The sequence below is a fragment of the Rhizobium rhizogenes NBRC 13257 genome, assembly GCF_000696095.1.
Lineage (GTDB): Bacteria > Pseudomonadota > Alphaproteobacteria > Rhizobiales > Rhizobiaceae > Rhizobium > Rhizobium rhizogenes.
Window position 1 is genome coordinate 344,975 of the sequence record NZ_BAYX01000006.1, and the last position, 57,671, is coordinate 402,645.

Here is a 57,671-nt window from a genome sequence, read left to right on the forward strand (position 1 = left end):
CTATCCGGGGAGCGGGCAGCGCGCTTCTATCCAGCTTGCTGTTCGGCCCCATCGGAAGCTTGTCCAGCAGCATGATCGTCTGCGGCACCATGTAATCCGGCAGGGCAGTCATCGCGGCCCGCCGCAACTCCGTCACGCTCAGTGTTTCGCCTTCGCGCGGCACCACATAGGCGACCAGCGAGCTGCGCCCTCCCTCCTGATGCAGCAGCACCACGACCTCGGCGACGCTCGGGTTGGATCTGAGCACTGCTTCGATCTCGCCAGGCTCGATGCGATAACCACGCAACTTGATCTGGTGATCGACGCGCCCGGCGAACTCCACGATGCCGTCCTCACGCCAGCGGCCAAGGTCGCCTGACTTGTAAAGCCGGCCGCCATTGTCGGAGAAGGGGTCGGGAATGAAGCGTTCCTCGGTCAGTTCCGGCTGACCTTGATAGCCGCGCGCCAGACCGCTGCCGCCGATATGGATTTCACCGATCACGCCGACCGGTACGGGAGCAAGATCCGCGTCAAGCACATAGATGCGCCTGTCGCCGACGCCCCGGCCGATCGGCGCGACGGTCCCCTCAAAACGGGTGCCTGCGGGGATCTTCCAGATCATCGGGGTCATGATCGTTTCGGTTGGCCCGTAGCCGTTGATCAGCATCTGCGCCTGCAGGTTTTCGGTGATCATGTCGAACACCGCCTGCGACAGCGCCTCGCCGCCGAACGAATAGAGCCTGAGCCTCGGTATTTCGCTGTTCTCGCCGGCATATTCGGCAAGACCGCGCACATAGCTGGTCGGAAGGCTGGCGTTGTTGACGCCGTGCTTGCGCATCATCGCGAAGGCGTCTTCCGGGGTCGCCAGCTTGTCCTGCGTCAGCACCACGCCGCCGCCGGCCATCAAGGGAACCATCCAGCGCTCATGCCCGCCATCGGAGGTGAAGGGCAGCACCGGATATTCGCAGGATGCCTCACTCATTTCGTAGATACGCAAGGTCGCCTTGCAATGATGAGCAAGCGGCCCGTGCTCGACGGCTACGCCCTTTGGCACGCCCGTCGATCCGGATGTGTAGATCACATAGGCGAGCTGCCGCTCCGCGATGGAGACGGCGGGCGCTTCGATGCTCTCGGCGGTGAGATCGGTTTTGTCGAGATTAAACATCGGCGTTGCGATGTCGGTCGGCAGGTTGGCGATCGACCGCGTGCGTGAAATGATCAGCGACAGGCCAGGCGCGCTGAGGATATGCCGGTTGCGTGCCTCGGGATGATCCGGCTCGACGGGGGTGAAAGCACCGCCCGATTTCAGCACCGCGAGAATGGCGATGATCGCGTCGATCGACTTCTCAAGAGCGATCGCGACCCGCTTTTCCGGCCCGATCCCCATGGCGACCAGACGGTTGGCTAGTCGGTTGGCCGCCGCCTCCAGCTCGCCATGTGTAATGGATTTTTCGCCCTGCGCGACGGCGAAGGCATCCGGCCGTCGTTTCGCCTGCGCCGAGATCACCTCATGGATCGGCAGACCGTCGTCCGCTTCCGGCTGGTCCGGATAGGGTGCGGAAAGCCTCGCGAGTTCCTCGCGCGAGACGAAGGGAATATCCTTGATCGATTGATCCGGTTTGCTGCGAAGGTGTTCAAGCGCGGTTGCCAGATCATTGGCAAAACGGACGATATGCTCGCGCTCGTATTTCTGCGGATCGAAACCGAACCGGATTTTTGCGCGGTCGCCGGAGAGATAGGAAACGGTGATAACGAGTTCGGCGTCGCGGCGGGCGGGTGGCTCGGCAAGGGTGCGAACCGCCGCTGCCGTCTCGAAACGGAAAGCCGGCCTGATGTCGAGAAGCGTCTTGACGAGGCTCGTCGTGTCGAAAAGCTCATCGTGCCGCAGCAGGGCTTCAGCCAGCCCTTCGAAGGGTAGGGCTTGCAGGGCAGCGGTTTCCATGTCGGCCGCAAGCGCCTTGCGGGTCTGCTGGAGCGTCATCGCCCCGTCGATCTCTGCGGTCACGATCAGCACATCTTCCGTGCGGGCCGTTACCACGGACTTCTCCGGCCTCGTGACCAGGCCGATCCTCTGCGTGCCGTATCCCGAATAGCGGCGCAGCGCCACGGCGACAGCCGCGGGCATATCGCTGGAGAGTTCGGCATAGGTCTGCGCCGGTATGTCGAGCAAATGCTCGCACCAGCCGGCGTCCTCGATCTCTTTCGCAATCGATGCCTGCGGCGTGAGGGCGGCGATGTTTTCCTGCGCCGTCAGCCGCCGGAACCAGAAATCCACCCGCTCGGCTGAGGGATTGCAGGGAGCTGCATGGTCGATCATCCATGCGGCAACTTTGGGAAGCGCGCTTTCGGCAAGATCGGTCCCTGCAGCGGAGAGACCGCCGAGATTGCGGATGAAATCACTCGCAAGCCGGTAGAGCGCCACGCTATCGCCGATGACCGCATGCAGCGAGAATAGGACGCCGACGGCCTGTTGCCCGCTGACGAAGAGCACGAAGCGAGCCGGATGCCCTGCCTGCAGGTCCACCGGCCGTTGTCTTTCTTCTTCGGCCGCGGCAGGCAATGCTTCCTCGATGCTTTCGCCGTCGGGCAGGCTGCGTTCGATGATCTCAATGCGTCCTGCGTCACCCAGGCTCTGATAGACGATCCCGCCGGGACGCGCCTCGAATTTGCGGGCGATCAGGGGATGATGTTCCGACAGGGCCGCGAGCGCCTTGCGCGCCGTTAACGCCTCCACCGAGGCGAACGCGATCCCGAGGATCTGTCGTCCGAAAACGGCTTCGTTGCCGGTTTCGGACAGAAGCCAGATTCGAGATTGCGTCGGCGATAGCGGACACGTTGCGATGTGATCCGAACTATATGCCGCCGTGGCATTTCTGTCGTGGAGTGTCATATCTTGCAGTTCTCCGAGTTGCGTTTGAAGTAGCAATCGAATTCGCGAAATTATTATCATTTATAATTTCGCGCATGGAGAGTATTTATAAGTATATCTTTTAGATAAGACCTACATTATAACAGTTCTAATTCGGATATTTCCGTTTCTAAATTCGATGCGGCTGTAAGACGAACGGGATGATCCGAAATTCAGAAAAATAGTGAAAAATAAATTTGAAAAATATTTTGAATTTCGCATGGCCCCATTCGTCTCTGCGGAATTAGCGCCGTGCCCGGTTTTACCGGTGATTGTTGGCGTCGGCCGGATTTGGAGACTGAAAATGGATGCTTTTGTTGCGACGACGCGCGAGATCGCGGCGGCCGGATCATTCGATCTGCGCCTGCCGCCGGAGGGGTTTGCAAGCCACGCATTGGCGCTCGGCCTGCCCGTCATCGTGCTATCGGCACCCAGCGGCTTTCGCGCCAAACATCATGGCGTCGAGGTGGCCTCGGGACGCGTCTCGGCCTTGGCCAATCCGCTGCTGGTCTTCGATCAAATATCAGCCGGGACGAAAGAGTTATCGCCCAAGGATGTCGTCAACGCCGTGCTGGATGCCGTCCTAACCTGCCATCCGGAGCTGGAAGCGGTCGATATCGTTCTTGAAGATCGTGCTCTTCTGACGCGCCTGCTGGGATCCGGCGCTGTTGAGCAGCGCGGGGATCGTTTCATCGCCCGTCCGGAAGCCTTCTTCCAGCAAGCAAAGCCCTGGCTCGGAGGCACGCCTTTCGCCTATCCGGAAACGCCGGTCCTGACCAACGGCGTCCTTCACCCACTGCGGCCGCCGAAGCCTGTCGGCTCCGTCTACAATCGCTTCATTCCCTGGCTGAACATTCCGATCGGCTTCCATGTCGCCGATGTCGAGGCGGATCTCCCGCATTTTCATCGCTGGATGAACGATCCCCGCGTCGCCGCCATATGGGAAGACAATGGCGAGCTTTCCTATCACCGCGATTTCATCGCCGGCCGGCTCGCCGATCCGCGCACCCTGCCGCTGATCGGAACTTTCGGCGGAGTGCCCTTTGGCTATTTCGAGCTTTACTGGGCCAAGGAAGATCGCATTGGCCCGCATTACGAGGCCGAAGGACATGATCGTGGCTGGCATGTCGCCATCGGCGAGGACGCCTTCCGCGGAAAGGCCTTCGTCAGTGCCTGGCTGCCGTCGCTGATGCACTACATGTTCCTGGCCGATCCGCGCACGCGGCGGATCGTCGGCGAGCCGGTGCATCATCACCGCCAGCAGATCCGCAATCTCGACCGGTCGGGCTTCTCCAAGATCAAGCACATCCAGTTTGCCCACAAGAAGGCGTTGCTGGTGATGCTCCTGCGCGAGCGCTTCTTCATGGACCGGCTGCTGTCGCCCGATCTCTCCGGCCTGTCCGGGGAAGACGGCTTGCCGGTCCTTGGCTCGCTACCTCGGGACGTTGCATGATGAAGGCAGTTGCCGATATGAACGATCCGCGCGTCATGCGGCTCGTTCTGACGATTGCCCTGCCGGCTGTGGCTGGATTGGCAGCAAGCGCCGGCCATCATGCGATCAACGCGATTTTCCTCGGTGCGCTTGGGCCGGAGGTGCTTGCCGGCATCAGCCTGGTCATGCCGCTGTTCCTGCTGGTCGCAGCGACGGGGCAAGGGCTCGGCATCGGGCTTGCTACGCTTCTGGCGCGGCATCTCGGCGAGGGTGACGTGCCCGCCGCCTCGTCGGTGGCGGTAACGGCATTGGCCGCGACCATTCCGATTGGCATCGTCCTCTCCGTCCTCATCTATCTCGGATTGCCGAGCTTCGTCGGCGCTCTCGGCGCCAGCAACGAGCTTCTGGCGCCGGGCCTCAATTATGGACGATTGCTGGCCTTTGGCGTGACGCTCGGATTGCTGCAAGCCGTCTGCGATTTCATCGCGATCGCCGAAGGAAACTCGCGCTTCTCGATGATCGTGCTGATTGCCAGTTTTGCGCTCAATGCCATTCTCGACCCGGTCTTCATCTTCCTGCTGCAGTTTCGCGAAACGGGTGCCGCCTTTGCGACCATCCTGTCGTCGGTGGCAGCCCTTCTCTGCTACGTGGTCTATTTCCAGCGCAGATGGGGCAAGGTCAGGGTGACGATGCGGTTGGTCCACTGGCAATTGCTGCGGCCGATCGCAAGGATCGGCATTCCCGCGGCTGCCACGAGTGTTGTGACGGGCGTGGGTTTCCTCGTTCTTCTGCGCGAGGCGGCCGTCCATGGCGGCGATGCAGGCGTAGCCGCAACCGCAATCGCCATTCGCCTGATGACGCTCGGCCAACTCCCCGTCTTCGGCTTCTGCCTCGGCGCCCAAAGCGTTGTCAGCCATGCCGTCGGGGCGGGTGATCCCCTGCGGATCAGGGCGATCATCCGCGTCATGCTGGCGGTGACGATCCCTGTGGCGTCCCTCTATTCCGCGCTGCTGTTTCTGGGGGCCGAACCGATTGTGCGTCTGTTCACCGATAGTCCCGAGGTCGCAGCCGAGGCGATCTCCTATTTACGGGCACTCTTTCCGGTCTTTCCCCTGGCGGCGTTTCAGTCGGTTCTGCTGGTGATGCTCCAGTCGCGCGGCCGGGCCGGGCTTTCCGCCGTGGTCGGGCTTGCGCCGCAAGGCTATCTGCTCATTCCTCTTCTGCTTTTGCTGCCGCTCTGGATCGGCTTTGCCGGCGTCGCCCTTGCGCCGGCGGGCGCCGCAATCCTCGCGGCCGTGCTTGGCCTCGTCATCGCCCGTCGCGAATGGCTGGCCCTCCTACCGACAAGCCCTGGCCAACTGGTTGGCCAATCGACACTCCATCCCTGAAAACGAGGACGCCATGAACGAGACCCCAAGGTTCGATGCCTATCATAGAGTAACGTCCGACACGCTGATGCCTGTCCAGGACGATCCCTTCAATGCGGCCGTGCCGCCGATCTATCAGACGTCGCTCTTCCTGTTCGACAGCTACAGCGACCTTGAGGATGTTTTTGCCGGCCGTTCGAAAAAGCCGATCTATTCGCGCGGCGACAATCCGACGGTGCAACTGCTGGAACGCCGGATCGCGGAGATGGAAGGTGCGGAGGAAGCACGCGCCTTCTCAAGCGGCATGGGCGCCATCGCGGCGGCGGTCCTTGCTTTCGTCGGGCCGGGCGAACGGATCGTCACCGTGCGGCATGTCTATAGCGATGCCTTCCGCTTCTTCGAAAAAGTGCTGAAGCGCTTCGGCGTCATCGTCGACTATATCGACGGGACCGATACGGAGAAGATGATTGCGGCTATCCCCGGCGCCAAAGTCATATATCTCGAGAATCCCACCTCGATGGTCTTCGAATTGCAGGACCTGACGGCCATCGCCGAGGCGGCCCGTCGGCATGGCGTGGTGACCATGGTCGACAATTCCTGGGCGACGCCGCTTTACCAGAACCCGCTCGCCGTTGGCATCGACCTGGTGATCCATGCAGCTTCGAAATATCTGGGCGGGCAGAGCGATACGGTCGCGGGCCTCGTTGCCGGATCGCGCGCGCATATCAACCGGATCAACAGCGAGATCTATCCTTATACGGGCGCCAAGCTCGCGCCGTTCGAGGCATGGCTAGTTCTGCGCAATCTCGAAACCCTGCCGTTCCGCATGCGCCATCACCACGAAGCTGGACTTGAGGTCGCGTCCTGGCTGAAATCGACTGATGCTGTGGCAAATGTCATGCACCCCGCTTTCGTCGAGCATCCGGGCAAGAGCACCTTCAGTGGATTTGGCGGTCTCTTCTCCTTCGAGGTTGCGCACCATATCGACGTTGCCTCCTTCGTCGACGCCCTGCGCCTGGTGCGGATCGGCGTCAGCTGGGGCGGACCGGAAAGCCTCGTCGTTCCGGCAAAGGCGGCCCTGAGCATCTCCCCCGAAACGAATGTCTTTGCACGTTTCGGCGTCAGCGACCGCACGATCCGCCTCAACGTCGGTCTTCATGATGCGAAGAGCATCATCGCCGATCTGAAGCAGGCATTCGCTGTCGCGGCAAAATAAGCGGCGACGCCTAAAATTCTGATTTGCATTACGAAGCGGGCGGAGTGACAACGGCATTCCGCCCGCATTATTGTCACGGCCTATTGCCAAGCCCCAGCCCCAACCGACCGAGAGAAAATGACCATCCCTTCCAACGATACCCTGACCACGCTTGCCGCCGAATATGGGACGCCACTCTGGGTCTACGACGCTGAAGCCATCCGCCGCCGAATCAAGCAATTGTCGGCCTTCGACGTAATCCGCTTTGCGCAAAAAGCCTGTTCGAACATTCATATTCTGCGGGAAATGCGCCAGGCCGGCGTTTTCGTCGACGCCGTCTCGCTCGGCGAGATCGAGCGTGCGGTGCGTGCGGGCTATGCCGTAGGTAGCACGTCCGATGCGGCGGAAATCGTCTTCACCGCCGATGTCTTCGACCGCGCAATCCTCGACAGGGTCGTTGCCGACAAGATCGAGGTCAATATCGGCTCGATCGACATGCTGCATCAGCTCGGCGAGCGCTCTCCGGGCCACAGGGTTTGGCTTCGCGTCAACCCCGGTTTCGGACACGGCCACAGCAACAAGACCAATACTGGCGGCGAAAACAGCAAGCACGGTATCTGGTTCGAACAACTGCACGAGGCGGTGGCTGCCGTGCGCGTCCATTCCCTGACGCTTGTCGGGCTGCACATGCATATCGGCTCCGGCGTCGATTATGGTCATCTGCAGCGTGTCTGCGGCGCGATGGTCGATTTCTGCCGCGATCTCGGCATCGACATCGAGGCGATCTCCGCTGGCGGCGGCCTCTCCGTGCCCTATAAGGAAGGCGAGGAGGAGATCGACCCCACGCATTATTTCTCGCTCTGGGATGAGGCACGGCGGCAGGTCGAGGCGCACTTCAAACATCCGATCCGCCTGGAGATCGAGCCTGGGCGCTTCCTGACGGCGGATTCCGGCGTGTTGCTTGCGGAGGTGAGGGCGGTCAAGACCATGGGCCAGAACCGGTTCACGCTGGTCGATGCCGGTTTCAGTGATCTCGCGCGACCGGCCATGTACGGCAGCTATCACCATATATCCGTCATCCCCGGCCCCACGCCCCAGGCTCGCTCGGCCGTCACCCTGCCGACCGTCGTTGCCGGCCCCTTGTGTGAATCAGGCGATGTGTTCACGCAGACGGAACTCGGAACGGTGGAGAGAAGGGATCTGCCCGAAACGCATGTCGGCGACCTTCTGGTGTTCCACGGCACCGGCGCCTATGGGGCGACGATGTCCTCGAACTACAATAGCCGGCTGTATGCTCCCGAAGTGCTTTTGGACGAAGGAAAACACAGGCTGATCCGCAGGCGCCAGACGCTGGACGAATTGCTCGAGCTTGAAAATGTTTAGCCCACAGCTATGCCTCTTGGGCCCGCGCAAGCGGGCTCAAGATCCTCACATGACAATTCGCGGTGCACGTTTCCACCCACGTCGAGGCTAGACGGAATCCGGACTGGAAATACGCCGATCGACGAAGGCGGCGTAAGCTGCGGCTAACAATGCGAGTGATGCCGATACCAGCATCATGACGAACAGGGCATGGATCGTGCCTGACCGTGCCAGAAACAGGCCGGCCATGGAGCCTATGAGCGCTCCTCCGGCGAGCCTCATTGCGGCGGACAGCCCCGCGGCAGTGCCGGCGAGGTCGGGGCGCACGGACAGTACACCGGTATTGCCGGCGGGCATGGTCAACCCGTTGCCGATACCGATGAACATGCAGGGTCCAAAGAATGCAAGAACGTTGGCAGCGCCAGACATAGAAAGGACCAGGCCAGCCAGCAGCCCGACGCAGGTGAAGAGACGCGCGACAATGAGAACGGTGCTCAGCGCATTTCGCGAGGCGTAGCGGCCGGCCAGATAACTACCCAGGATGAAGCCCGCCGGGACCATTCCCATGTAGAAGCCCAGCGTCGCGCTCGATCCGCCGAGCGACTGGCTGAATGCCAAAGGCGCTCCTCCGAGGAAGATATAGAGCGTTCCCATGGAACAGGCCATGCACAGGGTATAGGCCCAGAACCGCGCCGAACTGAGCAGTTGCGCGTAGGAGGCAAGGTAATTCGCCTTCGGCCTCGATGCGCGCGTGGAGGTTTCCCTTAGTTCGCGCATGGACAGAGCGAGGACGGCCACACCAAGGATGGCGAGGACAACGAAGATCGCCCGCCATCCGAACAATTCGTCCAGTAACCCGCCAAACATCGGGCCGACCATGGGTGCAATCGCCCATCCCATGGAGACGTAGCCAATTCTGCTTGCCGTGCCGCGCTCCCCGGATGTTTCCTTGACGACAACGAGAGCGACGGAAAAGCAGGCACCGATCGAGGCCTGCATCGCCCGAAAAACAAGGAAGGTGCCGATATTGGTCGCCAGCGCGCAGCCCATCGACGCGGCGATGAAAATGGAGACCGCGGTCAATGCGACCGGCCTGCGCCCATACCGATCCGACATCGCGCCAGCGACGATCTCGATCAGGGCCGTGACGATCGTATAGCCGGCTACTGAAAGATTAACGAGAGCGTAGTCAGCATGGAACCCACCGGCAATTTTCGGCAGCGACGGCAGGATCATGTTCACCGGCAGCACAGAGAGCGCCGAGAGAAAGATGAGGGTTGTCAGTCGGGGCGCAGCAACTGCTGTCGCTGTATTTTCGGTCGCTCGGGTGCGCGGAGTTCGAATTGGATTGTTGTCCGTCATGGTTTTGACCGTCTTGTCAGTGGGGTGTCGAGGGAGATCTGACGAGGCGTGGCCCGAATTTCGGGCATAAAAAAAGACCCCGTCAGGAGCCTGTTTACCGCGCATGGGTGCTTTCGCCGGATGGTTATACCATCCTGCCCATGCGCCCTATCACCACTGCAAGAACCATTGCGATCTTCATGATGTAAAAACTAGACAGGAATTTGCATGTCGTCAATGCGGGACGAGGAAACGTGGCGCCTGTTGGGCGCCACGATCATGGAGCGGAGCAGTGCTGCTCTATTCACCCCAGCCGACGACGCCCTTGATCTCGAGGAAATCGTGGATCGCCCAGTCGGCATATTCGCGGCCGTTGCCCGACTGCTTGTAGCCCCCAAAGGGCGCAAACGTATCCCAGTCCGGATAGTTGAGATAAACCGATCCAGCGCGCATGCGCTGTGCCACCTTGCGGGCATGGGCGATATCCGTCGACTGAACATAGGCGGCAAGCCCATAGACGGTGTCATTGGCGATGCGAACCGCGTCGTCCTCATCTTTGTAGGAAATGATCGACAGCACCGGCCCGAAAACCTCTTCGCGGGCGATGGTCATGTCGTTGGTGACGTGGCCGAAGATCGTCGGGCGGATTTAGTAGCCGCGGTTCAGCCCTTCCGGCCGGCCGAGGCCGCCGGTCACCAGCGTCGCGCCTTCCTTGATGCCCGCTTCGATCAGCCGCTGGATTTTGTCGTACTGGATCTGGCTGACGACCGGGCCGAGATCGGTGCCTTCGGTGCGCGGATCGCCGACCTTGAATTTTTCAGCGGCAATCTTGGCAATCGCCAGGGCTTCATCGTGACGCGCGGCCGGCACCAGCATGCGCGTCGGTGCGTCGCAGGACTGACCGGAATTGCCGAAGCAGCCGGATACGCCCTTGGTAACGGCGCTCTCGAAATCAGCATCGGGGAGGATGATGTTCGCCGACTTGCCGCCGAGCTCCTGCGCCACGCGCTTGACGGTATCGGCCGCGGTCTTGGCGACAATGATGCCGGCGCGGGTCGAGCCGGTGAAGGAAACCATATCGACGTCCGGATGGCCGGCCATGACCTGCCCGACCTCGGGACCGTTGCCGTTGACGAGGTTGAAGACGCCCTTCGGCGTGCCCGCCGCTTCCATGACTTCGGCAAAGACGATGCCGCTGATCGGTGCGATTTCGGATGGCTTGAGCACCACGGTGCAGCCGGCGGCGATTGCTGGCGCAACCTTGCAGACGATCTGGTTCAGCGGCCAGTTCCAGGGGGTGATCAGCGCGCAGACGCCGATCGGCTCCTTGACGACCGTGGTCAAGCCGCGCTTTGCCTCGAATTCATAGCTTTCGAAGGCGGCGATCGTTGCCTCCATATGGCCGCGGCCGGCCCAGGCCTGGGAGTCGCGCGCGAAGGGCAGCGGAGCGCCCATTTCCTGGCTGACCGCCTGCGCGATATCCTCGAAGCGATCGTTATAGGCTTCCAGAATGCGCTTCAGCAGCGCCAGGCGTTCGGCTTTGGTGGTCAGCGAAAAGGTTTCGAAGGCGGATTTGGCTGCCTTGACGGCCTTGTCGACATCGGCGGCGGAGCCGATCGAGATCTGCGTATAGGCTTCTTCCGTCGAGGGATCGATGACATCGAGCGTCTTCGGCGTGACCGGGTCCACCCATTGTCCGTCGATGAAGAATTGCAGGTTATGGCTCATATTGGTCTCCTTGGTCACGGACTGGCCGAGAGGTTCAGGCGGGAAGAATGGGGCATGCCGCCCCGGCCCTTAATGCGATGAAGGCGTTGTCGCCCGGTGCGAAGGTGGAAAGTCCCGCGCCGCGCGGAATATCTGCAATGATCGGCTGGCCACTTGGCAGGGCGGCATGGATGCGCAGGCTGCGGCCATGAAAGGAGACACTTTCGATGCGCGCGCCGGCGGCGTTCCCGCCGTTCTCGGTACTGATGGTCAAATCCTCGGGGCGAATGCCGACCGTGCGCAGATCGCCGGCACGAAGCTCCGGCTCCATGTCACTTGCAACATGGAGGGGCAGTTCTCCTGCGGAAAACTGCAGCTCGGTCGCGCTTCGCGTCGTCAGCCGCGCCGGCAAAAGATTCATCGCGCCGATGAAGCTGGCGACGAATTTGGTTGCCGGCCGGTCGTAAAGCGTTGCCGGAGTGGCGATCTGTTCGATCGCGCCCTTGTTCATGACGACGATGCGGTCCGAGATCGAAAGGGCTTCGGTCTGATCGTGGGTGACCATGACGAAGGTCGTGCCGAGTTCGCGCTGCAGCCGCTTGAGCTCGACCTGCATCTGCTCGCGCAGATGTGCGTCGAGTGCGGAAAGAGGCTCGTCGAGCAGCAGCACGCGCGGTTCGCAGACGATGGCGCGTGCCAGCGCCACGCGCTGTCGCTGTCCGCCGGAAAGCGCCTGAACGCGCTGGCCGATCTTGTCGGCGAGGCCGACCAGGTCGAGCGCATCGCCAACCCGCTTGTTGCGCTCAGTCGCACCGATATTTTTGAGCGAAAGGCCGAAGCCGACATTCTCGGCGACGTTCATGTGCGGAAAGAGTGCGTAGTCCTGGAAAACCGTGTTGACCGGCCGGTCATAGGGGCGCAGTGGGGTGATGTCCCGGCCGCCCAGCAGCAATTCGCCCGAGGTCGGGCTTTCGAAGCCGGCAATCACCCGCAACGTCGTCGTCTTGCCGCAGCCGGACGGGCCGAGGAGGCTGAGGAACTCGCCCTCGGCTATATCGAGATCGATCGCGTCGAGACCGACGATGCCACCGGGGAAATGCTTGGAAATGGATCGCAGGCGCAGCAGCGCCTCATTATGCGTCATCGGTTGCCTCCACGGGCTTTGCGGTATTGACCCAGAGGATGGTGCAGCGCTCGGTGCCGGCGTTGCGGAAGGAATGCGGCAAGGTGCTTTTGAACGCAAAACTGTCGCCGGTCTTCAGCAGGTAGCGGGTCGCATCAACGACCAGTTCCACTTCGCCCGCGGTCACGCAGCCGAACTCGTGACCCGTATGAGCGTAGGTTTCGGTGCCGCCACCCGGCTCGACGATGACCTGCATGCCTGTCAGGGCGGCGCCCGGCGGCGAGAGCAGATCCTTCGATATGCCCTCGGCACGCACAGGCAGAGCCCGGCGGCTGTTGGCGCGCACGCAATAGAGATCGTTGACCGGCTCGCCGCCATCGACGATCAGCGCCGAGGGCTCGACGTCGAGTGCCGCAGCAAGCGGCCAGATGACACGCACCCTGAGAGACGACATGCCGCGTTCGATCTGGCTGAGCGCGCCGATTGATATCCCGGTCCTGGTGGCAAGCTCTGCCAGCGAAAGATTGCGTTCGAGCCGCAGCGCTCGGACCCGCCGGCCGACGAGGACGTCTACCTCGTTGGCGTCGCGCGCGGGCTTGTCTGTCTGATCGTCCAGAGCGTCCATCATGTCTCCCAGGTCCTTGCAGTCATCGGCCGGCCCGAACATGCTATGTCCGGGCCGGCATTGCCAGAGATCAACCGCCGGCCTTCACCTTTTCGAACATCTTGGCCAGATCATCGTTCTGTTTCATCGGGCCGGTGAAGACGGTGGATTTCAGCATCGTATCCGGGTCGGCGGGAAGCTGGAGGTTGTCCAGCGTCTCCTTCGGTACGGCGGCGAAGGCCGAGCTGGTCGATGCGCCATAGCCATAGCTTTCGATCAGGAACTTGCCAGAATCGGCCTCGAGCCGGCTGTTGATGAAGTCATAGGCGAGATCGATGTTCTTGGCATCCTTGAGCATCACGAAACCGCAGGCCCAGGTCAGCATGCCTTCCTTCGGCTTCATGAATTCGACCGGCACGCCCTGCTTTTTCAGGGCCACCGCCGAAGCGTTCCAGGTCATGGCGGCCACGAGCTGGCCGCTTGCCAGCGACTGCTCCACCGAGGTCATGTCGGTCGTATAGGCGGATACCAGTGGCCGCTGTTCGCGTAGCTTGTCGGCCACCTTGTCGAGCTCAGTGGGCGTCATGTCGAAAGGGCTGACGCCGGCGAGCAGGGCTGCGACGACCGGCGTGTCGTGCACGGCGTCGATGGTTGCGATCCGTCCGGCATATTGCTTGTCCCACAGCAGCTTCCAGCTTTGCTCGGGATTCTTGACGAGATCGGTGCGGTAGAGAACGGAGGTATTGCCCCAATCCCAGGGCACCATCCACACCTTGCCGTCGCCGGCCTGCAGATCCGGCAGATTGCGGAAGACGGGGAAGATCTTGTCCCAGTTCTTGATCCTGGAGGTGTCGATCGGCTGCAGCAGCCCTTCCTTGTTCCAGCGGGCGACCTTGTCGTAGCAGGGGTGCGCGAGATCGGGATGGAAGCCGGCCTTGACCTTGGTGAAGGCGTCGTCGTCATCGCCGAAGACGGAGGTTTCGACGGTATTCGGATGGGCCGCGAGATAGGCCTTGTCGAAATCGGGCAGCTCGTAGCCGGACCAGGTGAAATAGGTGAGCTTGTCGGCTGCCTGAGCCGGCAACGCCACCGACGCGACGGTGATCGCCAAGGCCGCGATCCCGGCCGCCAGCCGGCGGAAATTCAATCTGCTTTCATGGGTCATCACAGTTCTCCTCTTTTCTTTCGTTGTTGTCGTTGCAGATCTCAGGCTTGTCCGCGTGCGCTCCTCGAAAGGCCACGCTGGCGCAGAAGTTCGGCGCAGCCGGCAATGACGATCGACACGGCAAGGATGCTCGTTCCAAGCGCCATCACGGTCGGGAGTGATTTCGGGAAGCGCAGCTGGCTCCAGATATAGAGCGGCAGCGTCGGCTCGGTTCCCGACAGGAAGAAGGCGACGATGAATTCGTCGAAGGAGGTGAGAAAGGCCAGCATGAAGGCCGAACCGATGGCAGGAAGCGCCAGCGGCAGCATGATGCGGCGAAAGACGATCGCGTCGCCGGCGCCGAGATCCTGGGCGGCCTCGGCGATGCTCCTCGGGATGGCGAGGAACCGGGATCGCATGATGACGACGGTGGTGGGCAGCGCCACGAGGACGTGGCCAAGCACGATGGCGATCCGCGACGGGCCGAGACCGGCAAGATTGACGAGGATCAGCAGCGAGATGCCGACGATAACGCCGGGGATCAGGATCGGCAGCCGGGCGATCGTCGATATCGTGCCTGCCAGCCGTGACCGGCCGTAGGTGTCCATATAGGCGACCGTTATGCCGCAAAGGGTTGCGAGAGAGGCCGCGAGCACGCCGATCAGCAGGCTCGTCTGCAATGCGCCGGTGAGCGCCTGATTGCCGACGAGCGTTGCATACCAGGCGAAGGTGAAGCCCTTCAACGGAAAGGCCGCCTGGATGGAATCGTTGAAGGAAAACAGTGGGATCAGTACGACCGGCAGGTAGAGGAAGATGAGGTAGGCGACGACATAGATCGCCAGCCCGTGTCCCTGCTTTCGTTCCTGGACGGGTTTTCCGCTCATGTGCGGCTCCCGAAAGCGCGGTCGGCGGCGCGCACGATGAGGACGACCGCGAGGATCACCAGCATGACCAGCACGGCGAGTGCCGCGCCGAACGGCCAATCATTCGCCTTGCCGAACTGCGCCTGGATGAGCGAGCCGATCATGGTGCTGGCAGGACCACCCACCAGCGCCGGCGTCACATAGTCGCCGACCGTCGGCACGAACACGACCAGCGCGCCGGCAAGCACGCCAGGCATGGAGTTCGGCAGGATTACGCGGCGAAATGTCGTGAAGGGCCGGGCGCCGAGATCGGCTGCTGCCTCGAGCAGCGATTTCGGCAGGGTCTCGAGCGCCACGTAGATCGGCAGAATGGCGAAGGGAGCATAGGCATGCGCCAGTGTCAGGACGACGGCCGTCGGCGTGTTCAGGAAGATCGTCAGCGGCTCCGAGGTGATCCCGGTCATCATCAGCGCCGAATTGAGGACGCCGTTATAGGCGAGCACGATCTTCCAGGCGAAGACCCGCAGCAGATAGCTGGTCCAGAAGGGCAGCGTCACCAGAAAGAGCAGCAATCCTCGTTTCGGGCCGGCGTGAAAGGCGAGGTAGTAGGCGACGGGATAGGCCGTTGCCACCGTCGCCAGCGTCACGACCCCAGCAATCGCCAATGATCGCAGAATGACCATCCCATAGAGCGGATCGGAAAAGAGCGTGCCGAAATTGGCAAGCGAGATACCGGCGCCGAGCAGCGAGCCGTCGTTTGTCCGAAACGAGAGGAAAATGACGAGGGCAAGTGCAAAGAGGATGAGGACGAAGGCGACGAGTGCGCCTGGGGCCAGCATCACTAAGCGAAAGGCGGAACCGTTCTTTCGTCGGGTCTCGCCGTCGGCAAGTTGGGCCATGGCACCGTTCGACATGATATCGCCGCCTGGAAAATGAAATTATCTGATAGCATTTCATTTATATGAATTGGTCAAGCGGTTTTTCGAGTGCGGCCTGTCTTTGAGTGATGATCTGCTTTGCTGGGCGGCGCAATGTCAGCCGAAAAGTGGATCAGCCCACCCCGCGCATGTCCGGGTGCTGGCCAAACGACACGACGGCGCAGAAGCCGGGGGGCGTTCGGTTCGACAGATGCAGGTTAAGCCTGTGGCGACGTCGACCGATCCGCCCACCGGCGTCTATCTGACGGCATTGTCGATCAGGACGTCGGTTTTTTCGTTCTAGGGGATTTCGATATATAGCGACGGGAGATCATCCAGCATCCGAGCGCCCAGGTGGCACCGGCGCACCAGCCGCCGAGGACATCGGTCGGGAAATGCACGCCGAGAAAGACCCGGCTTGTGCCGATCAGCAGCGTCAGAAGAATGGCGACCACGATCATGAAGATCCGGGTGGACCTGTAGGCCTGCGTGCGGGAGAGAAGCGCGCCAAGCGTCAGATAGGTGACGGCCGACACCATCGCATGGCCGCTCGGAAAACTGAGATCATGAACGTCGACCAGATGCGGAACGATGTCCGGTCTCGGCCTTGCAACGCCCAGCTTCAGAGTGGTGCTCAGCAGCCATCCGCCCAACACCGAGGCAAGGATAAAGATGGCGATCGAGCGGCGGCGATCGAGAAGCAGGTAGATCGTCACCAGAGTCGTCAACAGTGCGAGGACCGTCGTGCTGCCAAGGCTGGTGATATCGCTGAAGGCATGGGTGAGCCATGCAGGCCCCACCGGACGGGAGAGATCTCCGGGCTGGCGAAGCGCCAGCAATATGCTGTCGTCAAATCGCCTCGTCGAGCCTTCAAGAACCTCGCCGGTCAATTGCAGAAACAGAAAGAGCCCGCCGGAGAAGGCCGCGAACATGATGAGCACCAGGGGTTCGAAACGGTTCAGCCACCCAAATATACCCGGCTTGCGGGGCTGCTGATCGTTCATGCGCGGTCGCCCACCTGAATAGTTGTCATTTCGTCTCCTCTGGATTCTGGTGGAGATGTACCACCGGCCAAATCCATGCGGCAACGAGAAAAGCGCTGCTTGCGAAACGGCATGGTTTCGGAAATGACCGGCGATGTCGGCTCAGAAGTTCCAATCCTCATCCTCGGTCGCCACCGCCTTACCGATGACATAGGACGATCCCGAGCCTGAGAAAAAGTCATGGTTTTCGTCGGCATTCGGCGAGAGTGCCGACAGGATCGCCGGGTTGACCTTGCAAGCGTCCGGCGGGAACAGTGCCTCGTAGCCGAGATTCATCAGTGCCTTGTTGGCATTGTAATGCAGGAATTTCTTGACGTCCTCCGTCAGGCCGACACCGTCATAGAGCGCTTCGGTGTATTTCGTCTCGTTGTCATAGAGTTCGAGCAACAGATCGAAAGCAAAGTCCTTGATCTCCTGCCGACCCTCTTCGCTCAGACGCTCCAGCCCGCGCTGAAACTTGTAGCCAATGTAGTAGCCATGCACGGCCTCGTCGCGGATGATGAGGCGGATCATGTCGGCGGTATTGGTAAGCTTGGCGCGGCTCGACCAGTACATCGGCAGATAGAAGCCGGAATAGAACAGGAAGCTTTCCAGAAAGACGCTGGCGATCTTGCGCTTCAGCGGATCGCCGTTGCGGTACTGTTCGAGAATGAGCGCCGACTTCCTCTGCAGATGCTCGTTCTCCTCCGACCAGCGATAGGCGTCATCGACGTCAGGCGTCGAGCATAGCGTCGAGAAGATCGACGAATATGAGCGGGCGTGGACGGCTTCCATGAAGGAGATGTTGGAATAGACGGCCTCCTCGTGAGAGGTGATCGAATCCTCCATCAAAGTCGGCGCGCCGATGCTTGTCTGGATGGTGTCGAGCAGCGTCAGGCCGGTGAAGACGCGGATGGTGAGCTGCTGTTCCTCGGGCTTGAGCGCCGCCCAGGACGGAATATCGTTCGAGAGCGGCACCTTCTCCGGGAGCCAGAAGTTCCCCGTCAGCCGGTTCCAGACTTCCAGATCCTTGTCGTCTTCGATGCGGTTCCAGTTGATGGCGCGCACTGCTTCGGGACGCTTCGGGTTTTTGGTTTTCACTTGGATGTTCATCTTGTTCCCCAGGAGATCAGAGTGCGCAGGACACGCAGCCCTGCACTTCCGTGCCGGACAGCGCCATCTGGCGAAGGCGGATGTAGTAGATGGTCTTGATGCCCTTCTTCCAGGCGTAGATCTGCGCCTTGTTGATGTCGCGGGTCGTCGCGGTGTCGCGGAAGAACAGCGTCAACGACAGTCCCTGATCGACATGCTGGGTGGCAGCCGCATAGGTATCGATGATCTTCTCAGGCCCGATTTCGTAGGCGTCCTGATAGTAGTCGAGATTGTCATTCGTCATGAAGGCAGCCGGATAATAGACACGGCCAATCATGCCCTCCTTGCGGATTTCGATCTTCGAGACGATCGGATGGATAGAGGAGGTCGAGTGGTTGATGTAAGAGATGGATCCCGTCGGCGGCACGGCCTGCAGGTTCTGGTTATAGAGGCCCGATGTCATCACGGCCTGCTTCAGTTCCTGCCAGTCTTCCCGCGTCGGAATGTCGATGCCAGCGGTTTCGAACAGTGTTCGAACCCGCTCCGTCGCGGGCTTCCATTCCTGTTCGGTGTATTTGTCGAAATAGTCGCCGGAGGCATATTTCGAATTCTCGAACCCCTTGAAGCTGCGCTCCCGCTCCGCTGCCAGGCGGTTGGAGGCGCGGATGGCATGATAGGTCACGGTATAGAAATAGATATTGGTGAAATCGACGCCTTCTTCGGAGCCATAGAGAATCCGCTCGCGGGCGAGATAGCCATGCAGGTTCATCTGGCCGAGGCCGATCGCATGGCTTTCGTCATTGCCCTTTTCGATCGAAGGTACCGACGAGATGCGGCTCATGTCAGAAACTGCCGTCAGCGCCCGTATTGCCGTCTCGATCGTCTTGCCAAAGTCTTCCGAATCCATAGCCGCGGCGATGTTCAAGGAGCCGAGATTGCAGGAAATATCCTTGCCCATATGCTCGTAGGAAAGATCGTCCCTGTAGGTGCTCGCCTCGCTCACCTGGAGGATTTCGGAGCAGAGGTTGCTCATGGTGATGCGCCCGGCGATCGGATTGGCGCGGTTCACCGTGTCCTCGAACATGATGTAGGGATAGCCGCTCTCGAACTGGATTTCGGCAATCACCTGGAAGAAGTCGCGCGCCTTGATCTTCTTCTTGCGGATACGGTTGTCGGCCACCATCTCGCGGTATTTCTCCGTCACGGAAATTTCCGTGAAGGGTACGCCATAGACGCGTTCGACGTCATAGGGCGAGAACAGGTACATGTCCTCGTTGTTCTTCGCGAGTTCGAAGGTGATGTCCGGGACGACGACGCCGAGCGACAGTGTCTTGATCCGGATCTTCTCGTCGGCATTCTCGCGTTTGGTGTCGAGGAACCGCATGATGTCGGGGTGATGCGCGTTCAGATAGACCGCGCCCGCCCCTTGCCGCGCGCCGAGCTGGTTGGCGTAGGAGAAGCTGTCTTCCAGCAGTTTCATAATCGGAATGATGCCGGATGACTGGTTTTCGATATGCTTGATCGGCGCACCGGCCTCGCGGATGTTGGTGAGCGAGAGAGCGACGCCGCCGCCGCGCTTGGAGAGCTGGAGCGCTGAATTGATCGAGCGTCCGATGGACTCCATGTTGTCCTCGACGCGCATCAGGAAGCAGGAGACCAGTTCGCCGCGCTGCTTCTTGCCGGCATTGAGGAAGGTCGGCGTTGCCGGCTGGAAGCGGCCGGAAATGATTTCGTCGACCATGTCTCTGGCCAGGGATTCATTGCCCTGCGCCAGGGTCAGCGCCACCATACAGATGCGGTCTTCATAGCGCTCGAGATAACGCTTCCCGTCGAAGGTTTTCAGCGTGTAGCTGGTGTAATATTTGAAGGCCCCGAGAAATGTCGGGAACCTGAACTTCTTCGCATAGGCGTGGTCGAAGAGATCGCGCACGAAGTTGAAGGAATACTGGTCGAGAACCTCGCGTTCGTAGTAGCCCTCGGTCACCAGATAATCGAGCTTCTCCCTGAGGTTATGGAAGAAAACGGTGTTCTGGTTGACGTGCTGGAGAAAATACTGCTTCGCCGCCAGCCGGTCCTTGTCGAGCTGGATTTTGCCATCCTCATCGTAAAGGTTCAGCATGGCGTTCAGCGCATGATAGTCGAGCTGCGTTTCCGTAGCCTTCACCGGGCGTTCGAGTGTGAGCGTGTCCAAAATCGTTCCAATCCATCTCTGACATTGACGACGTCCTCTTCCGTGCCGATCAGCTCGAACCTGTAAAGGTACGGCACCTGGCATTTGGCGGAGATGATGTCGCCGGCGATCCCGAAGGTCGCTCCGAAGTTGCTGTTGCCCGCGGCAATCACGCCCCGGATGTTCGATCGGTTCTCCGTCTCGTTCAGGAAACGGATCACCTGTTTTGGAACCGCGCCCTTGCCGCTTTCGCCGCCATAGGTCGGCACCACGAGGACGAAGGGCTGGTGGACACGGAAAAGCTCATTTGGACGGACCGGTATTCGCACGGCATCCAGGCCGAGCTTGCCGATGAAGCGATGGGTGTTCTCGGACCGGCTGGAGAAATAGACGATCCGCTCCGTCGATGGCTGTCCCATCAGGCAAGCGCGCTGATCATGTCGGGCCGGAAGCCCGCCCAGTGCTGTTCGCCGGCGACGACCACCGGGACCTGGCGGTAGCCGAGGCCCTGCACGAGTTCGAGGGCGGCATCGTCGATGGAAACATCGATGATCCGATAGTCGATGCCGTGACGGTCGAGTGCCCTTGTGGTCGCGGTGCATTGGACGCAGGCGGGCTTGCTATAGACGGTGATGCTCATGATTGTCCTCGTATCTTTGAAAGGCACACGATATCGTCCGGACATCCGCCGATGCCCGTTCGAAGGAAATGAAGATGGATCAGCACACGCCCGGATTCGGACGTGGATGTACGGCTACTCGCGCCGGGACTGGCTTGAAAAATTCGACATGGACTTCACCCCGAAGTTGACTGATCGCAGGAGTTCGGGGAGGCGTGCACGAACGGTGTCATTCCGCAGTACATCGCGACCTTCCGGACACCCCGCCCGTGGACGTTTTGTTTGAGGCAGGTCTCCTGGCTCGCGGGTCGTTGCATCAATCCTCACCTTCCCGAAGCATCATGCTTCAGTGGCTTTCGCTGGATAGATGCTCGCCGCTTACAGTTGCGGGGGCAGCTCCGGAATTGCGGCGCCCATAAGGGGCGGTCGCGCACCGTATTCCCGTCTTAGCCTCCAATCCTTGCGAATCGAAAGAACCTCGAACACTAGATATAGTAGACGAGGTTGGAATTTCGTCAATCGATATGATGATGTGCCGTCGCGTTTCGTGGGGATAGAGCAGCGCCGCCGCAGGGGGAGGCGTTGCTCTGCTGAGGATCAGGACGCCGATGCCGTTGTCCGGGCCTGGGCCGACAGGCGAAGCAGACGAGCCGCATGAACCATGTTCACGAGCGCCGGCCTCACTTCGTCCCATTTGCGGGTCTTCAATCCGCAATCAGGATTTATCCAGAGCTGCGCATCGCCCAGCCGCAGACGGGCAAGGTCGAGCAGCTCGGTCATTTCCGATACCTCGGGAACGCGCGGCGAATGGATATCGTAGACGCCCGGTCCGATCTCGTTCGGGTACTTGTATGTCCGGAATGCATCGAGCAGTTCCATCTTCGACCGTGAGGTCTCTATGGAAATGACATCGGCGTCCATTGCGGCGATGGCGTCTATGATGTGGTTGAACTCGGAATAGCACATATGCGTGTGTATCTGCGTCTCATCGGAAACGCCCGTCGAGCACAGCCGGAAGCATTCCACCGCCCAGTCGAGATAGATCTTCCAGTCCGACGTTCGCAGCGGCAGACCCTCGCGCAAGGCTGCCTCGTCTATCTGGATCATCGAGGCGCCTGCCTCTTCAAGGTCGGCAACCTCGTCCCGGATCGCAAGGGCAATCTGGCGGCACACCGCGCTTCGCGGAAGATCGTTACGCACAAAAGACCAGTTCAGGATCGTTACCGGCCCGGTCAGCATGCCCTTGACGGGCTTTTCCGTGAGAGACTGGGCGTAACGCCACCATTGGACCGTCATCGCCCTTGGGCGGGATACGTCGCCATAGATGACCGGCGGGCGCACATAGCGCGAGCCGTAACTCTGGACCCAGGCATGCTGGGTGAACGCGAACCCGGAAAGCTGCTCCCCGAAATATTGGACCATGTCGTTGCGTTCGAACTCACCGTGAACGAGGACATCCAGGCCGATTTCCTCCTGCCAGCGGATTGCCGATTCCGTCTCTTTTCTCAGGAAGGCATCGTAGTCCACATAGCTCATGGTTCCCTTCCCATGCGCGGCTCGGGCCTTGCGCACCTCGGCCGTCTGCGGGAACGACCCGATCGTCGTGGTTGGGAACAGGGGCAGTTTGAGCCGTTTTTCCTGGATAGCCTTGCGACGAAGGAACGCGTTTTGTCTGCGCTTTATGGAAGCGTCGAGGCCCTTGATACGACCATCGACCACGGGGTCGTGAACCTTCGGCGAGGATGCCCGCGATGCCGCGGCAGTGGCAGAAGCCGCAAGCGCGTCGCCGATGGCGTTTCGTCCGTCGGACAGACCGCGCCCAAGAGCTACGACCTCGTCGAGCTTCTGTGTCGCGAAAGCCAGCCAGCGTCCAAGATCGGCATCGAGCGTCGTCTCGAGCTCAAGATCGATCGGCACATGGAGAAGTGAGCAGGAAGGCGCGATTTGTACCCGGTCGGCTCCAATCGCGGCAACGACCGGCTCCAGATGATCCAGGGCTTTCACAAGATCGCCCCGCCAGATGTTGCGGCCGTCGATGACGCCGAGTGACAGAACGCGATTTGGCGGAAGCTTCGCCAGGACTTCGCTCAATTGTTCCGGCGCTCGGACGAGATCGATATGCAGCCCCGCCATGGGACTGGCGAGTACGATGGGCAGGTTATCGCCGATCGCTCCGAAATAGGTGGCGACCATGATCTTGAGGTTGGGCACCAGTTTGTGGAAAGCCTCATAGGCGTGTGCGAAAGCGCTCCTGTCTTCGTCGGTCAGATCAAGCACGAGCGCTGGCTCGTCGATCTGGACCCAGTCGGCGCCGGCCGCGCTCAGTTCGGCGAGTATCCTCGCATAGACGGGAAGCAGCCGGTCCAGAAGCCGGATCGGCTCGAAATCCTCCTCCTTGCTCTTGGCGAGCTTCAACAAGGTGATCGGCCCCAGCAAGACCGGGCGCGTATGGATTCCCAGCGCCCTTGCTTCCCGGAACATTTCCAGCGGCCTGTTGGCCGTCAGCTCGAAAGCCTGGTCCGGCCCAATTTCCGGAACCATGTAGTGATAGTTGGTGTCGAACCATTTGGTCATCTCGAGCGCCGGCGCGCCTTGATGATGGTGGACATGGCCGCAATCGCCATGGCCGCCGCCCGTCGATCCGCGTGCCATGGCGAAGTAGGTGTCGAGATCGACCGGGCCTCCCCTCCAGCCGTAGAGCGCCGGGATGGCGCCGACCATGACGGCGGTATCGAGGACATGATCGTAAAGCGAGAAGTCGTTGGAGGGAATTACGGCGATCCCCTTCTCCTTCTGTAGCCGCCAATTGTCGGCGCGAAGTGTCTTGGCGACATCGAAAAGAGCGGCGCGGTCCGATTGCCTGGACCAGCAGGATTCCAGAGCGAATTTCAATTCGCGGTGTTGTCCGATGCGTGGAAAGCCGAGATTCGCAGTCAGTATGGTCATTTTCCTTACCCCGAGGGTTGTGGGCAAGGCATTGGAATGACGCATCGACGAAAGGCACAGGGGGGCCGATCGCAAAGCGGCACACCGGGACACCCCGCCCGTGGACGTTATCTATCGAGGCAGGTCTCCTGGCTTGCGGGTCGTCACCACCATCCTGTCTTCCCGAGGCGTCTTCCTCAGTGACTTTGATCGGATGGCGGCTCACCGCCTACAGTTGCGGGGGCAGCTCCGGCATGGACATTGCAGATGTCTTGACCGAATTCCCTCTTAGCTCCGGATCAGACGATCCGCAGAACCACGATGGCACGCAGGATGTCGGAATGTGTTGCTGTCGTCAAGAGATATAAAGATATCTTTATATGATCCTGCGACGCTTCTGGCGGCCGCTTGCCTTCACGGCACGCAACCCTAGTTTTCATATCTGGGGAAATGCAGCATTATGGGGCGATGCTTTTGGAGACGATCGCGTTGGGACTGTATGAACGGTTTGTTCGGATAGCGTTCATGTAGAGTGCAATATCACCCATCCATGCCATCGATATCAGAGTGAGGAGCGAAGGATGTTTAGACGTTTTGCACGAGTTTCTTTCATCGCGTTGGCCGGCTTGGCCGCAACGCAGTTGATGCCATCTGTCGCCATGGCGCAGTATTACGGCGACGATGATGGATACAGGCAGCCGCCAAGATGGGACCGTCGCCAGGATCAGGACTGGGATGGCCCGCGCAGAGATCGTGACCGTGGTGACCGTGGTGGTTGCAGCCGGCGCGACCTTATGGATGCCGCCCGCCAGGAAGGTTTCCGCCGCATTGATTCGGTCGAAAACAATGGGCGACGCATTGTTGTCCGTGGCTGGAATGATGGCGGTCCCGACCGCATGGTCTTTGCCAATCGACGCGGCTGCCCGGCCCTCAATTGAGGCTCCGGTATCATCCGCCGCGACCAATATGTAGGCGGCGGGCCAAAGCATAATGCCAAGGCACGGTTTTGATCGTGCCTTGGACAGACATTCCGACTATCCGAGCGCGTCGGCCATTCTGATGAGATCGGCGACGGATCCCGCCTGCATCTTGCGCATCGCCTGGCCGCGATGGACCTTCACGGTGATTTCGCTGAGGCCGAGTTCGGCGGCGATCTGCTTGTTGAGGCGTCCGCGGGCGACAAGCGCCATCACTTCACGCTCGCGCGCCGTCAGCGTCGCAAACCGCTCCCGCAAATCGGTCGTCGCAGCGTCCTGGCGAAGCCGGGTGCGGTCCTTTTCCAAAGCTTGCCGAATGGCGTCGAGAAGATCCTGTTCCCGAAAGGGCTTGAGCAGAAACTCCACCGCCCCGGCCTTCATCGCCCTCACGGACATCGGCACATCGCCGTGGCCGGTCAGGAATATGATGGGCAGGGGATTGCCGGTTCTTGCCAGCTCGTCCTGGAAATCAAGGCCGCTTGCATCCGGCATCCTGACGTCGAGGACAAGGCAGCACGGACCGTCGGATCGTCGATGTTTCAGGAAATCCCGTGGCGATGCGAAGCTGCTGACGTCATAGCCGACTGAGCGCAGGAGGCTGTCCAGCCCATCCCGGACGGAGGGATCGTCGTCGATGACATAAATGGTCGGTTTCTGCTCCGGCATGATCATCCTCTTGCTCCGGTATCCGACGGCAGGATGAAGCCGAACACCGCGCCATGCGGGAAGTTGGGCGCCGTATAGACCGCACCGCCATGCGCCTCGACGATCGACCGGCTGATCGCCAGCCCCATCCCCATTCCTGTCGTCTTGGTCGTGAAGAAGGCTTCGAACATCCTGTCGGAAGCGGCTGGCGGCACGCCCATGCCGGTGTCGCGCACGCTGATGGTTATCTTCCTGTCGTCAGCTGCGGCGCTGACCAGCAGTTCGCGTTTCTCCGCATCGACGCCCGCCATCGCTTCGATGGCATTGATGACGAAGTTCAGGATCACCTGCTGCAGCTGAACCCGGTCGCCCGTCACGGATGGTAGATCATTGGCGAGTTCGGTGCGCAGCAGGATATGGTTTTCTCGGATCTCGCTACGGACGAGCGCCAGCGCCTCGGTGATCGTCTCGGCCATGTCGATGCTGTCGCGCGATGGAGATGTTCGCGCAACGAGGCTGCGGACACGGCCGATCACCTCGCCGGCGCGGCCGGCATCCTTGACGATCCTGTCGAGCGCGCGCCGTGCCTCCTCCTGGTCGGGAGGCGTTGCCGACAGCCAGCGGAGCGCCGCATTGCCGTTGGCCACGATCGCGGTGATCGGCTGGCTGACCTCATGGGCGATGGAGGTGCTAAGTTCGCCCATCGTCATGATGCGCGACATGCGCGCGAGTTCGGATTGCGCCTGTCTAGCTCTTGCCTCGGTCGCCTCGATCCTGATCGCCAAGTAGGTGGTCGCGCCAATGGCAAGCAGGCTTATGGCGCCATTCACCATGCCGGATTGGGAATCGCCATGCCGTGTCAAAAAGTAGCTCGCTATGGTGAGGATGGTACAGGCGAACCCGACCACCATGACGGCCCCGGGCCGGCCGGATCGCACGGAGATGAGGATCACCGAGACATAGAGCACCGCAAAGGCGATCTCCAGATTGGTCACCGTGTCGGCAACAAAGATCAGGGCGGCGAGCAACGTAATGCCCAGCCACATCAAGGGCGCCTCGACCAGATATCGCAGGACCTCGCGCCTCATGTTGCCTTACCCTTCTCACACGAATCCGCCGCCGCACATGCGACGGCAGGGTGCACGATCGGAAAGCCATGAGCAATGCCGACCATTGCGGCGGGCCAATGGTCGGCCATGATCAAGCGTGATCCTCAGCTCGGGTTTTCGAGTGTGAACAGGTCGGCATTCTCGTCATAAGCAAAATATTCGGCGTAACGAGCCCAGTTTGTCACGGCTTTCAGCGTGGTATCGGCATAGTCCTCCGACATGTAGTCCTCGAGCTCGTCGCGAAAACGCCGGGCCGGCGCGCGGTGCGTCGGCCGCTCGTCGAGAACACGGCGGATATGGGCGGCAAGCGGCACATAGGTGGCGAGATGCTGCTCGAACAGGCGCTTGCGTTCGTCGACATCGCTGTCGAAGAAGCGCAGGCCCGGTGCCGTCAGTCGAATGTCGCCACCTTCCAGATCGGCAAAGCGTAGCAGTTGTAGTGTCTCGGCGACGGGGAAAAGATCGTCGATGTCGAGATGGAGATGCGTGGCAAGCGGTGGCAAGTCCGCCTGTCCCCGATAAGGTTCGGCCGCGACCGTCTCGATCAGGCCGGACAGCAGGTTGGTCGATACCCGCGGCAGGGCCATGGCTATTCCCGTTCCTGGGAAAAGCCCATCGCGCGCCGTCGTGCCGGTTTTCGCGGTCATCCTTGCATAGATATCTTCGACCAGCATCCGGAAGGTGGGATCGAGACGGTTGCGCGGCTGCGGCAGGTCGACGCGAATTTCGGCGATGACGCGACCGGGGTTCGACCCGAAGATCAGGATGCGGTCGCACATCAGCACGGCCTCTTCGATATTGTGCGTCACCATCAGGATGGATTCGATCGGCATCCGGCCTTCGCACCACAGATCGAGCAGATCGGTGCGCAGCGTCTCGGCCGTCAGCACGTCGAGCGCCGAGAAGGGCTCATCCATCAGCAGCACCTTTGGGCGAACGACAAGGGCACGCGCAAGGCCGACGCGCTGGCGCATGCCGCCCGAGAGTTCCTTCGGATAGGCGCTTTCGAAACCGTCTAGGCCGATGAGGTCGATGGCGGCAAGTGCCCGCTTGCGCCGCTCGGCCGGTGCTACGCCCTGGGCTTCAAGGCCAAGTTCGACATTCTGCAGGACCGAAAGCCAGGGGAAGAGCGCGAAACTCTGAAAAACAACGGAGACGCCCGAGTTGGGACCGGTCACGGGCTTGCCTTCGAAGGTGACTTCGCCCTTGCTCGGCCGGATCAGGCCGGCGATCGCCCGCAGCAGCGTCGACTTGCCGGAACCGGACCGCCCAAGCAGTCCGACGATCTCGGCGGAGCGAAGCTCCAGATCGACATTGTCCAGCACGACCAGCGAGCCGGATGTGCCCTTGTCGTAGATCTGGCAGACCTGCTTGGCCGATACCAGCGGGGCGGCTTCGGCAATTCCTGCCTTTTTCGTGAGTATGGTGGATTCCATGATTGTTACTCCGACTGGAATGGTTAGTTGAGACGCAGGCGGCGTTCGGCGAAGACGTAGAGCGGTCGCCAGAGGGTTCTGTTCAAAAGCGTGACGAAGAGCGACATGACCGCGATGCCGAGGATGACGCGCTGGTAGTCGCCGGCCTCCGTGGCCTTGGCGATGTAGGAACCGAGGCCAAAGGCCTCGAGCTTGGTGTGGCCCCAGCTCACCACTTCGGCGACGATGCTGGCATTCCACGAGCCGCCCGATGCCGTCAGCGCGCCGGTGACGTAGTAGGGAAAGATCCCCGGCAGAATGGCGCGCCGCCACCAGGTCCAGGACCGCAGCTGGTAGACCGAGCAAGCTTCCTTCAGATCCGTCGGAAAGGCACTGGCGCCGGCGATAACGTTGAAGAGGATGTACCATTGCGTGCCGAGCACCATCAGCGGCGAGAGCCAGATGTTCGGGCTCGCTCCGGTCGCGACGATTGCTATGACCGCGAAGGGAAACAGCACATTGGCGGGAAAGGCCGCGAGGAACTGCGCCACCGGCTGAACACGCTCGGCAACGGCTGGCCTGAGGCCGATCCAGACGCCGATCGGTACCCAGATCACGGACGCCACCGCAATCAGCACAAGTACGCGCAGCAGCGTGACGAGACCGCCGCTAAAGGCTTCCCACACGTCGCTCCATGTGAGCGTCTGGCTCACGAAGGCAAACGCAGTCCAAATGCCCCAGATGCCAACGACTGCGATCAGGACGAACCAGGCATAGTCCAGCAACCGTGTAGCCACGGCATTGTTGTGCCTGACGACCGGCGCCTTTCGGGGCATAGCCGGCAGTCGGACGAGCATCAGGCTGCCCCATGCCCAGGCAAGCGGTCCCATCAGGTATTTCAGCAGGCGCGTGCGCTGGATCAGCGAATAGACCCATGAGCGGGGCTTTTCCTGCCCCGCCGTCTGCTCGAAGCGGAATTTGTCGGCCCAGGCGACGATCGGCCGGAATAGGAGCTGGTCGTAGAGCACGATGACGACGCCCATTGCGAGGACTGCCCAGCTCACCGCTGCAAAATCCTGCTTGTCGATGGCAACCGCCAGCCAGGAGCCGAGGCCCGGCAGCTGCACCGTGGTATTGCCGACGGTGATCGCTTCGGAGGCGACGACGAAGAACCAGCCGCCGGACATCGACATCATCGTGTTCCAGATCAGCCCGGGCGCCGAAAAAGGCGCTTCCAGCCGCCAGAACCGCTGCCAGGCGGAAAGACCGAAACCACGGCTCACCTCGTCGAGATCGCGCGGCACAGTTCGCAGCGACTGATAGAAGGAAAAGGCCATGTTCCAGGCCTGGCTGGTGAAGATCGCGAAGACCGACGCACATTCGGCGCCAAGCTGGCTTCCCGGGAAGATCCCCATGAAGAAGGTGACGGTGAATGTCAGAAAGCCCAGCACCGGCACGGATTGCAGGATATCGAGGGCAGGGATGATGATCATCTCCGCCCGCCGGCTTTTGGCGGCCAGCGTTGCGAAAACGAAGGTGAAGACGAGCGAGGCCCCGATTGCCGCGAACATCCGCAACGTCGTGCGCAGGGCATATTCCGGCAGCCGCGCGGGATCGAGCGAGATGGGGGTGTTTGCCAACCCGTCCAGCGGCGCCCGCATTTCGGCAGCGCCATGCACAGCGAGCACGGCCAGCGCCGCGACGAAAGCGAAGGCGACGAGATCGTAGCCGTTCGGCAAAATGCGGGTTCGTGCCAGTTCGGCAACGGCGCTGTGCCCCCGGCGATCATTGGAAAGAAAGACCATGTGATGACCTCATGGAAAAATTGGAGAGTGTCGGCGAATATGCCCGCGTGATGTGATGGCGGTCGCAGTGGGGGCTACGCCGCCTGATGATTATCCGTGCGACGACTGCCATCCTCGTCGAGGGGCGCGCGGTCTTGCGTGGTCCAGAAGCACTCCAGCTTCCCCGTCAGCGGGCTGGTGTGCCAGACGGTGACAAGGGCCGGGCGCGGCTGTTCCGAATGGGCGGGGAGTGTCCGAATAGCTGGAAATTTGGATGCGGGCATTCGTCCGCGAAAAAGAACGATGTTGTTCATGGTTCACCTCCTCGGTCCGCCGACGGCGGGTCCGGGCGGCGAACCGGGCAGGCTAGGCCCGACCGGCGCTCGCCCGGGCGATTGCGCCGGGAGCGTTCCAGGTTGTTGCGATGACCATCCGGCCACGGCCGGATGCCGCAACCGGATAGCGACTAGAGTAGCTGTCCATTGGCTTCTTGATCTGTTGTTTCGGTAACCCCGCGCGCTGCGTCGTGGGGCATGGCCGTGATGTCATGGAGGGGATGAACGGTCAATCAGGCGTTGGTGCACCGCGACTATACCTTGGTATAGGCGGGGAATGTTTGCGCTGTTGATCAAGCCAATCGGGGCGGCAAGAGCCGCTGCTGCAATCGGGCGACTAGCCGGAGATCAATATCTGCCGGGCAGTCGATGTCAGCCTTTTGCCGCCGTCAGGCGTTACCACGACTGTTTCGCTAAAGCCAAGGCCGCAGGCGCTCGCATAGACATGGAAGACCATTCCGTCCTCCAGCGGCCAATTCTCCGTCGGCAGGAACACGCGGGAAAAGTCGCTTGTGCGCGGCGTGCGCGTATAGAGACCGAGCGTATAGGCCGTGACATTGTTGTAGGCAGGCCGCCATCCCTCCGCGACGAGGCCATTGCGAACGATGGCGTCCACATCCCGCGCGATAGCCCCGGGCTTCATGGTCGCAATCTGTTCGTCCTGCAGCGTGACGATGCGAGATACTGCATCGCGGAGCCGGGACGCGGGCTTGCCGATGATGATCGGCCGCATCAGACGTGCGCCGTAGCCGCCGATGCGTGGGATCAACTCAACGTGCAGTATGTCTCCCTCGCTCAGCACGTCATTCTTGAGCGCACCATGCAGAAACTCGTGGCTGCCGCTCGCCTTGACGATTGGTCCGGTCTCACCCGTATCGGCGCCCTCCCGCAGGAATGTCGCGGCTGCAACCGCTGCCGCATCGCGGGTCGACATGCCCGAGCGGATTGTCTCGGCGATGGCCCGCATGGCCTTGTCGGCAATGGCAGACGCATCCGTCAGAATCGCGACCTCGCGCGGCGATTTGATCCAGCGCAAGCTGTCGCTGATGCCGGGAAGGGCGATGAATTCCGCCCGAGGCAGGCATGTCCTGAGCCTGGCGGCCGTATGGGCACTGAAGCTATAGGCATTGATATCAGCGCCGATGCGGGCGTCAGCGAAACCATAGGCGCAGATGCTGTCCGCGACGGCCTGATGAGGATCATCGACATCTGCAAAGCCGATCACATCCGCGATCCAAGTCTTTTCCCGACAGGGCGCTTCGTCGAGTTCGCGAAGTACGAACCACGGCTGTCCGTGGCGTGGAAGCAGGGCGGCGCGGTACATGGTTTCGGAGACGGTATAGCCCGTCAGCCAGGCCAGCAGCTCGCCGCTGTCGATCAAAAGGAGATCGACAGCGGCGGCGTCCATTGCGGCATGTGCCTTGGCAATCCGCCAGTCATATTCGTCACGAGGGAACATGCGGCCTCAGGCGATCTCGCAGATGTCGAGAATGGTGAGCATGTAGACGCGGATCATGTCGAGATAGTCGATGATGTCGACGCGCTCGTCCGGCATGGTGTTGTAGCGCCCGCCTGGACCGCAGACGATGCCTTCCATGCCAAGCTCGTGATAGAGATGGCCGGCATCTGTGCCGTAAAAGCGGGTTGGTGTGATCGCACCGGTCGGCTGCTTCTCGCCGCGCACGGCCTCATAGGCCGCGTTGATCGACGTAACGATGCGCGAGGTCGGCGACACCTCGAAAGGCGGCATCAGCGGACGTCCTTCGATCATCTCGGGAACCAGCTTGGCCTTGAGCCCTGGAAAACGCTTCTCAAGTTCGACGAGTTCGCCGGCGAGATCGGCGAGAACGCCTTCCTGTGTCTGGCCGGGTGCGTAGCGGGCCGAGCCCCGAATGCGGACGAAGTCGGAGACCTGCGGTGGCCGCCATTCCTCGAGATCGCGTCCGAGAGCGCCATGGACGACGCCGACATGGCCGCGGTTGATGGAGCGATGCACTTCGCTTCTCGCGCCGCTGAACGTCATGGCGTTGATGCGCGGAATGATGTCGCAGGCGGCGGCGATGGCATCGACGGATTGTTCTCGCTTGGAAAGATGTCGGGTGTCGCCGGTAAGCTCGATGACGAAGCTCAGCGCTGCCGCGTGCATCGTCACGGCGGCGAGGTCGCTCGGCTCGCTGTTGATGAAATAGTCGGCCTTGACGCCGCTGCGGATGGCCGCGAGCGTGCCGACGCCGCCCTGCAATTCACCGACCACATAGGTCAGGATGATATCGCCCTTGAGCTTCACGCCCGCATCCAGCAGCGTCTTGACGGCGCAGAAATAGGCCGCGTCGCCCGCCTTCATGTTGGAAACGCCGATACCGTAGATGAACTTGTCATCGACGAGGCCGCCCCAAGGATCGACAGTCCAGCCTTCGGTCACCGGATTGGTATCGAGATGGCCGTTGAACAGCAGGCTCTTGCCGCCGCCCGATCCCTTCAGGCGCCCGATGGCATTGAAGCGCTGACCGTCGTCGAAAGGCTGCAGCTCGGACTGGAGGCCGAGCGCTGCCATCTCGCGGGCCATGATGCGGGCGAGTTCGCGCTCGCCATCGGTCTGGGAATGGCTCTTCTGGCGTACCATGTTCGACAGGAAGTCGAGGCAGCTCTTCTCGTCGATTGTGCCGACGAGCGATTTCGGGTCCATTATATGCTCCTTGCTCTGCAATTCTAAATGGATGTGCTTGCGAGCGCCGGAACCGCCGCGATCAGCTGGCGGGTATAGTCGGCGCGGTCAGGGCTGGCGATTTCGTCTGATGGTACGACCTCGACAAGATCGCCGCGGTACATCACGGCGATGCGATGGGCGATCTGGCGGACGAGATTGAGGTCATGAGTGATGAAGAGAAAGGCCGTGCCGTGCTTGCGGTGCAATTCCAGCAGCAGCTGCACGATCGATGCTTGCACCGAGACATCCAGCGCCGAGGTGATCTCGTCGCAGATGACGAGCTTCGGTTTCGAGGCGAAGGCGCGGGCAATGGCGACGCGCTGTTTCTCTCCACCCGAGAGCTGATGCGGATAGCGGTCGGCATGGGTGCGCGGCAGGCGAACCTGTTCCAACAGGTCGCCGATCTGTTGCGACAGGGAACCGCCTTCACCCGCGCCATAGAGTTTCAATGGTCGAGACAGGATTTCATGGATCTTCTGCCGGGGATTGAGCGAGGCGTCGGGGTGCTGGAAGATCAGCTGGACATCCTTGCGATAGCTCCTGTCCATGTCGGCAAGGCCGGTGATTGTCCGCCCGGCGAAGGTCATCCTGCCTTCGAACGGATTGAGCCCAGTCATCGCCTTGGCGAGCGTCGACTTGCCGGAACCGGATTCTCCGACGATGCCGAGGATTTCGCCCGGCTGCACAGTGAGGCTGATGGCGCGATTGCCGGTGAAGCGCTTGAAGGTGCGGCCCGTCAGCGCCGAGAGAAACGGCTTGCGACCGTAATGGACGCTGACATTCTCGACCTCCATCAGCGGTTGGGTCTGATAGGTCGGGCGCGTCTCGACCAGCCGGTTGGCGGGTCGCGGCACGGCGGCAAGCAGCTCTCTGGTGTAATCCTGGCGCGGTGCCTTGAAGATATCGTCGATGGCGCCCTGTTCGACGATCTCGCCGCGCCGCATCACCGCCACGCGCTTGGCCGTGCGGGAGAGCAGCGCCAGATCGTGCGAGATATAGAGCGAGGCGACGCCGGTCTCCGCCTGAAGATCGAGAAACAGATCGAGGATCTGCCGTGAGGTGATGACATCAAGCGCCGTCGTTGGTTCATCGAAGATGATGCATTGCGGATTGCAGGCAAAGGCCGTCGCGATGACGACACGCTGCTTCTCTCCGCCCGATGCCTCATGCGGCATGCGCTGCATCATCTGGGTCGGGTTCTTCAGGCCGACGCGGGCAAGCATCGCCTCGCCTTCGCTCCATGCCTGTCTCTTCGTAAGTCCGCGGTGACGTCTCAGCGCCTCCGTCAGCTGCGTGCCGAGCGAAAGGGTGGGGTTGAGCGAGGTGCCGGGGTCCTGGAACACCATGCTGATCTGCTTGCCGCGCATGCGGTTGACTTCGGCCGGCGATCTCGCCGCGAGGTCCTCGCCCTGCAGCCGGATGGCGCCGGCGACTTCGCGGGCATTGTCCGGCAGGTAACGCATGATCGACCAGGCGAGCGACGTCTTGCCCGAGCCGGATTCGCCGACAAGGCCGAGGATTTCCCCGGCCGCGATCTCCAGGTCGATGTTCTTCAATGCGTGGAAGACGCCGTTCACTGTCAGATAGTCGAGCGAATAGTTGCGGATCTGTAGAACGCTGTTTTGTGCGAGTTCGCTCATCTCATCCTCCCGTGCGCGGGTTGAGAGCATCGCGCAGGCCATCGCCAAGCAGGTTGAAGCCGACGGCGACGATTGCGATCGCCAGGCTCGGCCAGATCAGGATGCCGGCGCTGATATGCATGTATTGGCGCGCTTCGGAGATCATCAGTCCCCATTCCGTTGCCGGCGGCTGGGCGCCGAGCCCAAGGAAACTCAGTGTCGCGAACAGCATCACTGCGAAGGAAATCCGGATGGTCGTCTCGACGATGATCGGGGCGATGACGTTGGGCAGCATTTCGCGCAGAATGATGTAGGACGAGCTTTCGCCGCGGGCGATTGCCGCACTGACATAGTCCTGCTTGCGGATGGAAAGGGCGACGCTACGGGTGATGCGGGCCATGCCGGGCGCAAAGGCGACGGCGACCGCCACCAGCGCATTGATGCTGCCGGAGCCGAGCAGATTGACGATCAGAAGCGCGAACAGAAGGTTCGGGATCGACATGATGGCATCGATCGTTCGCATGATCATCTCATCGGCGCGACCGCCAAGATAGGCCGACACCGTACCGATGAGGGCGCCGGCAAAGGTTCCGGCCAGGGTGGCGACGACCGCCGTGATCACGGTCGCACGGGCGCCGATCAGCAGCCGGCTCAGAATATCGCGGCCATACTGATCCGTTCCGAGCAGAAAGGTCATGCTCGGTCCCTTGTAGCGGGCAAGGATCGACATGGCTTCGGGGTCGCGGGGGGCGAGCCACGGCCCGAATGCGACGACGATGAACACCAGAACGATCAGGATCAGGCCGGTGGCGCCCTGCGGCGTACGCAACAGCCGCTTGAGAAGATCAACCATATTGGATCCTCTTGTCGAGCCAGGCATAGAGAAGGTCGGCTGCGAAGTTGACGATGGAATAGGTGGCGGCCATGAGGAGGACGCCGGCCTGGATGGAGGGCAGGTCGCGCGTCTGGATGGCGACGATGAGCTGCCGCCCGATGCCAGGAATGGCGAAGATCTCTTCGACGACGATGATGCCGCCGAGCAGATAGCCGACATCCAGCGCAACGACGGTGATGGTTGGCAGCAGTGCGTTACGAAGGGCGTGGCCGAACAGAACGCGTGAACCGGAGAGGCCCTTCAGCCGTGCGGCGCGGATATAGTCGGTATGCAAGACATCGACGAGTTCCGAGCGCACCATGCGCGAGACGTGGGCGATGAGGATGATGGAGATGACGCAGACGGGCAGCGCCAGATGCGCGATGCCGTCGAGGAAATTCTCGGTGAGCGGCACATAGCCGGTCGCGGGCAGCCATTTCAGCCAGTCGGAGACGACCAGCACCGCGACCGTCGCCGTCACGAATTCGGGGAGCGAAACGCCCGCATAGGACACCAGGCTGACGAGCATGTCGGTCAGGCGCCCGCGCCGCATCGCGGCGATGACGCCGAGTGGAATGGCCAGCACCAGCATCAGGCCGATCGACAGGCAGGCGAGCAGCAGTGAGCGCCCCAGCGCTTCGAACATCACGGGACCGATGGGCTGGCCGGTGCGCAGCGAATGGCCGAAATCGCCGTGTAGGACGCCACCCAGCCAATGCAGATATTGCAGCCACACGGGGTCGTTGAGGCCCATCTGTTGGCGCAGGGCGTCCAGCGCCTGGGCGGTAGCGTTTTCCCCCAGCATCATCACGGCGGCATCGGCCGGCAGGACCTGGGTAATGGCGAAGACGACGAGCGACACGACGAAGAGCGTGTAGACGATCATCAATAGTCGCTTGATCAGATAGTGCGGTGACAAGGGCTTGTTCCCTGGCGTTCCTGAGCTGGGCTGCGGATTGCGCGGCCGGCCTTTGAGCTGCGTCGCGCGCCGGAGAGTGACGCGCAACGCCTATATCGGCTCCGTGCCTCTACGAGGTCAGCTCCGCTTCGGCGCCTTGTCGGTCAAGGCGGTGTAATCGAGGCGGAAGACGGATGCGCGCGGATGGACTTCAAAGCCCGAGACCCAGTCGCGCTTGGCCGCGAGCACATCGAAGAAGACCGGTATGATCGAGGGCACCTCCTCGTTCATCAGCTTTTGCGCTTCCGCGTAGAGTGCCTTGCGCTTGGCCTCGTCGGTGATCCCGCGTGCTTCGTTGACGACCTTGTCGAAGGCCGCGTTGTTCCAGCGCGTTTCATTCCAGGCGGCATCCGAGGTGTAGAGAAGCTTGAAGATGGCGTCGGCCGTCGGCTGCATGTTGTAGAAGCCGACATAGAAACTGCCCTTCTTCCAGACCTGATCGAGATAGGTGGCGTGCGGCATCGTCTGGACGTTGATCCTGATGCCGGCTTCCTTGGCCATTTCGCGCAGCGCCACAGCGAGCTGTGTCCGTTGGCTTGGCTTGTCCGAGGCGATCAGAGTGGCTTCGAACCCATCGGGATAGCCCGCTTCGGTCAGCAGCTCCTTTGCTTCCTCGATATTGGCCTGGCGCAGCGGCAGGTCAGAGTAGAAATGGTAGGAAGAGTTCAGCGGCGTGTCGTTGCCCGGTGTTCCAAAGCCTTCGGTCACGAAATCGACCATGGCCTGCCGGTCGACGGTCAGAGCGAGGGCGCGCCGGACGCGGGGATCATTGAACGGCTTGGTGTCGCAGCCGAAATTGATGTTGCAGAACTGGCCCGACGGGATGCGCAATGCATTGACGCCCTGGGCGTCCTTCATGCGCAGATATTCGGTGGGCTGGACAGTGGAGACGACGTCGATGTCGCCAGCCAGAAGTGCGGAGGTCTGGGCTGACGTATCCGGGAAAACCTGGATTTCCACGCGGTCGAGATAGGGACGCTTCGGATCGTAATAGTCCGGATTGCGTTCGACGACGATCAGGCGGTCGGGCTCATAGGACACGAGCTTGAAGGGGCCGGTACCGTTCGCTGTTGTCGACAGCTTCTTGAAGTCGCCGGTCGCGATCGAGGCGGGAATGATGCGGGCCACCGTATAGGCCATGGCGACCGGGAAGTCGGCATAGGGATCCGAGAGCTTGAAGACGGCGGTCAGAGGGTCGGCAGCCGTGACATCGGCGATCGGGCCGACATTGTTGCGGGCCGGAGACGCATTGTTCGGATTGAGGATCGCCTTGAAGGTCTCGACGACGTCGGTCGCGGTGAAGGGCGAGCCGTCATGGAATTTCACGCCTGCGCGAAGCTTGAACGTCCATTCGGTCAGCGCATCGTTGGCGCTCCAGGATTCGGCAAGGTCCGGCTCGATGGTCATATCGACCTTCAGTCGCGTCAGATTGCTGTAGAGCAGCTCGGTGACCATGTATTCCGGATTGACGCGGGTCAGAAGCGGATGGATCACGCTTGCCGCCTGGTCGACGGAGATCCGCAATGTTCCGCCCTTTGCGGGCGTGGCAGTCTGGGCAAGGCCGAGAGACGGTGCTGTCAGAAGCGCCGCCGTTCCGGCCAGAAAATGACGTCGGTTCAACTTCAGCATCTGGTGTTCCCCTTATTTTGACGCGGAATAGTCTGGAATGAGATCGGCGGAAAAATCCTGCGCGAGGTAGGCGAGAATGCTTTTCGCCAGGGCGATGATATCCGTCGTTGTCGTGTGTTCTTCCGGGCTGTGGATGCAGCTTTCGGGACGTCCGAGGCCCCCGAGCAGTATCTCCTGCATCACGCCGGTCCGTTGGACGTAACCGAAATCCGAGCAGCTCGCGGCCCCCCACTTGCTGAAGTCGGAGGGCTGGTAGCCGAAACCGAGGCTCAAAGCCTTCTGCCAGCGCGGCCAATGGGGGCCATCGGGGTCTGCCGTTGGGATCAGGTGGCCGACGACGTCGATGTCGAAGCTAAGGCCTGGCGTTTGCGCCACGCATGCGCGCACCAGATCCTCGAGTGTGGCGCGCGCCGCATCATAGCTTTCTTCCGGAGCGTAACGGCGGCTGACGAGGATCTTGACCTCGGCCGCGACCTGCCCGCCCGACGTGCCACCGTTGACGGCGGATATGGACAGCTGCGGCCGCAATGGGCCGCTCGCATGTGGTGGCGGCGGCAGTTTGGACTCGAAAGCGGCGATCTTCGGCTTCAGCGCCTGGAGTGCATTGAGAAGGGGGAGGGCACCCTCGATGGCATTGACGCCCGAACCGGTGCGATTGCCTTCGCCGGCATGAACGGCATGCCCTCTGATGGTGATCTGAAGGTGAAAGACACCGAAGCAGCCGGCCCAGATGCGCGGCGCGGCCGAACCGTTGAAATTGACGATGTGCCCCTTGAGCATGTTTTGTTCGGCAAGATAGCGGATACCGGGATAAAGCCCGCCTTCCTCATCCGTGCACAGCAGCAGCATGGGATCATAGGCAAGCTCGACGCCATGCTCTTCGGCAGCGCGCAGCGCAAGCAATGTCGCGGCGATCGTCCCCTTCATGTCGGTGGCGCCCAGCCCGAAAAGCTGGTCTCCCTCGCGCGTCAGGCCCAGTGGGTTACGCTGCCAGCCCGGCGCTACGGGAACGGTATCGACATGATAGTAGAGGCCGCAGACCGGCTTGTTTGCCGGACGTTCGGCGATCAGATTGACGCGCTCTCCGCAAGCCGGGCCGTTGGCGACACGCCATAGCGCGTCCGGCACCGTGACGCGCCTGGTGTAAAAGCCCAGGGGTGCCAGCAGTTCTTCCATCAGGTCCGAAAAGGCAGGGTAGCCCAAGCCCGGTGGAAAGGAGGTGTCGATGGCAATCATCCGCGCCAGATCCTCGACCGCCTTTTCGACATCGCGTTCGATTGCCGCCAAGGCGTTTGCAAATGATACCGACTGGGGTGATAAGGCTTGATTGCTCACGTTGAGTTCCGAAAAAGATGCGCGGAATGGAGGCTTTTGCTATTCTCGTATTCATATAAACTATATAGTAATGATGCTTCCTCGCCTTCCGTGAGTCAACTCCAAATAAGAGGCAATTAATTGCGCGAAATGCCCAATTTTTTAGCAGATACATCGCGAGCGGCGGAGTTATCCCTGCCGCTCTATGAGGTGGTCAAGCGACAGATCACCGAAGCGATCATGATGGGCAAATGGCCGGCTGGGACCATCCTGCCGAGCGAGATCGCGCTGTCGCAGATGTTCGGAGTGGCGGTCGGCACCGTCCGGCGGGCTTTGGCGGATCTGACCAATGAGGGATTGCTGAGCCGCCGGCGCAAGACGGGGACGGTCGTGACGGGGCGCACGCCGCAGCACAGCCTGCGCTTCTTCTTTCAGTATTTCCGCCTTCATGGCCTCGACGGCTCGCTGCAGAATTCCACCTCGGAAATCCTGTCGCTTGAGAAGCGCCTGGCCAGCCAGGACGAGAGCGCGAGCCTGCAACTGGAAAGCCCGACGGAGGTGATCACCTTTCATCGCCTGCGCAGCGTCGGCGGCGTACCGGTCATGCATGAGGTCATCACGCTTCCGGCGCACTTGCTGCCGGGCTTCCCCGAGAAGAAAGAGGACATTCCCGCGCTGCTCTATCTGTTTCTTCTCGATCGCTATGGCATCCGCATTTCCGCGGTTCGCGAACAGATTGCGGCAACGCTTGCGACGGAAGATGATGCCCGGCTGCTGAAGCTCACTCTGCCGGATGCCGTGCTAACGATCGATGAGGTATCCTACGATCAGTCCGCCGCCCCGGTCCTTGTCGCGCGCCATCGGGCGACGACGAGAAGCCACCGCTATGTGCATGAGGTTCAGTAGGGCGGAGAGGGCTGATCACGCAAGGCGCCCCAGAGTCGCCCCTTACATGGCGAGATAGGCCTGGCGAATATCCTCGCGGCTTTCGAGTTCGGCAATGGTGCCGGAATATCGGATACCGCCCTTTTCGAGAATATAGGCGCGGTCGGATATCAGCCGGGCGAAATGCAGGTTCTGTTCCGATAAAAGGATGGACAGTCCCTCGCGTTTCATCGTGACGATCGCATCCGCCATCTGCTCGACGATCTTGGGCGCCAGCCCCTCGGATGGTTCGTCGAGAAGGATCAGATGCGGATTGCCCATGAGAGTGCGGCCGATGGTCAGCATCTGCTGCTCACCGCCGCTCATGTTACCGGCCGGCCTCTTACGCATGCCGCCGAGGTTCGGGAAAATCTCGTAGATGCGCTCAGGCGTCCACACAGCGTGCTGGTCGCGCGCCGCCTGCCGTCCGACTTCGAGATTTTCCTCCACCGTCAGTCCAGTGAAGATGCGCCGGTCTTCCGGCACATAGCCGAGCCCCTTACGGGCGATGTCGAAGGGAGCAAGCCTGGAAATATCCTCGCCGCGAAACCGGACTTCTCCCTGTTTCGACATCAGCAGGCTCATGATCGATTTGAAGGTCGTCGATTTGCCGGCGCCGTTGCGGCCAAGCAAGGCGACGACTTCGCCTTCGGCAACCTTCAGCTCCACGTCAAACAGGATATGGGCGGGTCCGTACCAGCTATTGAGACGCGATACTTCCAGCATCAGCCCTCCGATCTTTTGGCGTAAAGCGGGCCGGAGCCGAGATAGACGGCCTGGACATCGGGATTGGTCCGGATCGCGTCCGGCGATCCCTCCGCGATGATCACGCCGCGATTGAGCACGAGGATCCGCGACGCATGTTCGAAGACGATATCCATGTCATGCTCGGTGAAGAGAACGCCGATCTGTCTTTCCTCGACAATCCGGGCGGTCAGCTTCATCAGCTCGATACGCTCCCGCGGGGCCATTCCGGCAGCCGGCTCATCCATCAGCAACAGCTTCGGATCGCCGGCGAGTGCAATGGCAAGCTCGAGGCGCTTGACGTCGCCATAGGGTAGCTCGCGACAGGGGCGATCGGCATGGTCGCCAAGACCGATCAGGTCGATCAGCGCTTCGGCTTCGCGACGGAATTTTCGGTCCAGCCGCCCGAAGAAGCCGGTCCATCCCGAGAGATCTCCGGCATGCGACAGGATCGCCACCTGCACATTCTCGCGAACGGTCATGGAGAGATAGACTTCCGCGATCTGGAATGTCCGGCCGACGCCGAGGCGGAAGATCCGGGCGGGCGAAAGGCCTGACGTATTGAGCCCGTCGAGAACCACCGATCCGGCATCGGGCTTGATCTGTCCGTTCAGCATGTTGAAGCAGGTGCTTTTCCCGGCGCCGTTTGGGCCGATGAGCGCCATTAACTCGCCACGGACGAGCGAAAAAGAGACGTCGGTGACCGCCTTGACGCCCTGATAGCTCTTGCTCAGATGCGATACCGACAGAAGCGGCTGGCTCATGGCGCATCTCCCATCTTGGCGACCGGCTGCGAAAAGATTGCTGGTTGCTGCTTGCGAGTACCCATGATGCGCCCCAGCGTGCCGACGATCCCTTCCGGAAATGCGACGACCAGGAGGATGATGAGGCCGCCGAGGATCATGCGGGAGAGGTCGGTATTGCTCATCAGCCAGATGGAGGCAGTCTTGTAGACGATCGCGCCGACGATGCCGCCCGACACCGTGCCGAAACCGCCGAGCAGGACCATGACCAGCCCGTCGATCGACATCGGAATGCCGAGCACATCGGGAAAGATGCTTCCCTTCTGAAAGGCGAGAAGCGAGCCGGCAAGGCCGGCAAAGAAGGCCGAGACGACGAATGCCGTATGCTGGACGGTGCGTCGTGGAATGCCGGTTGCCGCCGCGCGCTGCGGTGAATCCCTGAGTGCCCTCAGGGCATGTCCGAACGGCGCAAAGGTCAGATAGCGAATGCAGCCAACCGATAGCACGGTCGCCGCCAGCGCCAGCCAATAGAAGGCCTTGGCTCCGCTCGCCCAGTCAGACGGCCAGACGCCGACGATGCCGTTGTCGCCGCCGGTGACGTCGACCCATTGGTAGGCGATCGACCAGAAGATTTGTGCGAAGGCCAAAGTGAGCATGGCGAAATAGATGTTGGACAAGCGAACGCAAAACCACCCCGAGACGAGAGATATGGCAGCCGCAACCACAGGCCCGATGACGAGGGCGAGCTCCATCGGCGCGTCGAGCCACTGGACCGATAGTGCCGCCCCATAGGCGCCGAGGCCGAGGCTTGCCGCATGGCCGAAGGAGTCCAGCCCTCCCACCGACATCATGAACTGAAGACTGGTGGCGAAGATCACGGCGATCAGGACTTCGCTTGCGACCCCAAGGCCGTAATTGCCGAGCACCAGCGGCAGCAGGACCGCGCCAAGGATGAGCACGCCGGCAGCAGCGCGGCTGCGTGGGCCAAGTGGCTGCCACGTCGTCCTTGCCGCATAGCCGGCACGGGAGGCCGGCAACGGCTTGCCGAAGAAGCCCCAGGGACGCAGGACAAGGACGACCGCCATGACCACGAACATCAGCACCAGCGAAATACCCGGGAACACCAGGATACCGAAGGCGTTCAGCTCCGAGACGACGATGGCGGCGAGGAAAGCGCCGCCGATGCTGCCAAGCCCGCCGATCACCACCACCACGAAAACCTCCGTTATGACGGACAGATCCATGAAATGAGTAACGGCATCGCGCGGGATTTGCAGGCCGCCGCCGAAAGCGGCCAGGAAGACGCCGAGCGCGAAGACCCCGGTGAAAAGCCACTTCTGGTTCACGCCAAGCGCGCTGACCATGTCGCGGTCCTGGGTGGCCGCGCGCACCAGAATGCCCCATCGTGAGCGGTGCAGCAGCAGCCATAGCAGGCCGAGAACGGCGGGTCCGAGGGCAATGAGCACGAGATCATAGGCGGGAAAGGGCCGACCGAGGATCTCGACGGCGCCGGACAGTCCGGGCGCCCGTGGCCCGACGAGATCTTCCGGCCCCCAGATCAGCCGCACGCCGTCCTCGACGACGAGCGTAACGCCGAATGTGGCCAGAAGCTGCAACAGTTCGGGAGCGCGGTAGATGCGGCGCAGCAGCAGGATTTCCAGTAGAGCACCGCAGATTGCGACGATGGCGGCGGAGACAAGCAGTGCTGCCCAGAAGCCGAAGGCGCTCTCCCAGCGGGTCGTCAGGCTATAGGCGATATAGGCGCCAAGCATATAGAAGGCGCCATGGGCGAAATTGACGATGCGGGTCACGCCGAAGATCAGCGATAGTCCGGAGGCGACCAGGAACAGCGAGGCGGCATTGGAAAGCCCGGTCAGGAACTGCAGAAGATAAAGGTCCAACGGAGGCTCCCTGCCCATTTAACAAGGTTGGCATTCGATCCACGGAGCGAATGCCGGCGCAATGTGTTCTGACGGAATGCGTGTCCATCTTGCCGGCGGAAGGGCATGAAGCCGCGACCGCCGGCCTTTGACGGTTGCGCTAGGGGCGGAGCTTGGCGGCGTCGGCCTCGTCCGGCAGGAAGTCGTTGCCGCTATGGTACTGGAAATCGACCATCACGCCTTTTCCATCCTTGAGGGCGGTCTTGCCGATGAAGGCGCCGAGTGTCGATTGATGGTCCGCGGCACGATAGGTGATCGGGCCGAAGGGAGTGTCGACCGAAATGCCCTTGGCGGCGGCAATCAGCGCGTCCGTATCCGTCGACTTGGCCTTGGTCAGAATAGCGGCCATCGATTTGACCAACGCATAGCCGACCACCGAGCCGAGGCGGGGATAGTCGTTGTAGCGCTTCTGGTAAGCGTCGAGAAATGCCTTATGCGCGGGTGTGTCGACGGAATACCAGGGATAGCCGGTGACGATCCATCCTTCCGGCGTATCGGTCTTCAGCGGATCGAGATATTCCGGCTCGCCGGTCAGGAAGGAAACCACCGAGCGGCCCTTGAAGAGATCGCGGGTCGTGCCTTCGCGCACTAGCTTCACCAGATCAGCACCGAATTCGACATTGAGGATCGCATCCGGCTTGGCGGCCTCGATGGCCTGCGCCACGGAGCCGGCATCGATCTTGCCCTGCGGTGGCCATTGCTCGCCGACGAACTCCACATCGGGCCGGGCCTTCTGGAGCAGTTCCTTGAACACCGCCACGGCGCTTTGTCCGTATTCGTAGTTCGGCGCGATGGTTGCCCAGCGTTTTGCCGGCAGCTTGGCGGCTTCTTGCGCCAGCATGGCGGCCTGCACGTAGTTCGGCGGACGCAGGCGGAAGGTGTAGTCGTTCCCCTTCGACCAGATCATTGCGTCGGTCAGCGGCTCTCCGGCCAAGTAAAAGACCTTCTTCTGCTTAGCGAAATCGGCAACCGCCATGCCGACATTCGAGAAGAAGGAGCCGGAGATCATCACCACCCCTTCCTTTGCAACCAGCTCGTTGGCGGCCGTCAGCGCGTCGCCGGGCTTGCCGCCGTCGTCCTTGGAAATGATCACCAGCTTATCGCCGTTGATGCCGCCGGCCGCATTGATCTCGTCAAGTGCCAGTTGCCAGCCCTTCTTGTAGGGATCGGTGAAGGCGGGTAGCGCCGAATAGCTGTTGATCTCGCCGACCTTGATCTCGCCGGCCATTGCTTGTGTCCCGGCCGCCAGACAAAGGGCCGTACCCATAATCGCAAAAAGTCCTCTCATTTCCGTCCTCTCTGGATTGATCTGTTTTGATTCTTGTTATTACGGCACGTCATCGGCGGCATCGGATTTCGAGCGCGTGCAATCGCGATCCATAGCGTGTCGCCCGGGGGTTATGATCTGGTGTGTTCACTATAAATGCAAGGTCTTTCTCTGTGTATTTTTTAGGCAAAATTGCGCGAAAATCCCGCATTTCCGGCTTGCCAATCGTTCGGAGAACGTGGAAGTTCGCGTGTACACACTAATCTTGGCAATGGATGGCTGATGTGAAGCACGATAGGCCGGATACCGACGACTATGATGTCACGCAGCAAGTGGGCCATCTGCTGCGCAGGGTGTATCAACGGCATCTTTCGATCTTCCAGGACAACGCCTCCGATCCCAATCTGACCTCGGTTCAGTTCGTTACCCTCTGCGCGCTGCGCGACCACGGGCCGAGTTCGCAGACCGAACTCGTCAAGGCCACGGCCGTCGATCAGGGCACGATCCGGGGCATCATCGAACGGCTGTCCGCACGGGGGCTGATTACCACCTCCGGGGACGAGCAGGACGGACGCAAGATCATCATGTCCTTGACGCTGGCGGCGGAGCACCTGCTGGACGAGATGATACCTGCGGCTCGTGTCATCAGCGAGCTGACGATGGCCGACCTCAATCCCGCCGAACGAGTGGCCCTGCTTTATCTGCTCCGCCGCATCCTGAACTACCATGATGACAGATCATCGGGTGCGCCGGAGAAATAAACCGGCGAGAGATGCTGCCGTTCGACAGCATCTCTTTGGCTATTCGACCTCAGTTCGAAAAGGCGGCGATGCCGGTGATGGCGCGGCCGAGGATGAGGGCGTGGATGTCGTGGGTGCCCTCATAGGTGTTGACCACTTCGAGGTTGACGAGATGACGGGCAATGCCGAACTCGTCGGAGATACCGTTGCCGCCAAGCATGTCGCGGGCGGCGCGGGCGATATCGAGCGCCTTGCCGCAGCTGTTGCGCTTCAAGATTGAGGTCAGCTCGACTGGCGGATGGCCATCTTCCTTCATCCGGCCGAGACGCAGGCAGCCTTGCAGCCCGAGCGTGATCTCGGTCACCATGTCGGCGAGCTTCTTCTGGATCAACTGATTGGCGGCAAGCGGCCGGCCGAACTGCTGGCGGTCGAGCACATATTGTCGGGCCTTGGCATAGCAATCCTCGGCAGCACCGAGCGCACCCCAGGCAATGCCGAAGCGGGCGGAGTTGAGGCAGGTAAACGGACCCTTGAGGCCGGAAACGTTGGGCAGCAGGTTTTCTTCCGGCACGAAGACATTCTCCATGACGACTTCGCCGGTGATTGAGGCACGCAGGCCGACCTTGCCATGAATGGCGGGCGCGGACAGGCCCTTCCAGCCCTTCTCCAGAATGAAGCCACGGATGACGCCATCCTCGGTCTTGCCCCAGACGACGAAGACATCGGCGATCGGCGCATTGGAGATCCAGGTCTTGGCGCCGGTGAGGCTATAGCCGCCGTCGACCTTCTTCGCCCGCGTCGCCATAGAGCCGGGGTCGGAGCCATGGTTCGGTTCGGTGAGGCCGAAGCAGCCGATCCATTCGCCGGTCGCAAGTTTTGGCAGGTATTTCTGCTTCTGCGTTTCCGACCCGAAGGCATCGATCGGCACCATGACGAGGGAAGACTGCACGCTCATCATCGAACGATAGCCGCTATCCACACGCTCCACTTCGCGGGCGATCAGGCCGTAGGCGACATAGCCGAGGCCGGCGCCGCCATATTCGGGCGCAATCGTCGGCCCGAGCAGGCCGAGTTCGCCCATCTCGCGGAAGATCGAGGGGTCGGTCTTCTCATGGCGGAAAGCGTCGAGCACGCGGGGCGCCAGCTTCTCCTGCGCATAGGCATGGGCTGTGTCCAGCACCATGCGTTCGTCATCGTTCAGCTGCTCCACCAGCCGGAACGGATCGGCCCAGTCGAATATCTCGCGGCTCATGCTCTCGTCTCCCAATTCTCTCTTTTCTCAATCACAGCTTAGTCTATGCCTTGCGGCTGGCGCGGGCTCGCTCGGTGGCGGTCGCATCCGAATGGCAATCCGCTGTTACGACAACGCCAAACAGATCGAGCGCTTCGGTCGATGTATAACGACCGAGCCGCACATCTTCTACAACGGCTAGCGGGTCGCGTGTCAACGGGTTGCCATAGCCGCCGCCGCCCGGCGTGCCGACGCGGACGCGGTCGCCGGGTTTCAGCGCGATGTCCTGCGCTTTCGACAAATGCTCCGGCGTCATCGCTTCGCCGCCGCGCCAGACCGTGACGCTGTTCGTCCGGCCGTCGCTGCCGCCAAGTGCGCCCTGCGGCCCGAAACGACCGTGATCCATAACGAAGCTCGCGGTCGCGGCACCGCGCCTAAGTTCGATCTCGTAGTCGAGGCCGAAGCCGCCGCGATGCCTGCCGGCACCGCCTGATCCCTCGCGAAGGGCATAGCGATGATAGAGGACCGGGAACTGCTGCTCCATGATCTCGACCGGCGGCGCCTTGGAAATGCCGATGGTCGAGCAACCGTTGGCAAGCCCGTCGTGATCGCTGTTGCCGCCATAGCCGCCGCCGGAAATCTGGTACATGACATAGCCGCGACCGCGTTCCGGATCGTGGCCGCCCAGCGCAAAATTGCCGGAGCTTCCGGCGGGCGACGCCGTCACCCGGTCGGGCAGCGCCTCTACCAGGGCTGCAAATACCGCCTCTGCGATACGCTGGCTGACTTCCGCAGCACAACCCGAAACCGGGCGCGGATAATGAGCGTCGAGGAAGGTTCCCTCAGGCGTCTTCACCTTCAACGGCTCGAAGGCGCCGGCGCTGATCGGGACGTCCGGGAAGATATGGCGCATGGCGAGATAGACGGAGGATAGCGTCGTCGCCAATACCGAATTCATCGGCCCGGCGCAGGGCTTCGACGATCCCTCGAAATCGAAAGAGAGTTCGTCGCCCGTCGCGGTGATCGTCAGGCGGATTTCGAGGGGTTCGTTGACCACGCCGTCGCTGTCGATATAGGCGACGGAACGATAGGTTCCCTCGGGGATCAGCCGGATATTGGCGCGCATCTGCTCGGCCGCTCGACGGCGCAGCTCACCGATCGCTTGGGCGACCGTATCGTCGCCGTATCGTTCGAGAATACGCACCAGCCGTTCCTGGCCGACCAGAAGGGCGGCGGCTTGAGCCTTCACATCGCCGATGCGTTGTTCGGAGACGCGGATGTTGGAGCAGATGATCGCGTAGATCTCGGTGTCGAGCTTGCCTTCCTTGAACAGCCGCACCGGCGGCAGGCGCAGGCCTTCCTGTTCGACGGAGGTGGCCGAGGCCGAAAAACCGCCGGGGACGGCACCGCCCGTATCCGGCCAATGGCCGGTGTTCGACAGCCAGCAAAAGATCTCGCCGTTGCGATAGACCGGCATGGCAAAGCGTACATCCATCAGATGCGTGCCGCCAAGATAGGGGTCGTTGACGATATAAATATCGCCCGGCTTCGGCGCGGCGGCCTTGCCGGAGGCGATCATCTCGATCAGCGTGCGCGTCGAATATTGCATGGTGCCGACGAAGACCGGCAGGCCGCCGGCACCCTGGGCGATCAGCGAGCCGTCTTCGGCCGAATAAATGCCGTCCGAACGGTCATTGGCCTCGGCGATGACGGGCGAGAAGGCGGCGCGGGAAAAGGTCAGGTCCATTTCATCGCAGACCTGCTGCAGGCCGGACTGGATGACGCTCAGCGTGATGGGGTCGATGCTCATTGGCCGGCTCCGATCGAGATAATGATATTGCCGTCGTCGTCCTGGTTGGCGACGTCGCCTGGCTCGAGAATGATGGTCGTGTCCATCTGCTCGATGATCGCCGGCCCCGATATCGTTGCCTTGATCGGCAGGTGATCGCGCCAATAGATCGGCGTCTCCCGCCAGCCGTCGAACCAGACCGAACGCGTGCCAGTCTGCGCCTCGGCAAGTGTCGACTTGCGTCCGGCCGCATCGATCAGCATCGACAGATCGATCTCGGTGCGCCGGCCGATGACCGAGGTGTTGACGTTGACGAGGCTGGCGCGGATTTCCGGGAGCTCGACATGGAAGCGGTTGAAATAGGCCTCCTCGAACCGTGCCTGCAATTCAGCCCTGGTCGGCATGGCGCTTGGCAGCGGCACGCGCAAGAGATGCGTCTGGCCGATGAACTGCATATCGACGGAATAGATCTCACGGATCTCGCGAATGGCGACCGCTTCCTTGCCGATCAGGCGGCGTCCGTCCGCCGATTGCTTTTCGAAGAGTGCGTGCACGACATCCATATCGGCGACATCGAGCGGACGATTGACCGTATTGACGAAATCGTGCCGGAGATCGGCGACAACACAGCCGAGCGCATTGGTGATCCCAGGACGAGACGGCGTCAGTACCCTTGGAATGCCGAGTTCCCGCGCGATTGCGGTCGCGTGCAGCGGGCCGGCGCCGCCGAAGGAAAACAGCGCGAAATCGCGCGGATCCTCACCGAGGCTGACCGAAACCATCCGTACGGCGTCGGCCATGCGGGCATTGGCGATGCGGATGACGGCGGCGGCCGCTGCCGTGGCGTCGAGCCCGAGCGGCCGGCCGAGCTTTTCCTCGAACAGCTCGCGGATGCCGTCGATGGAAATGCCGCCGGGAACCGAGTTGAGCTTGGAGGGATTGAGACGGCCGAGCAGCAGGTTGGCGTCGGATATGGTCGGCGTCGTGCCGCCGCGGCCATAGCAGATCGGCCCCGGCATGGCGCCGGCGCTTTCCGGGCCGACCTGGAGGAGGCCTGCGGCGGTGACCTTGGCGATCGAGCCACCGCCGGCGCCGACGGTACGAACATCGACCATCGGCACATGGATCGGCATGGCATATTCGATCTCGATCTCGTTGGAGACCGCCGGTTCGGCGTTGCGGATGAGGGCAACGTCGGTGGACGTACCGCCCATGTCATAGGTGATGAGGTTGGGGATGCCGGCGCGGCGGCCGGTATAGGCGGCAGCCATGACGCCGGACGCGGGGCCGGACATCACGGTCTTTGCCGCTTCCTTGGCGACGTGGCGTGCGGACACCATGCCGCCATTGCCGTTCATGACGAGAACGTCGTGCCTGTAGCCCTTGGCAGCGAGCTGGTCGGCAAGGCGCTCGATATAGCGCGCCAGGAGCGGCTGCACCGACGCATTGACGGCCGCCGTCACGCCGCGCTCGAACTCGCGGCTTTCGGACAGAAGCGCATGGCCGAGCGTGATGTTGTCGTTTGGCCAGATCTCTGCGGCGATCTCGCCGGCGCGCAATTCATGCGCCGGATTGGCGTAAGCATGCAGGAAGTGGATGACCAGCGACTCGCAATCCGTATCGACCAAAGCTTTCAAGGCGATGCGAAGCGCCTCTTCGTCGAGCGGGATCAGCACGTTACCGGCGGCATCCATGCGCTCGGGAACTTCGAGCCTGAGATCGCGCGGGATGATCGGACGAAACTCGCCCTTCATGCCATAGGGGTTCGGGCGCGTGCGCCGGCCTAGTTCCAGCACGTCGCGAAAGCCGCGGGTAGTGATGAGACCCGTTCGGCAAAGATTGCGCTCGAGGACGGCATTCGTGGTGGTCGTGGTGCCGTGCACGATCAGGTCGAGCGCTGCGACATCCGCTTCCGCCGCATCCAGCGCGTTAAGCACACCGAAAGCTTGATTGTCGAGCGTGGTCGGCGTCTTGGCGAGACGGACCTTGCCGGAGACCGTGTCGAAGAGCACGAGATCGGTAAATGTGCCGCCGACATCGATACCCGCGACCTGCGATTGTTCAGGTGTCGGGCCCGATGGTTCATTCGAATTATGCTGAGTCACGACTGTTCCCATTATTGTTTGTATGCAAATGAATCCACGACGCCACGATCTTGGAGCGTGCCCCTAGCGCAGGCCATCCTTGCCTTCGATTTCGGAGGCTTTCAGTCCACCGACGCGAGCAAGCGGCCGGCCGCTATCTGTGACAGCTACGGCCACCATGATTTCCGCCGGACGCGGTGCGTCGGCGAGGCTCACCTCCATCCCGTCGAAATGCGACCGCACATAGGCGGCATCCTTGTGCCCGAGCGGAATATCGAGGGGTCGGCCGGGGCCGCCGCGCTTCTTTGAGGAGGGCACGAGTGCGGCGCCTTTTTCCACGGCCTCACGCAGCGGCTTTCCAAGTGAGGGATGCAGCAAGGCGGCTGCATGTTCCAGCTCGCCATCCTCGCCGACCAGCGCCGCCTTGCCATAGCTTTCGGCCTGCGCTGGGGAAATCCCGAGCGCTTCGACGCATTTGCGGCCAAGCAGGCCGCCAAGTTCCGCACCGATGTCAATCAGCGGCGTCAGATCCTCGACATAGTGGCTGGCGAAAGGATTGGCGATGACGGCCACGGCCGCCGCCTTGCGCGTCGGCGGCGAGATGGTTTGACCCATCTCGCTCAGTGTCTCCTCGATAAAGACGGTGATCTTGCGGATCTCGGTGGTCAACGCAGGCCGTCCTCGCCCTTGATGTCCTCGACCTTGAGGCCGCCGCTGCGCGCATGGACGCGCGGACCGGTGGTCATCACCAGCACGACCGCCATCTCGTTGGCCCGAGGACCGTCCGGCACGCCGACTTCGATCGAGTCGAAATGGCTGCGCACATAGGAGGCGTTGATATGGGTGACCGGGACGTCCAGCCGCGTGCCGGGGCCGCCGACCTTCTTCGAGGAGGGGACAATCGCCTTGGCGCCGCCCAGCACCTCGCGCATGGCGTAGCCGCCCGGCGCATGCCAGAGCGCGCCATGTTCCAGTTCACCGGCCTGACCGACGATGATGCCCTTGCCGTAACCTTCGACAACGGTGGGATCGCCGCCAAGTGCCGCGACCAGCCGGTTTGCCATATCGAGGCCGAGTGGTTCCAGATCCTTCATGAAACCGGTGATTTCCTCATGATAACTACCCGCGAAGGGGTTCTCGATGACGGCGACGATCGCGCCCCGCTTCAGCGGTTTTGCGACGGGCTTGCCGCCTTCGTGATAAATTTCCTCGATGACGGTGAGGAACTTGCGGATCTTGACGTCAGGCATTGGAAAACCGCTCCATGGATTGATCGATTGAAAGTGGTGTGGCTGTAAGTGGCTTAGCTGCGGGCGGCATGGCGAGCAGACCTTGGTTCGCGAGAAAGAGACCGGCGCGATCGATGAGGCCAAGCGCGATGAAGCGCTCTGCTTTGGCAAGGCCACGGGAAAGCGCCATGTCGGTTTCCGCATCGGTCAGGGGACCGCAGCCGGTGACAACAAGGCGCTCGCCGAGGTCGCTATCATCGACGACGTCGACGGCGCGCGCCCGGCTGATCGCGGTATGGCCCGGAAGATCGACGGCATTGGCAACAAGCGTAACCGCCGCGTCGGCTGCCGCCGCATTCGTCGCCAATACGGTCACGGAGTCGGCAATCCCCATCGAAAGGCTGCGCCCGCCGCGTCCGCTGGTGGCGATCCCGCGCGTGGGGCTGGAAGCATGCAGCGCGAAATCGCCGAGCGAAGTGCCGTCTTCGCGGGCCATACGGACACGATACTCAGCATCGTCTTCAAGATGGACGGCGATGTCGCCGCCATTGTTGACATAGGCACGGAGAGGGCGGTCGTCCTTGTCGAATGCCGCCAGCATCGCCGCCAGGATTTCGTCGCCGACGGCACCGGCAACAGCCGCCATCGGCGTGATGAAATGGTCGGCGACAAACGGTCGGACCGCGGCGACCATGCGCCGGGCGACCGAGCCCGTGGGCATCGCGCTGCCAATTTCGGCGGGAGCGCGCAGCTGAGGCAGCTCGCTCACAAGCTCGTCAAGGACAGTCTGGAAACGGGCAATGGCAGCGGCGAAGGCATGGGCGCGCCGTTCGGCCTCGCCTATGCGGGCCGCGCCGCCGTCATCGACGCCGATGACGAGATCGATCGGCCCGTGCTGCAGATGCAGCCGGCCGTTCGGATCGCCACCATCGAGATATCGGGCAACAGGCCGCGACATGCTACCGCTCCCTTTGCTGTCAGGCGCCCCACCGGAAGTTTCGGCTTTCCGTCGGCCACGGGCCACGGCCGATCGGCGTGACCTTGCGTTCGGCCATTTCCAGCGCCTGCTCGATCGGCATGACGGCTTCCATATGGCCGCCGAGCGCGCGGTAGTCGTCGAGCCGCATGGTGAATTCGATCGGTGCGACGAGCGCGGGTGTCGGCACATAGCCGAAGGCATTGCTCGGCATTTGCGTCACATCGGCCATGACGGTGATACCGCCGCCCGGCCAGACATAGGCCGGGACGCCGCCGCAGGAAACATGGGTCAGTGCTTCCTTGACGGAACGCGTCAGGCGGACGGGGTTCGTGGTGACGCCGGCGCGCAGACTGCCGCCGGCGCCGCCGATGAACAGGACCGAGGTCAGTGCCGGCTCGCAGTTTTCGGCGATGATCTCGACCGATTCCTGCAAGGCTGCCGGAAGGATGGTCTGCAGCTCCGGCCGCAGATTGTCGTCGAGAATATAGTAGCCGTATTGCTCGCCGGTGGTCGATACCATCAGCAAGCGCATGCCCGGCCAGGCGGTCTTGGGGTCGAAATCGCCGAGGATCGTCAGGGGGTCGGAGATGTTGGTGCCACCCCAGCCAATGCCGGGCTCGGCGACCTGGAAATAGCGGCCGGGCGTCGAGCGCCGGCCCTTGATGCGAATGCCGGTGGCTGGCACGTCGAGCAGGCGTCCGGCCTGGTGTTCGGAGAGAACGCCGGTAATATGGTCGTCGACAACGACGACCTCATCGACATGGCCCATCCACTGCTTGGCGAACATGCCGATGGTGGCCGAGCCGCAGCCGACGCGCATGCGGCTTTCCTCGACGTCGTTGATCACTGGTGCAGCGCCTGCCTTGATGGTCAGGCTGACCCCGCCGTCGACCTGCATGTCGACGGCTTCGCCATTACAGAGTTTCAAGAGCGCGTCGCAGGTAACACGGCCCTCCTTCTTCGAACCGCCGGTCAAGTGGTGGACGCCGCCGAGCGACAGCATCTGCGAGCCGTATTCGCCTGTTGTGACATGGCCGATGGCTTCGCCGTCGACCAGCACGGTTGCGGTTTCCGGGCCGAGAAAGCGGTCGGTGTCGATCTTCACCTTGGCGCCGCAATAGCTGAAGATGCCTTCGGTGACGACGGTCACCATGTCGACGCCGTTTTCCTTCTGCGAGACGATGAAGGGAGCAGGCTTATAATCGGGATAGGTCGTTCCGGCACCAACGGCCGTGACGAAGCGTCTGGTGGCGTGAACGATGTCGCCATCCCATTCGCTCTCGCCCGGCTGGGCGAGGAACGGCACGACATTGCCGCCTTCGGAAATGGTGTTCTCGATGATCGTCAGCGGATCGACGCGGATCAACTCGCCGCCGATATTGGCATAGCGATCGCAGGCGCCGGAGCGGCCGTCGGAGATGTAGCACATGACGGGACAGGCATCGCAGCGTATCTTGCCGTTCGCGACGCTTTCCACGCGTTGCTTGACCATGCCACTCTCCATTTTAACGCGGCCGCTCGTCCTATGGTGCTGCCATCAGCCCATGGACAGATATTTGACCGTCATTGTTCCCAATTTTTCATTTGTATGCGAATGAGTATCAGCCCGTCTGCCGGTCCTGTCAAGCGAGGGAGGGGAGCTCTGATGAAAATGCTGTCGCCGGAACAAATGCATGTCGTCGCTGCCTCCGATTGGTCCGGTTCTCGAAGGGCTGTGGCGTTGACAAATATCGTCTTCAAAGTAGAGGCTTGCGGCCTCGAGCGTTTACATCAACACACAATGACGCTCTAATCTCTTGAATCCAGAACAGCTTATTGATGTCGCAACCATATGCGCAGATCCGGGGCGGGACAAATGCAGAAATCGCGTGAAGACAAACAATCCGCCGCGCCGGAATACCATGTCGATCGGCAGGTCGGGTTCTTTCTCCGGCAGGCCAACCAGCGGCATGTCGCGATCTTCGCCAATGTCATCGGCGACAAGCTGACGACGACCCAATGGTCGGCACTTTCGAAGCTCAAGGAAATCCAGCCCTGCTCGCAAAACCAGCTCGGGCGCGAGACGGCGATGGACGTCGCGACCATCAAGGGGGTCGTGGATCGCCTGGTGAAACGCGGCTTTGTCGCAACCGCGCCGGACCAGAATGACGGCCGCCGGGTCGTCCTGTCGTTGACCGAAGACGGCCTCGCCGTCATCGCCGCGAATGTCGGTGCTGCGCTTGTCGCGACTGAAGGCACGTTGGCGCCGCTCACCTCAGGCGAGCGGATGATGTTCCTCGAACTGCTGCAGAAAATCTGCTGAGCTGCTACTCTAAAGCCCTCGATCCCCATCCTTCTGCCTTTGGCGCTGGCGTAACATCGTCTTGTCCGCGCAAGGAATGGATTGCACAGTAAAATTCATTCGTGTACAAATGAATATTGGTGACCAAAGCGAGGGAAGACGGATGAGCTTGTCAACGGAAGAAGCAGTCATCATTGACGGTCAGCAGGCGGGTTCCGCACCGGCCTTTCCGATCCCTGCCAATGTCTTTGTCCAGACGGTGACCGAGGTGCGGCATTTCACCGACCGACTGTTCAAGTTCCGCATCACGCGGCCGGCGGAATTCCGCTTCCGGTCCGGCGAGTTCATCATGATCGGCCTGCCGAATGCCGAAAAGCCGGTCTTCCGCGCCTACTCGATTGCCAGCCCCTTCTGGGACGAAGAGATCGAATTCTATTCCATCAAGGTTCCAGGTGGCCCGCTGACGGAGCATCTGCAGAAAATCGTATCCGGCGACACCGTGTTGATGCGCAAGAAGCCGACCGGTACGCTGGTGCTCGACGCGCTGATCCCGGGCAAGCGGCTCTATCTCCTGTCGACCGGCACCGGCGTTGCGCCTTTCGCAAGCCTGATCCGCGATCCGGAGACCTACGAGAAATTCGAGGAAATCGTCCTCATCCAGACCTGCCGCGACGTGGATGAACTCACCTACATCACGGAAATGGTCGAGACGCTGAAGGACGATCCGTTGATCGGCGAGCTCGTCGGCGAGCGGCTGCGTCTGCATACGACGACGACGCGCGAACCCTTTGCGCGCATGGGCCGGATCACCGACCTTTTGACCAGTGGTAAGTTCTTCGAAGAGACCGGCCTGCCGCGCATCAACCCGGATGAGGATCGCGGCATGATCTGCGGCTCGGCGGCGATGTTGAAGGATACCAAGGCTGTTCTGGAATCTTTCGGCCTCATCGAAGGCGCCAATAATGCCCCGGCCACCTTCGTCATCGAGCGCGCCTTCGTCGGCTAAGCCCTCAATCCATCGGCTGGGCGGCGCGAGCGCGTTCGATCGCCGCGCCAAGTTCCTGCCATGCAGGCTTGTCGGGGGCGAAGCGTACGCGCAGATAGGCGGCGAGGTCGGTGAGCTGGCGATCGCTTAAGGCTTCGCCATAGGCTGGCATGGACATGATCTCGGCGGCATCTGCGCCCGCCTTCTGGGCAAACAGCGCCGGAGCCTGCGCCCCGTGCATCATCGTCAGCAGCACATTATCGGGACGCTCGGCGTGCAGATTGCTGTTGAAGGCGAGCGATCCGAGCGGCGAAGCTTCGGTGTGACAGGCTGAGCAGGCACCTCCAAAGAGGCGTGCGCCCACCGGCGCGAGCCGTGCTGCCGTGGCCTCAGCCGCTTTCGCGTTGGCGAGTGTGGCCCTTTGTTGCGCGGCAGCGTCGTCTTCGGTCTGCCCGGAGAAGCTTGCCAGATACGTCGCCATGGCCTGGATATCGCTGTCCGGAAGCGGAGCGAGCGCCTTGACGACCGCGCCCATCGGGCCGCCGGCGCTGCCGTGGCCTTTGGCGGTGCCGGTGCGCAGATAGTCGTAAAGAGCGGTTTGGCTCCAGCCGACAGGGGCGAAACCGGCGCCGTTCAGCGCCGGTGCATCCCAGCCGTCCGCAAGGCCACCTGTGAGATGGAAGTCACCCTTCTTTTCCGCACCGAGCGCATTGCGCGGCGTGTGGCAGGCGCCGCAATGGCCGAGCGTTTCGACGAGATAAGCGCCGCGGTTCCAGGCTTCACCCTTCGTTGCATCTGTCGGCACCGTCCGACTGCCCGCAAAAAGCATGTTCCAGCCGGCCAGCAATGGCCGGATGTTGAAGGGAAAGCGCAAGGCATTGTCAGCGGTCTTTGTGGCGGAAGGTGTCTGCGTCATCAGGAAGGCATAGAGCGCCTGAAGATCGGCATCGGTGGCGCTGGCGAAAGACGGATAAGGGTGGACCGGGTAGAGATGTTTTCCATCACGCCGCACGCCCTGCCGCATCGCCCGTTCGAAGGCCGGATAGGACCAGGCGCCGATGCCGTTTTCGGCGTCGGGCGTGATATTCGTGGCATGAACCACGCCGAAGGGCGTGTCGAAGGCGCGGCCGCCGGCAAAGGGCGTTCCGTCTGGTCCGGTATGACAGACATTGCAGGCGCCAATCGCGGCCGCCAGGCGTCCACGCTCGATCGTGGCGGCGCTGTAGGTGTCGGGGTCCGGTCGCGTGATTTCCGGATAAGCGCCACGCCAGGGCGAGGCGGCGAGAATGCCGCCCGCCAATACGCCCGCGACGATACCGCCCGCTCCTGCGAACATCGACCCTCGCCACCACCATGGTTTCTTGGCTGGAGCCGGCAGAGCGAGTGCCGGCAGCGTTCCACCAAGGGCGGCGAGCACGCGCTCCGGTGTCAGCGGCAACTCGCGGAACCGGATGCCGGTCGCGTCGAAGACGGCATTGACGATGGCAGCAGCTGACGGCACGGAAGCGGATTCACCGGCGCCGCGTGGTTCTTCGTCCTGCCGCAACAGCATCAGCACGTCGATCTCAGGCACCTCCGGGAAGGTGATGATCGGGTAGC

At 61.7% G+C, this 57,671-nt stretch carries 46 protein-coding genes, 1 pseudogene and 2 riboswitches (2 of these 49 running past the window's edge); of the genes and pseudogenes, 9 read left to right on the forward strand and 38 right to left on the reverse strand.

Going from position 1 to position 57,671, the window contains the following annotated elements:
- Positions 1-2,869, reverse strand: partial view of a non-ribosomal peptide synthetase gene (locus RRH01S_RS15755; RefSeq protein WP_042472805.1) — the 5' portion only. It extends 1,106 nt beyond the left edge of the window; only the first 2,869 of its 3,975 coding nucleotides appear in the window; the start codon lies at positions 2,867-2,869; its stop codon lies beyond the left edge, outside the window.
- Positions 2,870-3,191: 322 nt separating this feature from the next.
- Between RRH01S_RS15755 and RRH01S_RS15760 the strand changes: the two genes are divergently transcribed.
- The 4 genes from RRH01S_RS15760 (at position 3,192) to lysA (ending at position 8,264) form a co-directional block, all read left to right on the forward strand.
- On the forward strand, positions 3,192-4,340 hold the full coding sequence (locus RRH01S_RS15760; protein ID WP_042472808.1) for a GNAT family N-acetyltransferase: 1,149 nt from the start codon (positions 3,192-3,194) through the stop codon (positions 4,338-4,340).
- Entirely contained in the window at positions 4,337-5,707 is a 1,371-nt protein-coding gene (locus RRH01S_RS15765; protein WP_234711705.1) for an MATE family efflux transporter, read from the forward strand. Before RRH01S_RS15760 ends, RRH01S_RS15765 begins: the two co-directional genes overlap by 4 nt.
- A gap of 13 nt (positions 5,708-5,720) precedes the next feature.
- The gene (locus RRH01S_RS15770; protein ID WP_042472813.1) at positions 5,721-6,902 is read left to right on the forward strand and encodes a PLP-dependent transferase; all 1,182 of its coding nucleotides are present in this window, start codon (positions 5,721-5,723) and stop codon (positions 6,900-6,902) included.
- Between the two features lie 117 nt (positions 6,903-7,019).
- Entirely contained in the window at positions 7,020-8,264 is a 1,245-nt protein-coding gene (gene lysA / locus RRH01S_RS15775; RefSeq protein WP_042472818.1) for a diaminopimelate decarboxylase, read from the forward strand.
- Positions 8,265-8,351: 87 nt separating this feature from the next.
- Here the strand turns inward: lysA and RRH01S_RS15780 are convergent, their stop codons facing one another.
- The 13 genes and pseudogenes from RRH01S_RS15780 to metE all read right to left on the reverse strand — a co-directional run bounded on the left by RRH01S_RS15780 (position 8,352) and on the right by metE (position 23,791).
- Positions 8,352-9,605 carry a multidrug effflux MFS transporter gene (locus RRH01S_RS15780; RefSeq protein WP_042472821.1) on the reverse strand — a complete coding sequence of 418 codons (1,254 nt, stop codon included), beginning with the start codon at positions 9,603-9,605 and terminating at the stop codon, positions 8,352-8,354.
- A 279-nt stretch (positions 9,606-9,884) separates the two neighbouring features.
- Positions 9,885-11,312, reverse strand: a pseudogene (locus tag RRH01S_RS15785) (aldehyde dehydrogenase family protein).
- 34 nt (positions 11,313-11,346) lie between these two features.
- Positions 11,347-12,435 (reverse strand): ABC transporter ATP-binding protein, encoded by a 1,089-nt coding sequence (locus RRH01S_RS15790; protein WP_042472825.1) that lies wholly within the window; start codon positions 12,433-12,435, stop codon positions 11,347-11,349.
- Positions 12,425-13,039: a helix-turn-helix domain-containing protein gene (locus RRH01S_RS15795; protein WP_042473087.1), complete on the reverse strand. Its 615-nt coding sequence runs from the start codon at positions 13,037-13,039 to the stop codon at positions 12,425-12,427. The genes RRH01S_RS15790 and RRH01S_RS15795 overlap by 11 nt, the downstream gene beginning before the upstream one ends.
- 70 nt (positions 13,040-13,109) lie before the next feature.
- Entirely contained in the window at positions 13,110-14,183 is a 1,074-nt protein-coding gene (locus RRH01S_RS15800) for an ABC transporter substrate-binding protein (protein WP_042472829.1), read from the reverse strand.
- Positions 14,184-14,224: 41 nt separating this feature from the next.
- Complete coding sequence (locus RRH01S_RS15805) at positions 14,225-15,046, reverse strand: ABC transporter permease (protein WP_042472832.1); 822 nt, start codon at positions 15,044-15,046, stop codon at positions 14,225-14,227.
- Positions 15,043-15,939, reverse strand: coding sequence for an ABC transporter permease (locus tag RRH01S_RS15810; RefSeq protein ID WP_042472835.1), 897 nt, complete (start codon positions 15,937-15,939; stop codon positions 15,043-15,045). Before RRH01S_RS15810 ends, RRH01S_RS15805 begins: the two co-directional genes overlap by 4 nt.
- A gap of 281 nt (positions 15,940-16,220) precedes the next feature.
- Positions 16,221-16,946, reverse strand: a complete 726-nt coding sequence (locus RRH01S_RS15815) for a phosphatase PAP2 family protein (protein ID WP_042472839.1) — start codon at positions 16,944-16,946, stop codon at positions 16,221-16,223.
- A 141-nt stretch (positions 16,947-17,087) separates the two neighbouring features.
- The gene (gene nrdF, locus RRH01S_RS15820; RefSeq protein ID WP_007700569.1) at positions 17,088-18,077 is read right to left on the reverse strand and encodes a class 1b ribonucleoside-diphosphate reductase subunit beta; all 990 of its coding nucleotides are present in this window, start codon (positions 18,075-18,077) and stop codon (positions 17,088-17,090) included.
- 16 nt (positions 18,078-18,093) lie between these two features.
- A complete protein-coding gene (gene nrdE / locus RRH01S_RS15825; protein ID WP_042472844.1) occupies positions 18,094-20,247 on the reverse strand; it encodes a class 1b ribonucleoside-diphosphate reductase subunit alpha in 2,154 nt (717 codons plus the stop codon).
- A complete protein-coding gene (nrdI, locus tag RRH01S_RS15830) occupies positions 20,217-20,645 on the reverse strand; it encodes a class Ib ribonucleoside-diphosphate reductase assembly flavoprotein NrdI (protein ID WP_042472847.1) in 429 nt (142 codons plus the stop codon). Before nrdI ends, nrdE begins: the two co-directional genes overlap by 31 nt.
- Positions 20,645-20,866, reverse strand: a complete 222-nt coding sequence (nrdH, locus tag RRH01S_RS15835) for a glutaredoxin-like protein NrdH (RefSeq protein WP_007700576.1) — start codon at positions 20,864-20,866, stop codon at positions 20,645-20,647. The genes nrdI and nrdH overlap by 1 nt, the downstream gene beginning before the upstream one ends.
- A gap of 248 nt (positions 20,867-21,114) precedes the next feature.
- Positions 21,115-21,341, reverse strand: a riboswitch (cobalamin riboswitch).
- A gap of 101 nt (positions 21,342-21,442) precedes the next feature.
- Positions 21,443-23,791 carry a 5-methyltetrahydropteroyltriglutamate--homocysteine S-methyltransferase gene (metE, locus tag RRH01S_RS15840; protein ID WP_042472851.1) on the reverse strand — a complete coding sequence of 783 codons (2,349 nt, stop codon included), beginning with the start codon at positions 23,789-23,791 and terminating at the stop codon, positions 21,443-21,445.
- A 101-nt stretch (positions 23,792-23,892) separates the two neighbouring features.
- Positions 23,893-24,106: riboswitch (cobalamin riboswitch) on the reverse strand.
- A 245-nt stretch (positions 24,107-24,351) separates the two neighbouring features.
- Between metE and RRH01S_RS33505 the strand changes: the two genes are divergently transcribed.
- On the forward strand, positions 24,352-24,708 hold the full coding sequence (locus RRH01S_RS33505; RefSeq protein ID WP_007700578.1) for a hypothetical protein: 357 nt from the start codon (positions 24,352-24,354) through the stop codon (positions 24,706-24,708).
- A gap of 96 nt (positions 24,709-24,804) precedes the next feature.
- Here the strand turns inward: RRH01S_RS33505 and RRH01S_RS15850 are convergent, their stop codons facing one another.
- The 12 genes from RRH01S_RS15850 to RRH01S_RS15905 all read right to left on the reverse strand — a co-directional run bounded on the left by RRH01S_RS15850 (position 24,805) and on the right by RRH01S_RS15905 (position 39,157).
- A complete protein-coding gene (locus tag RRH01S_RS15850) occupies positions 24,805-25,413 on the reverse strand; it encodes a response regulator transcription factor (protein ID WP_202033908.1) in 609 nt (202 codons plus the stop codon).
- 2 nt (positions 25,414-25,415) lie between these two features.
- The gene (locus tag RRH01S_RS15855; RefSeq protein WP_042472860.1) at positions 25,416-26,480 is read right to left on the reverse strand and encodes a sensor histidine kinase; all 1,065 of its coding nucleotides are present in this window, start codon (positions 26,478-26,480) and stop codon (positions 25,416-25,418) included.
- A gap of 125 nt (positions 26,481-26,605) precedes the next feature.
- Complete coding sequence (locus tag RRH01S_RS15860; protein ID WP_042472863.1) at positions 26,606-27,937, reverse strand: ABC transporter ATP-binding protein; 1,332 nt, start codon at positions 27,935-27,937, stop codon at positions 26,606-26,608.
- Between the two features lie 23 nt (positions 27,938-27,960).
- Positions 27,961-29,721, reverse strand: coding sequence for an ABC transporter permease (locus RRH01S_RS15865; RefSeq protein ID WP_042472867.1), 1,761 nt, complete (start codon positions 29,719-29,721; stop codon positions 27,961-27,963).
- A gap of 74 nt (positions 29,722-29,795) precedes the next feature.
- Positions 29,796-30,014 carry a hypothetical protein gene (locus RRH01S_RS15870; RefSeq protein WP_042472870.1) on the reverse strand — a complete coding sequence of 73 codons (219 nt, stop codon included), beginning with the start codon at positions 30,012-30,014 and terminating at the stop codon, positions 29,796-29,798.
- 358 nt (positions 30,015-30,372) lie between these two features.
- Entirely contained in the window at positions 30,373-31,494 is a 1,122-nt protein-coding gene (locus RRH01S_RS15875) for a M24 family metallopeptidase (protein ID WP_042472873.1), read from the reverse strand.
- A 6-nt stretch (positions 31,495-31,500) separates the two neighbouring features.
- A complete protein-coding gene (locus RRH01S_RS15880; RefSeq protein WP_042472876.1) occupies positions 31,501-32,721 on the reverse strand; it encodes a M20 family metallopeptidase in 1,221 nt (406 codons plus the stop codon).
- Positions 32,722-32,744: 23 nt separating this feature from the next.
- On the reverse strand, positions 32,745-34,382 hold the full coding sequence (locus tag RRH01S_RS15885; protein WP_042472879.1) for a dipeptide ABC transporter ATP-binding protein: 1,638 nt from the start codon (positions 34,380-34,382) through the stop codon (positions 32,745-32,747).
- Between the two features lies 1 nt (position 34,383).
- On the reverse strand, positions 34,384-35,214 hold the full coding sequence (locus RRH01S_RS15890) for an ABC transporter permease (RefSeq protein ID WP_007700613.1): 831 nt from the start codon (positions 35,212-35,214) through the stop codon (positions 34,384-34,386).
- Positions 35,207-36,154: an ABC transporter permease gene (locus RRH01S_RS15895; protein WP_007700620.1), complete on the reverse strand. Its 948-nt coding sequence runs from the start codon at positions 36,152-36,154 to the stop codon at positions 35,207-35,209. The genes RRH01S_RS15890 and RRH01S_RS15895 overlap by 8 nt, the downstream gene beginning before the upstream one ends.
- Positions 36,155-36,271: 117 nt before the next feature.
- Complete coding sequence (locus RRH01S_RS15900; RefSeq protein ID WP_042472883.1) at positions 36,272-37,822, reverse strand: ABC transporter substrate-binding protein; 1,551 nt, start codon at positions 37,820-37,822, stop codon at positions 36,272-36,274.
- 12 nt (positions 37,823-37,834) lie between these two features.
- Complete coding sequence (locus tag RRH01S_RS15905) at positions 37,835-39,157, reverse strand: M20 family metallopeptidase (RefSeq protein ID WP_042472886.1); 1,323 nt, start codon at positions 39,155-39,157, stop codon at positions 37,835-37,837.
- A 129-nt stretch (positions 39,158-39,286) separates the two neighbouring features.
- Between RRH01S_RS15905 and RRH01S_RS15910 the strand changes: the two genes are divergently transcribed.
- A complete protein-coding gene (locus RRH01S_RS15910) occupies positions 39,287-40,042 on the forward strand; it encodes a GntR family transcriptional regulator (protein WP_012649878.1) in 756 nt (251 codons plus the stop codon).
- A gap of 42 nt (positions 40,043-40,084) precedes the next feature.
- Here the strand turns inward: RRH01S_RS15910 and RRH01S_RS15915 are convergent, their stop codons facing one another.
- The 4 genes from RRH01S_RS15915 to RRH01S_RS15930 all read right to left on the reverse strand — a co-directional run bounded on the left by RRH01S_RS15915 (position 40,085) and on the right by RRH01S_RS15930 (position 44,775).
- Positions 40,085-40,789, reverse strand: a complete 705-nt coding sequence (locus RRH01S_RS15915; RefSeq protein WP_037221778.1) for an ABC transporter ATP-binding protein — start codon at positions 40,787-40,789, stop codon at positions 40,085-40,087.
- Positions 40,786-41,568: an ABC transporter ATP-binding protein gene (locus tag RRH01S_RS15920; protein WP_042472890.1), complete on the reverse strand. Its 783-nt coding sequence runs from the start codon at positions 41,566-41,568 to the stop codon at positions 40,786-40,788. Before RRH01S_RS15920 ends, RRH01S_RS15915 begins: the two co-directional genes overlap by 4 nt.
- Positions 41,565-43,448: an ABC transporter permease gene (locus RRH01S_RS15925; protein WP_161990906.1), complete on the reverse strand. Its 1,884-nt coding sequence runs from the start codon at positions 43,446-43,448 to the stop codon at positions 41,565-41,567. Before RRH01S_RS15925 ends, RRH01S_RS15920 begins: the two co-directional genes overlap by 4 nt.
- Positions 43,449-43,587: 139 nt before the next feature.
- The gene (locus RRH01S_RS15930) at positions 43,588-44,775 is read right to left on the reverse strand and encodes an ABC transporter substrate-binding protein (RefSeq protein ID WP_007698210.1); all 1,188 of its coding nucleotides are present in this window, start codon (positions 44,773-44,775) and stop codon (positions 43,588-43,590) included.
- A gap of 254 nt (positions 44,776-45,029) precedes the next feature.
- On the opposite strand from RRH01S_RS15930, the gene RRH01S_RS15935 reads away from it, so the two are divergent.
- A complete protein-coding gene (locus RRH01S_RS15935; RefSeq protein ID WP_042472901.1) occupies positions 45,030-45,515 on the forward strand; it encodes a MarR family winged helix-turn-helix transcriptional regulator in 486 nt (161 codons plus the stop codon).
- A gap of 49 nt (positions 45,516-45,564) precedes the next feature.
- On the opposite strand, the gene RRH01S_RS15940 is transcribed toward RRH01S_RS15935, so the two are convergent.
- Genes RRH01S_RS15940 through RRH01S_RS15970 form a run of 7 tightly spaced genes read right to left on the reverse strand, consistent with a single transcriptional unit; the run spans position 45,565 to position 54,298 of the window.
- The gene (locus RRH01S_RS15940; protein ID WP_042472907.1) at positions 45,565-46,746 is read right to left on the reverse strand and encodes an acyl-CoA dehydrogenase; all 1,182 of its coding nucleotides are present in this window, start codon (positions 46,744-46,746) and stop codon (positions 45,565-45,567) included.
- Positions 46,747-46,789: 43 nt separating this feature from the next.
- A complete protein-coding gene (locus RRH01S_RS15945; RefSeq protein ID WP_042472911.1) occupies positions 46,790-48,535 on the reverse strand; it encodes a hydantoinase B/oxoprolinase family protein in 1,746 nt (581 codons plus the stop codon).
- Positions 48,532-50,631 carry a hydantoinase/oxoprolinase family protein gene (locus RRH01S_RS15950; protein WP_080705439.1) on the reverse strand — a complete coding sequence of 700 codons (2,100 nt, stop codon included), beginning with the start codon at positions 50,629-50,631 and terminating at the stop codon, positions 48,532-48,534. The genes RRH01S_RS15945 and RRH01S_RS15950 overlap by 4 nt, the downstream gene beginning before the upstream one ends.
- A 51-nt stretch (positions 50,632-50,682) precedes the next feature.
- Entirely contained in the window at positions 50,683-51,267 is a 585-nt protein-coding gene (locus RRH01S_RS15955) for an amino acid synthesis family protein (RefSeq protein ID WP_042472919.1), read from the reverse strand.
- Positions 51,264-51,848, reverse strand: coding sequence for an amino acid synthesis family protein (locus RRH01S_RS15960; protein WP_042472924.1), 585 nt, complete (start codon positions 51,846-51,848; stop codon positions 51,264-51,266). The genes RRH01S_RS15955 and RRH01S_RS15960 overlap by 4 nt, the downstream gene beginning before the upstream one ends.
- Positions 51,841-52,785 (reverse strand): UPF0280 family protein, encoded by a 945-nt coding sequence (locus tag RRH01S_RS15965; protein ID WP_042472928.1) that lies wholly within the window; start codon positions 52,783-52,785, stop codon positions 51,841-51,843. Before RRH01S_RS15965 ends, RRH01S_RS15960 begins: the two co-directional genes overlap by 8 nt.
- 19 nt (positions 52,786-52,804) lie before the next feature.
- Entirely contained in the window at positions 52,805-54,298 is a 1,494-nt protein-coding gene (locus RRH01S_RS15970; RefSeq protein WP_042472931.1) for a 6-hydroxynicotinate reductase, read from the reverse strand.
- A 363-nt stretch (positions 54,299-54,661) separates the two neighbouring features.
- On the opposite strand from RRH01S_RS15970, the gene RRH01S_RS15975 reads away from it, so the two are divergent.
- Together RRH01S_RS15975 and RRH01S_RS15980 are read left to right on the forward strand one after the other, a co-directional pair.
- Positions 54,662-55,108 carry a MarR family winged helix-turn-helix transcriptional regulator gene (locus RRH01S_RS15975; protein WP_007698241.1) on the forward strand — a complete coding sequence of 149 codons (447 nt, stop codon included), beginning with the start codon at positions 54,662-54,664 and terminating at the stop codon, positions 55,106-55,108.
- 142 nt (positions 55,109-55,250) lie between these two features.
- A complete protein-coding gene (locus RRH01S_RS15980) occupies positions 55,251-56,093 on the forward strand; it encodes a ferredoxin--NADP reductase (RefSeq protein WP_110924629.1) in 843 nt (280 codons plus the stop codon).
- A 4-nt stretch (positions 56,094-56,097) separates the two neighbouring features.
- Here RRH01S_RS15980 and RRH01S_RS15985 read toward each other — a convergent pair whose 3' ends face one another.
- Positions 56,098-57,671, reverse strand: the end of a protein-coding gene (locus RRH01S_RS15985) for a molybdopterin cofactor-binding domain-containing protein (RefSeq protein WP_042472935.1). 1,984 nt of this gene lie beyond the right edge of the window; 1,574 of the gene's 3,558 nt are visible here — the last part of the coding sequence; the start codon falls outside the window, past its right edge; it ends in the stop codon at positions 56,098-56,100.

What these genes read in the sequence shown, in the direction of transcription:
- RRH01S_RS15850 (WP_202033908.1), bottom strand. Translation starts at nt 25,413, where the DNA reads ATGCCGGAGCAGAAACCGACCATTTATGTCATCGACGACGATCCCTCC.
- RRH01S_RS15945 (WP_042472911.1), bottom strand. Translation starts at nt 48,535, where the DNA reads ATGAGCATCGACCCCATCACGCTGAGCGTCATCCAGTCCGGCCTGCAG.
- RRH01S_RS15885 (WP_042472879.1), bottom strand. Translation starts at nt 34,382, where the DNA reads ATGAGCGAACTCGCACAAAACAGCGTTCTACAGATCCGCAACTATTCG.
- RRH01S_RS15810 (WP_042472835.1), bottom strand. Translation starts at nt 15,939, where the DNA reads ATGTCGAACGGTGCCATGGCCCAACTTGCCGACGGCGAGACCCGACGA.
- RRH01S_RS15980 (WP_110924629.1), top strand. Translation starts at nt 55,251, where the DNA reads ATGAGCTTGTCAACGGAAGAAGCAGTCATCATTGACGGTCAGCAGGCG.
- RRH01S_RS15930 (WP_007698210.1), bottom strand. Translation starts at nt 44,775, where the DNA reads ATGAGAGGACTTTTTGCGATTATGGGTACGGCCCTTTGTCTGGCGGCC.
- nrdI (WP_042472847.1), bottom strand. Translation starts at nt 20,645, where the DNA reads ATGGGACAGCCATCGACGGAGCGGATCGTCTATTTCTCCAGCCGGTCC.
- RRH01S_RS15815 (WP_042472839.1), bottom strand. Translation starts at nt 16,946, where the DNA reads ATGAACGATCAGCAGCCCCGCAAGCCGGGTATATTTGGGTGGCTGAAC.
- RRH01S_RS15765 (WP_234711705.1), top strand. Translation starts at nt 4,337, where the DNA reads ATGATGAAGGCAGTTGCCGATATGAACGATCCGCGCGTCATGCGGCTC.
- RRH01S_RS15780 (WP_042472821.1), bottom strand. Translation starts at nt 9,605, where the DNA reads ATGACGGACAACAATCCAATTCGAACTCCGCGCACCCGAGCGACCGAA.
- RRH01S_RS15800 (WP_042472829.1), bottom strand. Translation starts at nt 14,183, where the DNA reads ATGACCCATGAAAGCAGATTGAATTTCCGCCGGCTGGCGGCCGGGATC.
- RRH01S_RS15940 (WP_042472907.1), bottom strand. Translation starts at nt 46,746, where the DNA reads ATGAGCCGCGAGATATTCGACTGGGCCGATCCGTTCCGGCTGGTGGAG.
- RRH01S_RS15970 (WP_042472931.1), bottom strand. Translation starts at nt 54,298, where the DNA reads ATGGTCAAGCAACGCGTGGAAAGCGTCGCGAACGGCAAGATACGCTGC.
- RRH01S_RS33505 (WP_007700578.1), top strand. Translation starts at nt 24,352, where the DNA reads ATGTTTAGACGTTTTGCACGAGTTTCTTTCATCGCGTTGGCCGGCTTG.
- RRH01S_RS15860 (WP_042472863.1), bottom strand. Translation starts at nt 27,937, where the DNA reads ATGGAATCCACCATACTCACGAAAAAGGCAGGAATTGCCGAAGCCGCC.
- nrdH (WP_007700576.1), bottom strand. Translation starts at nt 20,866, where the DNA reads ATGAGCATCACCGTCTATAGCAAGCCCGCCTGCGTCCAATGCACCGCG.
- RRH01S_RS15975 (WP_007698241.1), top strand. Translation starts at nt 54,662, where the DNA reads ATGCAGAAATCGCGTGAAGACAAACAATCCGCCGCGCCGGAATACCAT.
- RRH01S_RS15805 (WP_042472832.1), bottom strand. Translation starts at nt 15,046, where the DNA reads ATGAGCGGAAAACCCGTCCAGGAACGAAAGCAGGGACACGGGCTGGCG.
- RRH01S_RS15920 (WP_042472890.1), bottom strand. Translation starts at nt 41,568, where the DNA reads ATGAGCCAGCCGCTTCTGTCGGTATCGCATCTGAGCAAGAGCTATCAG.
- RRH01S_RS15880 (WP_042472876.1), bottom strand. Translation starts at nt 32,721, where the DNA reads ATGGACCCGAAATCGCTCGTCGGCACAATCGACGAGAAGAGCTGCCTC.
- RRH01S_RS15760 (WP_042472808.1), top strand. Translation starts at nt 3,192, where the DNA reads ATGGATGCTTTTGTTGCGACGACGCGCGAGATCGCGGCGGCCGGATCA.
- RRH01S_RS15875 (WP_042472873.1), bottom strand. Translation starts at nt 31,494, where the DNA reads ATGTTCCCTCGTGACGAATATGACTGGCGGATTGCCAAGGCACATGCC.
- metE (WP_042472851.1), bottom strand. Translation starts at nt 23,791, where the DNA reads ATGACCATACTGACTGCGAATCTCGGCTTTCCACGCATCGGACAACAC.
- RRH01S_RS15935 (WP_042472901.1), top strand. Translation starts at nt 45,030, where the DNA reads ATGGCTGATGTGAAGCACGATAGGCCGGATACCGACGACTATGATGTC.
- RRH01S_RS15855 (WP_042472860.1), bottom strand. Translation starts at nt 26,480, where the DNA reads ATGAGGCGCGAGGTCCTGCGATATCTGGTCGAGGCGCCCTTGATGTGG.
- RRH01S_RS15900 (WP_042472883.1), bottom strand. Translation starts at nt 37,822, where the DNA reads ATGCTGAAGTTGAACCGACGTCATTTTCTGGCCGGAACGGCGGCGCTT.
- RRH01S_RS15870 (WP_042472870.1), bottom strand. Translation starts at nt 30,014, where the DNA reads ATGAACAACATCGTTCTTTTTCGCGGACGAATGCCCGCATCCAAATTT.
- RRH01S_RS15790 (WP_042472825.1), bottom strand. Translation starts at nt 12,435, where the DNA reads ATGACGCATAATGAGGCGCTGCTGCGCCTGCGATCCATTTCCAAGCAT.
- RRH01S_RS15950 (WP_080705439.1), bottom strand. Translation starts at nt 50,631, where the DNA reads ATGGGAACAGTCGTGACTCAGCATAATTCGAATGAACCATCGGGCCCG.
- RRH01S_RS15910 (WP_012649878.1), top strand. Translation starts at nt 39,287, where the DNA reads ATGCCCAATTTTTTAGCAGATACATCGCGAGCGGCGGAGTTATCCCTG.
- RRH01S_RS15960 (WP_042472924.1), bottom strand. Translation starts at nt 51,848, where the DNA reads ATGCCTGACGTCAAGATCCGCAAGTTCCTCACCGTCATCGAGGAAATT.
- nrdF (WP_007700569.1), bottom strand. Translation starts at nt 18,077, where the DNA reads ATGAACATCCAAGTGAAAACCAAAAACCCGAAGCGTCCCGAAGCAGTG.
- RRH01S_RS15890 (WP_007700613.1), bottom strand. Translation starts at nt 35,214, where the DNA reads ATGGTTGATCTTCTCAAGCGGCTGTTGCGTACGCCGCAGGGCGCCACC.
- RRH01S_RS15865 (WP_042472867.1), bottom strand. Translation starts at nt 29,721, where the DNA reads ATGGTCTTTCTTTCCAATGATCGCCGGGGGCACAGCGCCGTTGCCGAA.
- lysA (WP_042472818.1), top strand. Translation starts at nt 7,020, where the DNA reads ATGACCATCCCTTCCAACGATACCCTGACCACGCTTGCCGCCGAATAT.
- RRH01S_RS15770 (WP_042472813.1), top strand. Translation starts at nt 5,721, where the DNA reads ATGAACGAGACCCCAAGGTTCGATGCCTATCATAGAGTAACGTCCGAC.
- RRH01S_RS15965 (WP_042472928.1), bottom strand. Translation starts at nt 52,785, where the DNA reads ATGTCGCGGCCTGTTGCCCGATATCTCGATGGTGGCGATCCGAACGGC.
- RRH01S_RS15795 (WP_042473087.1), bottom strand. Translation starts at nt 13,039, where the DNA reads ATGGACGCTCTGGACGATCAGACAGACAAGCCCGCGCGCGACGCCAAC.